We start from the raw sequence: 56458 nt of genomic DNA, 5'->3' as shown, positions 1-56458 counted from the left end.
GCAAGGGTGACAACGCCTCCATGGTGCAGATGGAGCTCGTTCTCGAGCCCCTGACCCCCAAGGTCAAGCGCTCCAAGACCGCGACCGTTGCCGCGACCCCCGTCGGGTCCGAGAACGTCGTGGTCGAAGACGTCGTCGCTGACGATGTTGTCGTCGAAGAGACCGTTGTCGCCGACGATGCAGCCGTCGACGACGCTGCAGTCGAGGCCGACAAGAAGTAGCACCACCACCGAGGGGGGAGCCAACGAGAGTTGGCTCCCCCCTTTTTGCATGCCGCTTTCGGGGGAAGATAGGGTGTGAAGATGGGTGATTTCGAGACTTCGTTGGCAGAACGCGTGGGGGATGCCCAGGTTCCGGTGGTTCCGCAGCATCCGGACGTCGCCGAGTGGCGGCCGGCCACCGAGGGCGACATTGACGGCATCTGGCAGCTGCGCCAATTCATGGGCCAGGTCGACCACCCGAACTACCTCACGGCGCGCGGCGCGATCGCCGCCGACTTCGGCTACTCACACTTTCACCCCGAACTTGACTCGCTCGTGGGTCTTGATGCAACCGGCCGCATCGTGGCGGTGGGCATGGTCATGTTCCCGCCGCGCCAGGTGAGCCTCGTGCGTTCGCTGCCGATCGGTGGAGTGCACCCGCTACTGCGCGGTCGGGGCATCGGGCGCCAGCTCCTGGCCTGGCAGCTGGGCCGGGCGAAGCAGCAGCTCGCTTCCTCGGCCAAGGCCCTGCCCGGCTGGATCCTGACCTATGCCGACGAACGTTCCCCGCAGAACGCCAGCCTGTTCGAGCACGCCGGCCTCGGCCTCGCCCGCTACTTCCTCACCCTGGAACGACCGCTGGATGCGCCGGTGCGCGTCGTCGACGCGGCCGCCGGCATCCGCATCGCCGGGTTCACCGCCGCGGCGTCGGCCGAGGTTCACGCCACCCGCGACGAAGCCTTCATGGACCACTGGGGCAGCCAGCCGATGAGTGACGAGAACTGGAACGCCTTCGTCGGCGGAAAATGGTTTCGTCCCGACCTCTCGTTCGTGGCCTACGGCACCGACGAGTCCGGCACCGAGCGCGTCGTCGGCTTCGTGCTGTCGACGGCGAACGAAAACGTCTGGGCCACCCAGGGTTTCACCGGCAGCTACATCGACCTGGTCGGTGTTTTGAGCGGATGGCGCGGCCGCCATATCGCCCAGTCCCTTTTGGCCGCCCAGCTCGCTGCCGGGCAGGCGCTCGGGCATGAGCGGGTGACCCTCGCGGTCGACTCGGCGAGCCCGACCGGAGCCCTCGGCCTCTACACCGGGATGGGTTTTGTGCCCACCCACAAGAAGATGGCATACACGCTGGAGTTCTAGCCCGAATCGGGGCCGCGTAGATAGGGTGAAAGCATGACCGATGCCACGAGTCCACTCTCGGAACGTGTGACCATGCCCGCCGCACTGCCCGTGCCGGAGCATCCCGACATTGCCGTGTGGCGCCCGGCGACGGTCGACGATATCGACGCCATCTGGCAGCTTGAGAAGTCGATCGGTCAGGCCGACCACCCCAACTACGTTCTCGAACGGGACGAAATCGCCGAGATCTTCGATTTCTCGTTCGTTGATGTAACGACTGACACTCTCGTCGCAGAGGCCGTTGACGGCCACCTCGTCGCCAACGGGCTCGTCGTGCTCTCGCCGGGGCAGGTGACCCTGGTGAAATCCAACCTGGATGGCGGCGTCCTGCCGACGATGCGAGGCCGGGGCATCGGTCGCGAGCTGCTGAACTGGCAGGTCGCCCGGGCCACGCAGCAATTGGCGACTTCAGACAAACGTCTTCCCGGCTGGATCGCCACGTCGTGCGACGAGCGCGCACCGCAGAATGGTCGCCTGTATGAACGCTTCGGTCTGGTCTGCACCCGCTATTTTCTGTCCCTCGACCGCATCCTCGCCGACCCCATTCGCGAATTCACGCTGGCCGACGGCATCCGCCTGGCACCCTATGAGTCGAAACTCTCGCCGGTCGTACACGCAGCGCGCAACGAGGTCTTCATGGACCATTGGTCCAGCCAGCCGATTCCCGACGAAACCTGGAACGCCTACGTCACCGGTTCGACGTTCGTTGAGGAGCTCTCGTTTGTGGCCTTCGGCATCGAGCCGGACGGCAGTGAGCACGTCGTGGGCTTCATCATGTCGAGTGTCAACGAGGAGGACTGGGCCGCCGCCGGGTACCGCAGCAGCTACATCGGCCTCGTCGGCGTGCTGAGGGGATGGCGCGGCCGTCATATCGCGCAGGCCCTGCTGGCCGCGCAGCTGGACGCGAGCCGTGCGGCCGGGCACGAGCGGGCGACCCTCGATGTGGACTCGGCGAGCCCGACCGGCGCGCTCGACCTGTACACCGGCATGGGCTTCTTCGCCAGCAACCGGGAGCTCGCCTACGTGCGCGAGTTCTGAGTCACCGGTACGGCGGCGGGCGGGGCGCGTCGGGGTCGCGCAACAACCAGCTGGTGTCGGGCAGCGGCGGCACCGCCGCGAGACGGTCGAGCGCCGCTCCCACTTCGTCGGCATAGAGCTGCCCGCCGGTCGGCCCCGGATGCACGTGGTCGCCGGCCAGAAGATCAAGCCGGCCCGCGATGGCATCGTGCCAGTTGGCCAGTTCGATGCGACGATTGCCGGCGGCGAAATCAGCAAGAGTGGCATTGACGCCGTCAGTCCAGTCCCGCTCGGCGTAGGCATTGACCAGCACGAGCTTTCGGTCCGGTCCCAAAATGCGCAGAATCACGGTGAGTTCGTCGTCGGTGATCGGTCCGTTGGTCCCGAGCCCGACGACCACAACGGGATGCAACTGACCCGCAGCCTCCAACGCCCGCAAGATGTCATCTGCGGAATACATCCCCCGCGAGACCGAAGCGTCCACGGTCATTCCCGAAAAGGTGGCCTGCAATTCGGGGGCCGAGGCCAGCATCACCGAGTCGCCGATGGCCGTGATCGGACCCTCGGTCAGGGCGGGCTGGGCCGTGGCCTGACGGGCGGCCTCGGCGGCGGCAGCCTGCGTGGCGGCGCGCGCCGCAGCATCCATTGCCCGTTGGCCGCGTTCGATGCGCAATTGCGCCGAGGTCTGCGCCGGCGCCGCAACGACGGCGGCTGTCGTGCCGCCGACCAGCAGCAGCGACAGCGCGGCCGTGGCGGCGACCAGACGGCGACGACGGGTCGGGCCGGTCCAGAGCTCCCCGACCCGACGGATGCTGCCGCGCACGCCGACCCGCCGGATCGGCATTTCCAGCCAGCGGTAGGAGATACCCGCGAACACCAGGGTGATGGCGGTGGCGAGGAGCCCGATCGGCAGCAGACCGCCGGACGGAGACGATGCCGGCCAGAGCAGCTGCACCAGTACGAGCGCTGGCCAGTGCCACAGGTAGATTCCGTAGGAGCGTTCGCCGAGGTAACGCAGCGGGGCCGCATCGAGAAGGTGCCCGAACCGGCCGCCGCGCACCCCCGCCCAGATGGCGACAGCGGTGGCGAGGCTCACCGCCACGAGGCCGCCCCGATAGGTGGCCGTGCCGTCCTCCGGCAGCCAGAACGCAAACCCGATGATCGCGAGAATGGCGCCGCCGCCGAGCCACGGGCGCAAGCGCGGCAATTCGTTGCGGTGCCCACTCGGGCGGCGCAACAACAGGGCCAGGGCGGCACCGGCGAACAACCCGAAACTGTGCGTGTCCGAGCCGTAGTACACCCGGGTCGGGTCGGCGCCGGGCTGGTAGAGCAGGCCCATCCACAGGGCAGAAGCGATGAACAGGCCGGTGACGACGGCCAGGCGCACGTGGGGGCGGCGAAGCAGCAGCACGGCCAGCAACAGCAGCGGCCAAACCAGATAGAACTGCTCTTCCACAGCGAGCGACCACAGATTGCGCAGCAGCTCGGGCTCGTTGACGCTGAAATAGCTGGCGTCAGTGGCGATCGACACCCAGTTGTAGCCGAAGGTCGTGGCTCCGAGCAGCTGGGCGCCGAGCCCCACCAGCACATCGCCGCCGATGAGAAAAGCGATGCTGCAGCTGATCAGAATGACCGGAATGAGCGGGGGCACCAGCCGGCGGGCGCGTCGTTGCCAGAATCGGCCCAGCGAGATGCGCCCGGATCGGGTGTGCTCGGAGACGAGCAGTCCGGTGATCAGAAATCCGCTGATCACGAAGAAAACGTCGACGCCGATGAAGCCGCCCGGAAGGACTGCCGGGAAAAAATGGTAGAGCACGACGGCAATGACCGCGAGGGCGCGCAGGCCGTCGAGCCCGGCCAGACGATTGCTGCGCGGGGCGTTCATCGGCCCCGGCACCGAGGTGTTCGCCGGGGCGATCAGGGCGGTCGTTGACCGAGTCCTCCCGGTAAACGGGAACGACAGCGGGGAACGGGTCATGGGCAACACGAGGTTTCTTTGGCACACACAAGGGGGGTGCGCCAGGGGCCGGTTTCAACGATAACCCGCGCGTGCCACCTAGGCTTACCCTCGTGAATCTTTTTGTGCCCCGCGCCGCGAATGCAGCGCTGGGCTCCACGCGCATCCGCCTCGACCTCGCCTACGACGGCACCGATTTCACCGGTTGGGCCCGCCAGCCGGGCTTTCGCACCGTGCAGGCCGACATCGAAAACGGGCTCGCCGGCATTCTGCAGAGCTTTCCCCCGCACCCCACCCTGATCGTCGCCGGCCGAACGGATGCCGGGGTGCACGCCCGCGGGCAGGTGGCCCATTTCGACCTCACCGCCGAGCAGGCGCACTCCCTCGTGCGCATTCAACGCGGCACCGGAAACCGTCCCCCGGTCGACCTCGGTACCGCGGTGCTGCGCCGCCTCGGCGGCATCCTGGTGACCAAACCCGACGTCGTGCTGCGCCGGGCCACGGTCGTTCCCGGCGGCTTCGACGCCCGGTTCTCGGCCCTGTGGCGTCGCTACGAATACCGCATCGCCGACCCGCTCGCCCTGCACGACCCGCAGCAGCGGCTGCGCACCACGTGGCATCCGTTCAGACTGGATCTCGAAGCCATGGATGCCGCAGCGGCCACCCTGGTGGGCCTGCACGACTTCGCCGCCTACTGCAAGCCACGCCCGGGAGCGACGACCATCCGCACCGTGCAGCAATTTCGCTGGACCCGCGACGATGACGGCCTGCTCATTGCCACCATCACAGCGGATGCCTTCTGCCACAGCATGGTGCGCGCCATGGTCGGTGCCTGCGTTGCCGTGGGGGAGGGGCGTCTCGATGGCAGCACCCTCGCCCACCTGCACTTCGACAAGCACCGCATCAGCGAGTTCAAGGTGATGCAGGCGCACGGCCTCACCCTCATCGACGTCGGCTATCCCGACGATGCGTCCCTGGCGCAGCGCGCAGTGGACACCCGCAACCGGCGCTCGCTGCCGGCCGTCGCCGAGGTTGCGTCGATGCTGGCTTCCGACTAGTGTTGACCCTTGGTGTCTGTGCGTTGCAGCACGGCATCCGAACGTGAGCCCTCCATCGACAGTGTTTTCTTCACGAAAACACGCCCGGAGCGGGATTCACGAACACCTCCGTTCGAAAAAGAAGAAAGCAGCACAACAGTGACGCGCACTTACACCCCCAAGGCAAGCGAACTCCAGCACGACTGGGTTGTCATCGATGCCACCGATATCGTCCTCGGACGTCTGGCCAGCCACGCGGCAATCCTGCTGCGCGGCAAGCACAAGGCCACCTTCTCCCCGCACATGGACGGTGGCGACTTCGTCATCATCGTCAACGCCGAGAAGGTTGCCCTCACCGGCAAGAAGCTCGACCTGAAGATCGCTTACCGCCACTCCGGTTACCCGGGCGGCCTGACGGCGACCAACTACTCCGAGATGCTCGAGAAGCACCCGACCCGTGCGGTCGAAAAAGCGATTCGCGGCATGCTGCCGAAGAACTCGCTCGGTCGCGCCCAGCTCACCAAGCTGAAGGTATACGCCGGCCCTGAGCACCCGCACTCCGCTCAGCAGCCCAAGCCGTACACCCTCAGCCAGGTCGCGCAGTAGCGCCGGCAACCAGACTTCTCGACTCTTTAGATACTTAGATACACGGATAAAAAGGATTCCCATCATCGTGGCGAAGATCGCAGACCAGATTGACCAGGCTCCGGAGAGCTACTCCACCGAGACTCCGGCCGAAACCGTAACCAAGGCGCCCCGCGCCGTCCTCAACGTTCCCGGCGCAGCCGTCGGCCGTCGCAAGCAGGCCATCGCCCGCGTGCGCATCGTCCCCGGCTCCGGCACGATCGTTGTCAACGGCCGCGAGTTCGCCGACTACTTCCCGAACAAGCTGCACCAGCAGCTCATCAACGACCCGTTCAAGGTGCTCGACCTGCTCGGCTCCTACGATGTCATCGCCCGCATCACCGGTGGTGGCCCGTCCGGCCAGGCCGGCGCGCTGCGCCTCGGCATTGCACGCTGCCTGAACCTGATCGACGAAGAGAACAACCGCGCCATTCTCAAGAAGAACGGCTTCCTCAGCCGCGACGCCCGAGTCAAGGAGCGTAAGAAGGCCGGACTCAAGAAGGCCCGTAAGGCACCTCAGTTCAGCAAGCGCTAACCCGATAGCCGACGACGAAATGACTCGTCTGTTCGGCACGGACGGCGTTCGGGGCCTGGCCAACCGTGATCTCACGGCTGGCCTGGCCCTGAGCCTTGCCCAGGCGAGCGCAGCAGTGCTCACCAAGGGTCGTCGTGCCCAAGCACGCCTCGCTGAGGGTCGCCGACCCGTCGCAGTGGTAGCCCGCGACCCGCGAATTTCCGGTGAGTTCCTCACCGCCGCCGTTTCGGCCGGCCTGGCCTCCAGCGGTGTCGACGTTCTCGACGCCGGGGTCATCCCCACGCCCGCTGCGGCCTTCTTGATCAACGCCATCGGCGCCGATTTCGGTGTGATGATTTCTGCCTCACACAACGCGGCGCCCGACAACGGCATCAAAATCTTCGCCTTCGGCGGAACCAAACTTCCCGACGACGTCGAGGACCGCATCGAGAGCTACATCGGTCGCGACACGCTGATGCCGATCGCCGGCGACGTCGGACGCATCCGTCGTTTCGCCGACGCCGAAGACCGCTACGTCGTGCACCTGCTCACGACGCTGCCGCACCGCCTTGACGGCATCCACGTCGTGCTCGATTGCGCCCACGGTGCCGCCGCCGGCGTTTCACCGCAGGTGTTCACGGATGCCGGCGCTCGCCTCACCGTGATCGGCGCCGACCCCGACGGCCTCAACATCAACGACGGTGTCGGTTCGACTCACCTCGACAACCTCGCCAAAGCCGTACTCGAACACGGCGCCGACATCGGCATCGCCCACGACGGCGACGCCGACCGCTGCCTCGCGGTCGACCGCGACGGCAAGATCGTCGATGGCGACCAGATCATGGCCATCCTGGCCGTGTCGATGGCCGAGCGCGGTGTGCTGAAAGACCGCACTCTCGTGGCCACCGTCATGAGTAACCTCGGGCTGCGCAAGGCCATGGCGGCCAACGACATCGCCATGGTGCAGACCAAGGTCGGCGACCGGTATGTGCTCGAAGAACTCAACGCCCACGGGTATTCCCTCGGCGGCGAGCAGAGCGGCCACGTCATCATGACCAAGTTCGCCACGACCGGCGACGGCATCCTCACCGGGCTGCACCTTGTCGCCGAAATGGCGCGCACCGGCAAGACGCTCGCCGAACTCGCATCCGTTATGACGGTCTACCCGCAGATTCTCGTGAACGTGCGCGGCGTGGACCACAAGGCGCTCGCCGCCGACGCGGTCATCGCCGAAGCGGTCATTGCCGCAGAAACCGAACTCGGTGACACCGGCCGGGTGTTGCTGCGTCCGTCCGGAACCGAGCCGATGGTGCGCGTCATGGTGGAAGCCGCCGACCAGCCCACCGCCGACCGTCTGGCGCACTCCCTGGCCGACGTGGTGCGCTCCCGCCTGACCCTCTAGCGCTACTGACCGGGCCCGGGCCCCGTCCGCCCGAGCACGCCGCGCCTCCCCGTGGCGAATTCAGGAAAACCCGGCCGGTTCGGTCGGCCAGCCCCAGTGTTTCGCGGGGTCTGGCCCTGTGCTGCACACGGATTTCCTGAATTAGCCCCCGGAGACAAGCGGGAACCTGTGTGGCGCGGGTCAGACCTTGCGCAGCAGCACCGTCGAGACGGCGTGCGTGGGGTCCTTGCGCAGTACCAGGGTGGCGCGCGACCGAGTGGGACGAATGTTCTGCAGCAGGTTGGGCTGATTAATGCTGGTCCAGATGGTGCGCGCCTTGGCACGAGCCTCATCTTCGGTGAAGGCCGCGTAGCGGTGGAAGAACGAGTTGGGATTGGCGAAGGCCCCGCGCTGCAGCTTGAGAAAGCGTTCCTCGTACCAGCGGGCGATGTCCTGGGTACGGGCATCCACGTAAATGGTGAAGTCGAACAGGTCACTGACCGAGAGGCCGTGCCCCGGCCCGGGCGGCTGCAGCACGTTGAGGCCCTCGACGATGAGAATGTCGGGTTGCCGCACGACGATCTGCGCGTCGGGCACGATGTCATAGCTCAGATGCGAGTAGAACGGTGACCGCACCTCGGGAGCCCCGCTCTTGACCGCGCTCACAAACCGCAGCAGGGCACGCCGGTCATACGATTCCGGAAAGCCCTTGCGTTCCATCAGGCCGCGGCGGTTCAGCTCGGCATTGGGAAACAGAAAGCCATCGGTCGTGACGAGTTCGACCCGGGGAGTGTCGTCCCAGCGGGCGAGCATCTCGCGCAACAACCGGGCGGTGGTCGACTTACCGACCGCAACCGAGCCGGCGACGCCGATCACAAAGGGGGTCGGGCGGGCGCGTTCGCCCAGAAAACCACTCGTTGCCCGGTGCAGGGTGCGGGCGTTCGCCGCATAGAGGTTGAGCAGCCGACTGAGCGGGAGGTAGACATCCGTCACCTCGTTGATGTCAAGCGGCTCACCGATACCGCGCAACTGCACGATCTCAGTCTCTTTGAGCGGCAGCAGGGTGGTCGGCGCCAACGCCGCCCAGTCTGCTCGGTCGAGCTCCACAAAAGGGGTGCGATGACCGTTCATTGAAGAGGCCAGCACCGGATCGGACATTCCCCCAAGCTTAGTCCGACTAAAATCGACTTCCATGTGCGGAATCGTAGGTTATGTCGGAAGCAACAAGACCGTTGACGTTCTCATGGGAGGGCTCAGACGGCTGGAATATCGCGGGTATGACTCCGCGGGAATCGCCGTCATCGACTCGTCGGGTGTACTCAACACGGCCAAGAAGGCCGGCAAGCTCTCGGCGCTGACCGCCGAGCTGAAGGCGCACCCGATCAACGACGGCCAGACCGGCATCGGCCACACCCGCTGGGCCACCCACGGCGGACCCACCGACGGCAATGCCCATCCGCACCTCGGCGACAACGACAAGCTCGCCCTCATCCACAACGGCATCATCGAGAACTTCGCCCCGTTGCGGGACGAACTGCTCAATGAAGGCTTCACCTTCGAGAGCGAAACCGACACCGAGGTCGCCGCAGTGCTGCTCGGCCGGGAATACCAGCGGGTCGGCGACCTGGCCGAAGCCTTCCGCACCATCGTGGCCCGCCTCGACGGTGCGTTCACGCTGCTCGCCGTGCACCAGGACCAGCCCGGCGTCGTCGTCGGTGCCCGCCGCAATTCCCCGCTCGTCATCGGCCTCGGTGACGGCGAGAACTTTCTCGGCTCCGACGTCGCAGCGTTCGTCGAATACACCCGCCGCGCCGTCGCCATCGGCCAGGACCAGATCGTCACCATCACAGCGGATGCCGTCACCGTCACCGACTTCGACGGTCACCCCGTCGAGACGGAGGAGTTCGATATCGCCTGGGACGCTTCCGCCAGCGAAAAGGGCGGCTGGTCCAGCTTCATGGCCAAGGAAGTGTCCGAGCAGCCGGATGCCGTTGCCAACACCCTGCGCGGCCGCATAACGGAGGGCCAGGTGATCGTGCCGGAACTGACCGAATTCGGCGATGAGGTGCTCGCGGGCATCCGTCGTATTGTCATCGTCGCCTGTGGTACGGCGGCCTACGCCGGTCAGACCGCCAAGTACGCCATCGAAAAGTGGGCGCAGGTGCCGGTGGACGTCGAACTCAGCCACGAGTTCCGCTACCGCGACCCGGTACTCACCGACCACACCCTGGTGATCTCAATCAGCCAGTCCGGCGAAACCATGGACACGCTCATGGCCGTCAAGTACGCCATGTCGCTCGGGGCCAGGGCCATCTCCATCTGCAACACGCAGGGCGCGACCATCCCGCGCGAGAGTGACGCTGTGATCTACACCCACGCCGGCCCCGAGGTCGCCGTCGCGTCGACCAAGGCCTTTGTGGCCCAGATCACCGCCCTGTACCTGTTCGCCCTGCACCTCGCCCGGGTGCGCGGCAGCCTCACCGAGGCCGAGCAGGCCGCGCAGGTCGCCGAACTGCAGGCCATCCCGGAGAAGATCCAGGCCGTGCTCGGTGTGGAAGACGAGGTGCGCCAGCTGGCCCGCTGGATGAGCGACACCCGCGCTGTGCTGTTCCTCGGCCGTCACGTCGGCTTTCCGATCGCGCTCGAGGGCGCGCTCAAGCTCAAGGAACTCGCCTACATCCACGCTGAAGGCTTCGCCGCCGGTGAGCTCAAGCACGGACCGATCGCCTTGATCGAACCCGGCCAGCCGGTGTTCGTCGTCGTGCCGAGCCCGCGCGGCTCAGCCCACCTGCACCCGAAGGTCGTCTCCAATATTCAGGAGATCCGCGCCCGCGGGGCCCGCATCATCGCTATCGCCGAGGTCGGTGACGCCGCGGTGCTGCCGTTCGCCGACACCGTCATCCACATTCCGCTCGCGGCGCCGCTGTTCGAACCGCTGCTCGCCGTGGTGCCGCTGCAGATGTTCGCGATGGAACTGGCCATCGCCAAGGGCCTCGATGTCGACCAGCCGCGCAACCTCGCCAAATCCGTCACGGTCGAATAAGCCTGACGTGATCAAGGGCATCGGGGTGGACGTGGTCGACCTGGCGCGGTTCACCCGCCAGGTCGAGCGCACCCCCCGCCTGGTCTCGCGCTTGTTCACCGAAACTGAACGGGGGCTCCCGGTACATTCCCTCGCGGCGCGGTTTGCGGCAAAAGAAGCCCTGATCAAGGCCCTCGGCGACAGCGCAGGGGCCACCTGGCAAGAAATGGAAATCGTGAACGACCCGCACGGCAACCCCGAATTCAAACTCAGCGGGGCCGCCCTCGCAGCGCTCACCGATCGGGGCATCAGCCGGGTGCACGTCACCATGACCCACGATGCCGGGGTGGCCTGCGCTTTCGTCGTGGCCGAGGGGGAGCTGTGAGCGGGTTTCGCGAGGCCGTGATCGACCTCGCCGCGATTCGCCATAATGTGGCCCACCTGCGCCACCTCGTCGGCACCCCGCACGCGATGGCGGTGGTCAAGGCCAACGCCTACGGTCACGGGGCGGTACCGGTGGCGCTCGCCGCCCTCGCCGGCGGGGCCGACTGGCTCGGCGTCGCCGACATCGACGAGGCCCTCGAACTGCGTGACGCGGGCATCGAGGCGCCCATTCTGGCCTGGCTGCACGACCCCGACGCCGATTTCAGCGCCGCCATCGCCGATGACGTCACCCTCGGGCTTTCCTCTGCCCGCCAGGTGCAGCAGGTAGCGGATGCTGCGGCGGAACTCGGCAGGGCGGCATCCGTTCACCTGAAACTCGAAACCGGGCTCAGTCGCAACGGCGTGCACGAAAACGACTGGGCTGAGGTGTTCGCGCTGGCTGCCGCACTCGAACGGGGCGGTCTGCTGCGCGTCGACGGTGTCATGAGCCACCTCGCCAATGCCTCGGCGTTCGACGACCAGCAGGCGCTCGAATGTTTCGAACGCGGAGTCGCCGTTGCACGCGCCGCCGGGCTGACCCCCACGCTCGTGCACCTCGCATCGTCCGCTGCGGCACTGCGGCTGCCGGCCGCCCGTTTCACCATGGTGCGGTTCGGCATCACCATTTACGGGCTGTCGCCGTTCGACGATGCGACCAGCGCCGACCTCGGGCTGATTCCAGCCATGACCCTGCGCGGCCGGGTCGCCCTCGTTCGCCGGGTGAGTGCGGGCGCCGGCGTCTCCTACGACTACCTGTGGCGGGCGCCGCACGATTCCACGCTCGTGCTCGTGCCGCTCGGCTATGCCGACGGCATCCCACGGCAGGCCTCCGGCACGGCACAAGTGCACCTGCACGGCGTGAACTATCCCCTGGTCGGGCGGGTGGCGATGGACCAGTTCGTGGTCAACCTCGGCGCGGACAGCCCCGCCGTGGCCGTCGGCGACACGGTCGTGCTGTTTGGTGACCCGAGCGCCGGAGCGCCGAGCGCCACCGACTGGGCCGACGCCGCCGGCACGATCAACTATGAGATCGTCACCCGCATCGGGCACCGGGTGCCCCGGCGACACATCAATGGCTGAGCAGCGCCGCACCATCGCCGATGCCGCGGCCATGCACCGCTTCGGCGTCGACCTCGCGCGCATCCTGCACGCCGGCGACCTCATCGTGCTGACCGGACCGCTCGGCGCCGGCAAGACCACCCTCACGCGCGGCCTCGGTGAGGGCCTCCAGGTGCGCGGGGCCGTCACCAGTCCCACCTTCGTACTCGCGCGCACCCACCCGAGTCTGGTCGGCGGCCCGCCGTTCGTGCACGTCGACGCCTACCGCCTGGGCAGCGCCATGGAACTCGACGACCTCGACATCGATTTCGCCCGATCGATCGTCGTGGTCGAGTGGGGCCGCGGCCTGCTCGACGGCATCAGCGAGTCCTGGCTCGACATCGAGATCGAGCGGCCGCAGGGCCGATCGCTGGCAACCGCCGAAACGGATGCCGCGGCATCCGTTCTCGACCTGGACCACGATCTCGACGAACCACGCACCCTGACCATCAGCGGCCACGGCCAACGCTGGAGGCGCCTCACGGAGTTGCTGCCGACGGAACCCGCCTAGGCTGAACCCATGCTCGTACCCTGCTGCCCCGTTCGTGCGCTCCCGTGACGCCTGATTCCGGCCTGCGCTCGTCTGGCGTTCGGTATTGGCTCGTGCTCGCCCTGATCGGCGTGATCGGCGGTTTTCTCTCCGGCATGTTCGGCGTCGGCGGCGGCATCGTCATGGTGCCCCTGCTCGTGGGCCTGGCCCGGATGGACCAGCGCCGAGCCGCCGCGACGTCGCTCGTCGCGATCGTGCCGGCCTCAGCGGTCGGCGCCACCACCTACTTTCTGAACGGACACGTCGACCTGGTTGCTGCGGGCTTCATCGTCATCGGCGCCGTCGTCGGGGCCATCATCGGCACCAGGCTGCTGCGCCGCATCCCTCTGGTCTGGCTGCGCTGGATGTTCATCGGCCTGCTCGTGGTGGTGGCCGCCCGCCTGCTGCTCGTCGCCCCGGTACGCGGCGACGCTATCGACCTCACCTGGTATGTAGCCGTCGGCTACATCGTGCTTGGCCTGTTCATGGGCATCGCCTCGGGCTTGTTCGGCATCGGCGGCGGCGTGATCGCGGTGCCCGGCCTGATCGCCCTGTTCGGTGCAAGCGACCTGATCGCCAAGGGCACCTCGCTGCTCGTCATGCTGCCGACCGGCATTGTCGGTACCGTGTCGAACATTCGCGGCCGCCTGGTCAATCTGCGCGCCGGCCTCGTGGTCGGCGTCGCGGCGACCCTCGTCTCCGCCCCCGGAGTGACGCTCGCGCTCATTCTTCCGCCGCGCCTGTCTGGCATCCTCTTTGCCGGGCTGCTGATCCTGGCCGTTGTGCAGTTGAGCATCAAAGCGGTGCGTGCCCAACGCGCACCCAAGCCCGCGGCGAGCTGAACCGGCGCCCGGCGCGCGAAGCGCCTGCCCGAACAAAGCGGCGCGCGAAGCGCCTGCCCGAACAAAGCGGCGCGCGAAGCGCCTGCCCGGAAAAGCTAGGCTGAACGGGTGCTACTCGCCATCGATACCTCCGCCGGCACGAGCGTCGCCGTCGTCGACCTTGCCCGCGGGGTCATCGCCGAACGCGGTGAAGCCGATACCATGCGCCACGCCGAAATCGTCGGTCCCTTCATCGTCGAGTGTCTCCGCGAAGCGAACGTCGTACCCGCTGACCTCTCCGGAGTCGTCGGCGGCATGGGCCCCGGCCCGTTCACCGGCCTGCGCGTCGGCATCGCCTCCGCCCGCGTCTTCGCCCTCGGCGCCGGCACACCGCTCGTGCCGGTGATCAGTCACGACGCCATCGCCTACGGCCACTACCGCCGCGGCCACACCGGCCCGCTCGTCGTCGTCACCGACGCCCGGCGCCGCGAAATCTACTGGAGTGCCTACAGCGAAGCGGATGCCGCCGGCCTGCCCGTGCGCGTCGGCCCGCCCGGCCTGGCCAAACCGGCCGACCTCGACGCTCCGACCTGGCTGCACGCGCGCTGGCCTCGACTCGACGCCGCCACGGTGTCGGCCGGCGAACTCGGACTGGTCGCCGAGCTGACCCACGCCCACCAGCGCCCCTTCGCCGCCAACGAACCGCTCTATCTGCGCTCGCCCGACGTCACGATCTCGAACGGGCCTAAGCGGGTCAGCCGATGACCTGGCAGCTGCGCCGCGCGCACGAAGCAGACCTGGCGGCCATCATGCTGCTCGAGACCAGCATCTTCGAGAACGACGCCTGGTCGGCCCCGATGATGCTGCGCGACCTCGGCGACCCCGCCTGTTACTACCTCGTCGCGTTCCCACCCGACGATCCGAGCAGTATCGACGCCTATGCCGGGCTGCTTGCCCCGCAGGGAGCCGTCGAGGGCGACATCCAGACCATCGCCGTCGCCGAATCGGCGCGCGGCCGCGGACTCGGTCGCACGATCATGCAGGCCCTCATCAGCGAGGCGCGCAAACGCGGTGCCCGGCTGATCTTCCTCGAGGTGCGGGCCGACAACCCGGGCGCCCAGCGGCTCTACGAACGCCTCGGGTTCATCGATGTGGGAGTGCGCCGCGGGTATTACCAGCCTGACAACGTCGACGCGATCGTCATGCGCCTGAATATTCCCGAACTGGAATCTATGCTCGTGACCGTGGAGACCCCGTGACGACCCTGAACCGATCAGCACCCCTCGTGCTCGGCATCGAGACCTCCTGCGATGAGACGGGCATCGGCATTGTGCGCGGCACCACGCTGCTTTCCAACACCATCGCGAGTTCGATGGACGAGCACGCCCGCTATGGCGGTGTCGTGCCCGAGATCGCAGCCAGGGCCCACCTCGACGAACTCGTGCCGGCCATCAACGCGGCCGTCACCGAGGCCGGCATCCGCTTGAGCGATCTCGACGCCATCGCCGTCACCTGCGGCCCCGGACTCTCCGGCGCCCTCATGGTCGGGGTCGGCGCCGCAAAAGCGCTCGCCGTCGCGCTCGACAAACCGATCTATGCGGTCAACCATCTGGTCGGCCACGTCGGAGCCGACCTGCTGCACAGCAGTGGCGACGCCAGCGACACCGGACCGCTGGACTACCCGACCATCGCACTGCTCGTCTCCGGCGGCCACACCTCGCTGCTGCTCGTGCGCGACCTGGTCAGCGACGTGGAATTGCTCGGTGAGACCATCGACGACGCCGCCGGAGAGGCCTTCGACAAGGTCGCCCGCCTGTTGTCGCTGCCATATCCCGGCGGGCCGCAGATCGACCGGGTCGCACTTGAGGGCAATCCGAAGGCGATTCGCTTTCCCCGCGGACTCAGCCAGCCCAAAGACCTGGCCGCTCACCGCTACGACTTCTCGTTCTCGGGGCTGAAAACCTCGGTCGCCCGGTTCGTCGAGCAGCGTCAGGATGCCGGAGAGCTCGTGCCGATCGGCGATGTTGCGGCCAGTTTTCGGGAGGCTGTGGTGGATATCCTGCTGACCAAAGCCCTCGCGGCCTGCGCCGACTACAACGTGCCGCGTCTGCTGCTCGGCGGTGGGGTCATCGCCAATGCCCGGTTGCGTCAGGTCGCGACCGAGAGAACGGATGCCGCCGGCGTCGTTCTGCGCATCCCGCCGCTCTCGCTGTGCACCGACAACGGTGCCATGATCGCCGCTCTCGGCGCCCAACTGATCATGGCCGGGCATGAGCCCTCGACGTTGGATTTCGGCGCCGATTCCACCCTGCCGGTCGGTCAGATCCAGGTCTCGGGCCTGGCCCGGTCGCTCGGTGCGCCCTAACGCGATAATCTGGGCTCTGCGACCACCGAACGAAATGATGAAGGAGACCGCAGATGTCTGATCCCACCCAGCCCCCCGTCGACCCGACGAGAAACGACCCGACCAGCTCGCAGCCTGCCGGCCCGAGCGTGCCGCCGGCATACGGAACGCCCGCAGCACCGGCCTACCCCAGCTCCCCGGCACCGGGCATCCAGGCAGCGCCCGCTTACGGCCAGCCGGCCGCCTACGGGCAGAACCCGTACGGGCAGCAGAACGCGCAAGACAAATACAACGTTCTGGCGATCATCTCGCTCGTGAGCGCATTCTTCGTCTCGCTGGTAGCGGTCATCACCGGGCACATGGCGATGAGTCAGATCAAGAAGACCGGTGAAAAGGGCTACGGTCTGGCCCTGTGGGGTTTGATCCTGGGCTACCTGGGCATCGTCAGCGGGATCATCTTCGTCGGCATCTTCATCGCGATCCTGGTCAGCGGGGCTGCCACCTCGTCCAGTTTCAACTCCCTCTAACCCGAACCCGATCCATCCCCGGTCAGATTCGACCGGCCGGCCTGAGCGAGAGCGGCTTCAGGCCAGAGGACAGCCATGACCACACCCCACCAGCCGGACGGTGCCTCGGCGCAGCTGGGTTATACGCGCGCCCCGGCGCCGCCCGGCAGCCAGCTGGACTGGGCGTCGACGGTGACCGCTCCGACCGAGTTCGTGCCCTACACCTACAACGAGGCCGAGGTCGCGCGCATCACCGGCCGCCGCCGGCTCTCGCTCGCGTCGGTGGTCTGCGGTCTGGGCGGGGTCGTCCTCGGCGTGATCGGGGTGTTCGGACTGCCGATCGCGCTCAGCGCGATCACCCTCGCGCTCATTGCACGCAGCACCGAGCACCGGGCGCGCACGCTCTGGTTGAGTGGCCTGGTGAGCGGCCTGGTCGGGGTTCTGCTCGCGGCCGGCTGGGTCGTCTATATCAGCCAGATCATGCTGCCGTTGCTCTAGCCGGTTCCGTACCGAACTGCGGATATTCACCGGGAAACCGGGCGGATTGGGGCGATGCGGGGGTGTTCGGCAACGAATCTCCGCGGTTATGCACGCAGCTTTCGGAGTTAGCGCACCCGCTCCACGAGCAGTGCCATCCGCTGCCCGGCCACGCGCGTCAGGATCAGGGTCGCGGCTTCCGGCCCCTTGAGCTTCAGCCGGGTGCGCAGTGTAGCCGGGTCCACAGCCACGCCGCGCTTCTTGATCTCAAGCGTGCCGATGCGGCGCTCGAGCAGCGCTAGCCGCAGCTTCTTCTCGTCGAAGGGCAGGGTTTCCAGCACCCGGAACGCGCTCGCGAACGGCGTGGGCGTGAGTGTGTCATTGGTCAGGTAGGCGATTGACTCGCTCAGCATCCGGGCGTCGAGCGAGCGGGCCAGGTCGCCGATCAGGCGTGCTCGGATCACCGCGCCGTCCGGTTCGTACACGTAGCTGCCGAGTTCGCCCACCGGGGCGTCGTCGCTGTCGGCGCCGGCGGTCAGTTCGTGCGCGCCCCCCTCGGTCAGGAGCAGTGCCGACCGACGGATGCCCGGGCGGGCGAGCGCGCCAAACCACAGACCCATCTCCACCAGCTGGCCGTCCACCGAGACCCATTGGGCCTCGGCGTCGACCGGAATTTGGTCGCGGTCGTGGCCGGGCCCAAGCTTCATGCCGAGCGGCAGTCGGCTCGCCAGCAGATAGGCGAAGTCCAGCGAGGGCGAATAGTCCTCGGAGCGGGTGAGCCGTGTTGTGTTGCTGTGGCCGCTCGTGCGGCGCGCCGGGTCGAGCCAGACCGCATCGAAATCGGCCAGATGCACGGTCTCCGCGTCGGCCTGAAGCGCCGACGCGTTGGGAAACGGCGCGAGGTTGAAACTCGCCACGGTGGCCGTGACCTCGTCAGCGTCGACGGCGACGACCGGCAGGTCCATCGCGGCGAGGGCCATCGCGTCGCCGCCTATGCCGCAGCCAAGGTCGGCGACCCGCGGCGGGTGGCCGAGGGCAGCTGCGAGTCCGGCGAACCGGCCGGCGTGCAGTGCGGCGACGCGCAACCGGGTCGCCTGCTCCAGGCCGGCCTCGGTGAACAGCATCCGCTCGGCGAATTCTCCGAACTTGGCCGACGCCTTCGCCCGCAGCCGGGACTGGCTGAGCACGGCCGAGACCAGCCCGGGGGCGTGCCCGGCCTTGCGCAGATCGCTCACGAGTTTCAGCACGTCACCGGTGCTGTCATAGGGCGGCAGGGAGTCCAGCAGCCGCAAACTCGCGGGGGAGAGCAGCTCAACGAGTTCGGTTCGATCCATGCTGCAACGCTACCAAAATGACCCCGTTCTGGCACTCACGTTGCGTGAGTGCCAGAAGCCCCCTAAACTTCACTTGGCACTCTCGCTGTGAGTCTGCTAACCCAAATCTTAGAAAGAGGTCAACCGTGTCGGTCTCCATCAAGCCGCTCGAGGATCGCATCGTCATCAAGCAGGTCGATGCCGAGCAGACCACCGCATCAGGTCTGGTCATTCCTGACACCGCGAAGGAAAAGCCCCAGGAGGGCGAAGTTGTTGCCGTCGGCCCCGGCCGTATTGACGACAACGGCAACCGCGTTCCCCTCGACATCGCCGTCGGCGACAAGGTCATCTACTCCAAGTACGGCGGAACCGAGGTCAAGTTCGGTGGCGACGACCTTCTGGTGCTCTCCGCTCGCGACGTGCTCGCCGTGGTCGTGCGCTAAGTAGGTTCTTCACTTCGTAGTCTCGAGTCTGAAACTAGTCTCTAGACTGAAACTCCCGGATGGCTTGGCCATCCGGGAGTTTTTTGTTTGCCCATTTCGTGTAGCGCAGGAGATAACCCATGACGGATGCCGCCGCACCAGCCGAGACGGCGGCTCGCGCCACGCACCGCACAGGTCTCGGGTTCGGCGGCCTCGCCTACGCTCTCTGGGGTGTGCTGCCCCTGTACTTTCTGCTGCTGGCCCCGTCCGGTGCCTTTGAAATCGTGGCCTGGCGGGTGCTGTTCTCGCTCGTGTTCTGCGCCCTGATCATCACGGTCACCCGCACCTGGGGCGTGCTCGGGCGGGCACTCAGGCAGCCGCGCCTGGTCTGGACGATGGGCCTGGCCGGGGTGTTCATCTTCATCAACTGGCAGACCTACGTGATCGCCGCGACTAGCGGGCACGTCGTCGAAGCGGCCCTCGGCTACTTCATCAACCCCATCGTCACCGTGTTGCTTGGCGTCTTCGTGCTGCGCGAACACCTGCGTCGACTGCAGTGGATCGCCATCGGCATCAGTCTTCTCGCCGTCGTCGTTCTCGCTGTCGGCTACGGCTCGCTGCCCTGGATCTCGCTGATTCTCGCGTTCTCCTTCGGGTTCTACGGCCTGATCAAGAAGCGCGTCGGCCCGAACGTCGACGCCGTGACCGGCCTCACCCTCGAAACGGCCTGGCTCGCCCCGGTCGCCGTCGTGCAACTGTTGGTCGTCTCGGGCATTTCCGGCCTCACCTTCGGCACGGTCTCGCCCCTGCACACGGTCGGGTTGCTCGCGGCCGGTGTGATCACCGCGGTTCCCCTCCTGCTCTTTGCCGCCGCAGCCCGGCGCCTGCCGCTGACGGTGCTCGGACTCATCCAGTTCGTCGCGCCCGTCATTCAGTTTCTCGTCGGCGTATTCGTGCTGAACGAGGCGATGCCGGTCGAACGCTGGATCGGCTTCGGTCTGGTCTGGGTGGCCTTGGTCATTTTGACGGTCGACATGGTGGTCTCGGGTCGCGCTCCACGCCGAAGCGCCCTCGAGCCGGCCTGAGCGTCGATATTCTAAAAGAACAGCCCCCGCACTAAAGGATCCAGATGCCCCGTCGCCCGCTCATCGTCGCCGCCCTACTTGGCACCCTCGTCCTCACCGGATGCACGGGCACATCGGGTGCCACACCGACTTCGACCCCGACGATGGCCGCGACGACAGCCCCCTCGGGCGACGGAACGCTCGTCATCGGCACCCTGTTCCCGATGACCGGTGACAACGCCGTGAGCGGCGCCGCCCAGGTGGCGGGCACCGAACTGGCCGTGCGCGATATCCTCGCCGAACAGGCCGTCCCCACTCAGCCCGTGCAGCTCATTCACCGCAACTCCGCCGGCGACCTCGCCGCCGCCTACGCCGACCTGGTGGCACGCGGTGTCGACCTCGTGCTGTGGGACGCGACAACGGCCTTGCCGACGGATGCTGAAAACTCCGTTGGCAACGCCGCCACCGTTGCCCTCGGCACCTTCGCCAACGGCGGCACGCCGCTTGCCGCTGATGAGGCATTCACAGCCCGGCTGAAAACTGCCGACCCGGGCCTGACCGGCACCGACGGCGGCGCGGAAGCCTACGACGGGGTTGTCACGGCGGCCCTGGCCGCCGTCATCACCGGCGACGACGGGGGTGCGTCGCTCGAAGCGGGCTGGCTCCGGGTGATTTCCGGCAGCGTTGTGTGCGTTTCCTGGGGCGAGTGTGTGCTCGCCCTGAGTGAGAAGCAAATCATTGATTATCAGGGGATCACTGGCCGCCGTTCGTAACGATTTGGTCGCTTTACACGGTTGTAACACGCACAGGTAGGTTTCTCGGTCCTTGATTCCCTACTCTGTCACCACGGCAGTCAATCGGCTGACCAGACTTACCCCTCTTCAACTATCAAGGAGCAACATGAGCGTATTCGCGAAGGCCTCGGCCTCCCGCTCAGTTCGTACCCTCGTTACCGGTATCGCACTGGTCGGAGTGAGCGCACTCGTGCTCACCGGCTGCAGCAATGGAGCAGCGACCGAGCCCAGTGATTCTGCGGCACCGTCGGCGGCGGAGACCGCGGATTTCCAGACGGTGGAGGCCGGTGATCGGGATCTGACTCTGAACATCGGCACCATCCTCCCGCAGAGTGGTGGACTGGCCTTCCTCGGACCGCCCGAAGAAGCCGGCGTTCAGCTCGCTGTGAGGGACATCAACGAGGCCGACCTCGGCATCACGGTCGATGTCACGTTGCGTGACTCGGGCGACACCACGACCGACACCGCCACCGTCTCCGTGACCGACCTGCTGTCGAAGAACGTCTCGGCGATCATCGGTGCGGCCTCCTCGGGTGTCTCCAAGACCGTGATCGACCAGATCACCGGCGCCGGCGTCGTGCAGTTCTCCCCGGCCAACACCTCGGACGCCTTCACGACCTATGACGACAAGGGCCTGTACTGGCGTACGGCTCCGTCCGACGTCTTGCAGGGCGAAGTGCTCGGCACCCAGATCGCTGATGACGGCAACGCCACCCTCGGCCTGATCGTGCTGAACGATGCCTACGGAACCGGCCTGGCCAAGTACACCAGCGACGCGTTCGAGGCGGCTGGCGGCGAAGTCGTAGCGACCTCGCTGTTCAATGAGGGCGATTCCAACTTCGCCTCGCAGATCGCTGAAGTTACCGCGGCAGATCCCGACGCGATCGCGCTTGTCACGTTCGACCAGGCCAAGGTCATCGTCCCGGCGCTCGTCGGTTCCGGTTTCCCCGGCGACAAGCTGTACTTCGTCGACGGAAACGTCGCCGACTACAGCTCCGACTTCGCACCCGGCCTTATCGAGGGCTCCAAGGGTACGCTGCCCGGCCTCGACACCGCCTCGCTCGGTGACTTCACCACCCGCCTCCTCGAGGTCGACCCGACGCTGACGGACTACAGCTACGCCGCGGAATCCTACGACGCCGTGATTTTGATTGCCCTGGCCGCCTACGCGGCCAACGACGTGTCGGGTGAATCCATTGCGAGCTACCTGCGTCAGGTCTCCGGCGGAACCGGTGATGGCAGCAAGGTTACCGACTTCGCCGAGGCTGCTGCAGCCCTGAAAGCCGGCGATCAGATCAATTACGACGGCTTCTCCGGCCCGATCACGTTCGACGAGAATGGCGACCCGACCGGCGCCAGCATCGGCATCTACGAGTTCGACGCCACCAACAAGTACGCGCGCATCAACTAGCTCCACCGCTTAGCTGAATGAGTGAAGGGCCCCGACTTCGGTCGGGGCCCTTCTGCGTACCCCGTCCATTCACGCGAGCGGATGCGCTGAGCCGGCCGCCGGCATCCGCTCAGCAATCCCACACACAGAAGCGGCGTCCGAGAGAGTGTCGGACGCCGCCACGGGCTGATACAGCTGATGCGGGTGCTAGTCCTGCCCGAGGGTTCCGAGGTACAGGCCGATCACCTTGGGGTCGTTCAAAAGCTCACGTCCGGTGCCGGTGTAGGCATCCCGGCCCTGATCGAGCACATAGCCGCGGTCACAGATTTGCAGGCAACGACGAGCGTTCTGCTCCACCATGATCGTGGTCACGCCGGCCTTGTTGATCTCTTTCACCCGCAGAAAGGCTTCGTCCTGGCGCACCGGGGAGAGGCCGGCGCTCGGCTCATCGAGCAGCAGCACGTGCGGGCCCATCATGAGCGCTCGACTCATGGCCACCATCTGGCGTTCACCGCCCGAGAGCGACCCGGCGCGCTGCGACATCCGTTTGCTCAGCTCGGGAAAAATCTCGGTGACGAATTCGAGCCGCTCGACGAGTCCCCTGGGCTTGAGAAAGATGCCCATCTCGAGGTTTTCGCGAATGGTCAGGGTGGGAAACACGTTGTTGTTCTGCGGAACGAAGCCCACGCCCTGCGCGACGAGCTTGTTGGCCTTGAGATTGGTGATGTTCTTGCCGCGCAGCAGAATGTCGCCGTCGCGTACCTTCACCTGGCCGAAGATCGACTTGAGCAGCGTCGATTTGCCGGCGCCGTTCGGGCCGATGATGCCGATCAGCTCGCCGGCGTAGGCGGTCAGCGAGCAGGAATTGAGAATGTTCACACCGGTGACGTAGCCGGCCGTGACGTTCTTGACCTCGACCACCGCCTCCCGGGTCTCAGTGGGCGCCGGAGCGGCCAGCGGTTCAGCGTTCGTCATCGAGCAACTCCTTTATGGCTGACACGTTCTCGGTCTCGGTGTTCAGGTCTTCGCCGATGTCCTCGTCGTGGTGCGACCCGAGGTAGGCGTCGATCACGGCCGGGTTTTTCATGACCTCGTGAGGGTCGCCCTCGGCGACCACCTTGCCCTCGGCCATCACGATCACCCAGTCGGCGATGTGCCGCACCATGTGCATATCGTGCTCCACGAACAAAACGGTCATGCCCTGCGACTTGAGGTTGAGAATGTGGTCGAGCAGCGACTGGGTCAGTGCCGGGTTGACCCCGGCCATCGGTTCGTCGAGCATCACCAGGGTTGGGTCGCTCATGAGCGCCCGCGCCATTTCGAGCAGCTTGCGCTGACCGCCGGAGAGGCTCGCCGCGTAGTCGTCTTTCTTGGTGTCGAGCTTGAACCGGGTGAGCAGATCAATGGCCTTGGCCCGATTCTCCTCTTCCTGGTTGCGCCAGAGGAACGGCATCAGGGCGCGGAACATGTTCTCGCCGGTCTGGCCCTTGGCGCCGAGCAGCATGTTGTCCATCACGGTGAGCAGCCCGAGGGCTTTGGTCAGCTGAAAGGTGCGAATCTGGCCCATCCGGGCTACCCGATAAGCGGGAACACCGGCGAGGGAGCGGCCATCGAAGGTCCATTTGCCGTCGTCGGGCTTGTCGAAGCCGGTCAGCAGATTGAACAGGGTGGTCTTGCCGGCGCCGTTGGGGCCGATCAGCGCGGTGATCGCGCCGCGCGGAACCTCGACGTGGGCGACATCCACTGCGGTGAGACCACCGAACGTGCGTCGCACGTTGTCGACGACGAGAATAGGGTCGACCTTGGCGCAGCCGGGTTCAGCCTCACCGATGTGCAGCCCGGTCGTCTTGACCGGCTTCTTGGTGGGGACGGGCGGCTCGAGCGGAGCCGCGGAATCGAGAGGGACAGCGTTAGCGGACAAAAGCCAACTCCTTCTTATTGCCGAAGATGCCTTGCGGTCTGAAGATGACGATTAACATGATCGCCACTCCCACCAGGATGAAGCGCAGCTGACCGCCCTGGATCGCCGTCATGAACGGCAACCAGCCCGCCTCAACGGCGCGGGCGATGAAACCGGAGAAGAAGGACAGCAGCACCCAGAAGATCATCGAACCGATGATGGGACCGAGCACCGTCGCAGCCCCGCCGAGCAGCAGTATGGCGTAGATGAAAAAGGTCAGCGTCGTCTGGTAGTTCGACGGTACGACCGCTCGCGGCAGGGCGAAGATCATGCCGGCGATGGTGCCGAGCACGCCACCGAAGATGAGCGACTGCATCTTGTAGGCGTAGACGTTCTTGCCAAGGGCGCGCACCGCGTCTTCGTCTTCACGGATACCCTTAATGACTCGGCCCCAGGGGCTGCGCATGATCTGCCAGACCAGCAGAGCCGCGAGAATCACGATCGACCAGGCCACGATGCGCAGCCAGGTGTCGTAGGCGTTGTTGGTGAACGGGCCGAAGCCGTAAGTACCATCTGCGAGCGGGTTCAGCGCCGCAAATTCGTTCTTGTAACCGCTGAGGCCGTTGGCCGAACCGGTGACCGAGGCGAAGGTGTTCGTCGTGAACAACAGTCGCACGATCTCGGCGGCCGCGATTGTGACGATCGCGAGATAGTCAGCGCGCAGTCGCAGCGTCGGAATACCCAAAATCAGCGCGAAGACAACGGATGCCCCGACGCCGACCAGAAAGGCACCCCAGACGGGAAACCCGAAGGTCAGAATAGAAATGGCATAACCGTAGGCGCCGAGGGCCATGAACCCGGCCTGGCCGAAGTTCAGCAGGCCGGTGTAACCGAAGTGCACGGCGAGCCCGAGGGCGGCCAGTGCGTAGGCGGCCGTGGTCGGGCTGATCAGCTCGACGGCGGCGTTGTTGAAGATTGCTCCCCAGTCCATGTGAACCCCTAACCAATTCTTTCTTTGCGACCCAGAATGCCCTGTGGTCGAAACAGCAGCACGAGGATCAAAATGACGAGGGCGCCGACGATTTTCATGTCGGACGGAAGCCAGAGCGTCGACAGCTCAACGAAGAGCCCGACGATGAGAGAGCCGACGAGGGCACCGAAGGCGGTGCCGAGACCGCCGAGAGTGACGGCAGCGAAGACCAGCAGCAGCATCTGAAAGCCCATGTCCCAGCTGACACCGGGGCGGAAGTAGGCCCAAAGCACGCCGCTGAGTCCGGCGAGGGCCGCGCCGACCACCCAGACGATGCGAATGACGTTGTCAACGTCGATGCCGCTCGCCGAGGCCAGGCTCGGGTTGTCGGACACGGCGCGGGTGGCCTTGCCGATGCGGGTGCGCAGTAGAAAGTAGGCCACGGCGAGCAGTACCACGATGCTGATGCCCATGCTCGCGAGGTCGATGGGAGAGAGCGAGATCGGGCCGAACTTGAGATCGGCCATGCCGGCGCCCGGGAGCTGACTCGTGCTGCCGCCGAAGAAGTATTGGTACAGGTAGCGCAGGGCGAGCGAGAGTCCGATGCTCACGATCATGAGGGGGATCACCGCCACGCCCTTACGGCGCAGTGGTTTCCAGAGCACCGCATCGAGGCTGTACCCGAGGGCGCCGCTGAGCGCGATGGCGATCAAAATGGCGAGCCAGACCGGCAGTCCCAGGGTGACCGAGAACACCAGCGTCATCAGCGCGCCGAAGGTGATCAACTCGGCGTGGGCAAAGTTGCTCAGCCCGGTGGTGCCGAAGATCAGCGACACGCCGATTGCCGCGAGGGCCAGCAACAGGCCGAAGTTCAGGCCGTTAAAGAATCGGTTGACGAACTGGTCGAAGAAGCTCACCGTGTTGCGGGTACCTTCGCCGAGGAAGAAGTTCACCGATTTTCGGTCGGTCAATCCGAACTCGGTATCGATGACGTTGCCACCCTCGGCGACGACGACACCTTCGGGCAGGGTGTCCTCGTCGAGGGTTACCTCGTAGGTGCCTTTCTCGGGAACACCGATCGCCCAACGGCCCTCGGCATCCGTCACGGTGTCGGCCTGATAGCCGTTGCCGTCCACGGCGATCGCGACGCCGTCGAGGGCCTCACCGTCGAACTGCACATTGCCGGAGATCGTGAACTCGAACTCGGTGCCGACCTCGTCGGCGTGCGCGCTGCTCACCGAAAAGGTGGCCATGGTCAGGGCTGCGAGAAGCGTCACGAACAGAATGGCCAGCATCCTGGGTATGTATCTCTGAGCCGTAAGAGTGGACTTCACGGGACCTCCATGTGGGTGCCGACCGGTGGGTAACCGAGCGGACGCCGGGCAAGTACTGCCAACGTCGTTGTTGAGAGTACGTGCCGATTATGTCCTATATGTTTCGAAACTCCGCAACCCGCGGTAATTGTGCGCGGAATGTGATGGGCCCAAACACGCTTAACATTGAAGGACCGGTCTAGTTACTTCACGTCCCGTGCGGTGGTAGCGCGTTTTGCCGGATATTTTTCTGTTTTTAGCTACAGGTAAAGGGGTTTCATGGATCAGCCAGATCCGTTCGGATTCACCGGGCTCACCTACGACGACGTGCTGCTCTTGCCGGGGCATACCGACGTCATTCCGAGTGAGGCGGTCACCAAATCCCGCCTGACCCGGCGCATCGATGTGTCGCTGCCGCTGCTCTCCAGTGCCATGGACACCGTCACGGAGACCCGCATGGCCATCGCGATGGCGCGCGAGGGCGGTCTCGGCATCCTGCACCGTAACCTGTCGATCGGTGACCAGGCCGAGCAGGTGGATCTGGTCAAGCGCAGCGAATCCGGAATGATCACCAACCCGGTGACCACGTCGCCCGACGCCACCGTGGCCGAGGTCGACGCCCTGTGCGGCCAGTTCCGCGTGAGCGGGCTGCCCGTCATCGACGGCGACGGAATCCTCGTGGGAATCATCACCAACCGAGACATGCGTTTCGTGCCGTATGCCAAGAAGGCGCTCACCCGGGTGAGCGAGGTCATGACACGGTCTCCGCTGATCACCGGCAAGGTCGGGATGGCCCCCGAAGACGCGCTCGCAATCTTCGCGAAGCACAAGATCGAAAAGCTCCCCCTGATCGACGCCAACGGCAAGCTCACCGGCCTGATCACGGTCAAAGACTTCGACAAGAGCGAGGAATACCCCCTCGCCACGAAGGACGACGCCGGACGCCTGCGGGTCGGAGCAGCCATCGGCTTCTTCGGTGACGCCTGGCAGCGCGCGACCGCCCTGCTCGAATCGGGGGTCGACGTGCTCGTGGTCGACACCGCCAACGGCGACAGCGCCGGCGTGCTCGACATCATCCGTCGTCTGAAGTCCGACAAGGCGTTCGCCGATGTCGACGTGATCGGCGGAAACGTGGCCACGCGCTCCGGCGCCCAGGCGCTCATCGACGCGGGCGCCGACGCCATCAAGGTGGGCGTGGGCCCCGGCTCGATCTGCACCACCCGCATCGTGGCCGGTGTGGGCGTTCCCCAGATCACCGCCGTCTACCAGGCCTCCCTCGCCGCCCGCGAAACCGGCATCCCGGTGATCGCCGACGGCGGACTGCAGTATTCCGGCGATATCGCCAAGGCTCTCGTGGCCGGCGCCGACACCGTCATGCTCGGCTCCCTGCTCGCCGGGTGCACCGAAAGCCCCGGCGAACTCGTGTTCGTCAACGGCAAGCAGTTCAAGACCTATCGCGGCATGGGTTCGCTCGGCGCGCTGCAGACCCGTGGCTCGAAGACGTCGTACTCGAAGGACCGCTACTTTCAGAGTGACGTTCCGAGCGACGAGAAGCTGATTCCCGAGGGCATTGAGGGCCAGGTTCCGTTCCGCGGACCCCTCGCCGCCGTGGCTTACCAGCTCGTCGGCGGCCTGCGCCAGTCCATGTTCTACGTGGGCGCGCGCACCATCGCCGAGCTCAAGCAAAAGGGCAAGTTTGTGCGCATCACCCCCGCCGGACTCAAGGAATCGCACCCGCACGACGTGCAGATCGTGGTCGAAGCCCCGAACTACCGCCGCTAGGGCCAGCCTTTCTCGAGCGGATGCCCGTCGGCATTCGCTCGAAAATGGGATGTCGGGGCTGTCCTCTAAACTGTAACCATGGAAATCGAGATCGGCCGTTCCAAGCGCGCTCGCCGCGTATACGCCTTCGACGACATCGCGGTGGTGCCGAGTCGGCGCACCCGCGACCCGGAGGACGTGTCGGTCGGCTGGACCATCGACGCCTACCAGTTCGCCATTCCGGTGCTGGCCGCCCCGATGGACTCCGTCGTCTCGCCCACCACGGCCATCATGATGGGCCAGCTGGGCGGCGTCGGCGTGCTCGACCTTGAAGGCCTGTGGACCCGGCACGAGAACCCGGAGCCGTTGCTCGCCGAAATTCGCAGCCTGCCCGCCGACAAGGCCACCGCCCGCATGCAGGAGATGTACTCCGCTCCGATCCAGCCTGCGCTCGTCACCGCACGCCTCGCCGAGATTCGTGCGGGCGGCGTTACCGTGGCCGGCGCGCTCTCACCCCAGCGCACGCAGGAACTCTACGAAACCGTCGTCGCTGCCGGCGTCGACCTGTTCGTGATTCGCGGCACGACCGTGTCGGCCGAGCACGTGTCGCAGAACCAGGAACCGCTCAACCTCAAGAAGTTCATCTACGAGCTCGACGTTCCCGTGATCGTGGGCGGTGCGGCCACCTACACCGCAGCGCTGCACCTCATGCGCACGGGCGCGGCCGGTGTTCTGGTCGGTTTCGGCGGAGGAGCGGCGTCGACCACCCGCGCGACCCTCGGCATCCACGCCCCGATGGCCACCGCCGTAGCGGATGTCGCCGGCGCGCGCCGCGACTACATGGACGAGTCCGGCGGCCGTTACGTGCACGTCATCGCCGACGGCGGCCTCGGCACCTCCGGTGATATCGTCAAGGCCGTCGCGTGCGGCGCCGACGCCGTCATGCTCGGTACCGCCCTGGCCCGGGCCACGGATGCCCCCGGCGGCGGATTCCACTGGGGCGCCGAGGCGCACCACCCGCAGCTTCCGCGCGGCAAGCGCGTCGAAGTCGGTACCGTGGCCCCGCTCGAAGAGATTCTCTACGGCCCGGCACCGGTCGCCGACGGCACCGCCAACCTGATCGGCGCGCTGCGTCGATCGATGGCGACCACGGGCTACTCCGATCTCAAGGAATTTCAACGGGTTGAAGTGGTTGTCGCGCCGTACCGAGTGAACTAGCGTCAGAAGAACCAACGCCGAAGATAGACGTACTTTTCAGCATTACCCGCAACAATGAAGTCGCAGTTGTTTGTCGCACCTCCCCTGACCGCTCGTCTTTGAACACTGAGTCTGAACAGGAGCAGCAATGGCCTCCCACAATTCGGTCACCCGGTCCACAAAATTGGGGCCTGAGGAGCGGGTCGCCGCTCTCGCCAAGCTCAAAGAGAAAGAGCTCGACATTCTCGTCGTCGGTGGCGGCATCGTCGGGGCCGGTGCAGCCCTCGATGCCGTCACCCGGGGCCTGAGCGTCGGCATCCTCGAGGCGCGGGACTGGGCGTCGGGTACGTCGAGCCGGTCGTCCAAGCTCGTGCACGGCGGCATCCGCTACCTGGAGCAGCTCGACTTCCGCCTCGTGCGTGAGGCGCTCACCGAGCGGGGGCTGCTGTTGCAGCGCATCGCGCCGCATCTCGTCAAACCGGTGCGGTTTCTGTACCCGCTCAAAAAACGATTCACCGAACGGCTCTACATCGGTGCCGGCATGTTGCTCTACGACATCTTCTCCCACACCGGTGGTCGCCCGCCCGGCGTGCCGCACCACCGCCACCTGTCCAAAGGCCAGGTGCAGAAGCTCATTCCGAGCCTCGCCAACGACGCACTGGTCGGCGGCATCACCTACTACGATGCCCAGGTCGACGACGCCCGCTACGTGTCGTCGCTCGTGCGCACGGCCTCCTTCTACGGCGCCCACGCGGCCAGCCGGGTGCGGGTCGAGGGCTTCATCAAGGTGGGGGAGCGCGTCGTCGGCGTGCGCGCCCACGACCTGCAGACCGACGAACGCTTCGACGTGCGGGCCAAGCAGGTCGTGAATGCCACCGGGGTTTGGACCGACGACACCCAACGCATGGTCGGCGAACGCGGCACCTTCAAGGTACGCGCGTCGAAGGGCGTGCACCTCGTGGTGCCGCGCGACCGGTTCCAGAGCGCGATGGGGCTTCTGCTGCGCACCGAAAAGAGCGTTCTGTTCGTGATCCCGTGGGGCAGGCACTGGCTCATCGGCACGACCGACACCGACTGGTACCTCGACAAGGCGCATCCAGCGGCGACGGCAGCCGACATCGACTACATTCTTGAGCACATCAATTCGGTTTTGACCGTGCCGCTCACTCGCGAAGACGTCGAGGGTGTTTATGCCGGGCTCCGTCCGCTTCTGGCCGGCGAAAGTGACCAGACCTCCAAGCTGTCCCGCGAACACCTCGTCGGACACTCGGTGCCCGGCCTCGTCGTGATCGCCGGCGGCAAGTGGACCACCTACCGCATCATGGCCAAAGACGCAGTGGATGCCGCGGCGTCGGCCCTCGACGGCCGCATTCCCGCGTCGGCGACCCAGGACATCCCCTTGTTGGGGGCTGAGGGATATCAGGCTGCGTGGAACAAGCGCGGCAAGATCGCCAGAGCGTTCGGGCTGCACACCGTGCGGGTGGAACACCTGCTCAACCGCTACGGCACCCTCACCGATGAGCTGCTCGACCTCATCCGCGCCAACCCGGCGCTCGCCGAACCGTTGCCCGGGGCCGATGACTACATCGGTGCCGAGGTCGTCTACGCGGCTTCGCACGAGGGAGCCTTGCACCTGGAAGACGTGCTCGCCCGCCGCACCCGCATCTCGATCGAAGCCTGGGACCGCGGGGTTTCGGCCGCGCCGGTCGCCGCAGGGCTCATGGCCGGGGTGCTGGGCTGGGATCAGGAGCGCATCGACCGCGAGGTGGGTTTCTACCTCACCCGGGTCGCCGCCGAGCGGGCCTCGCAGGAGGAGCCCAACGACGAATCCGCCGACCGGGTGCGGCTCGAGGCCCCCGACATCATGGTCACCAACTAGGCGCCGGGGCTCGCGTTCCCGCGCCCCGCGCCCGGGCGGAGCGCGCCCGAACCATGACCGCGCCCGATATTGGTGGCCGCTACGGTAACCGGCGTAGCGGTCACCCGTTTCGGGCGCAGTCACCCGGTGGTCGAGTCGGGCGAAAGCGTGGGTGCGCCCGATCTGGGTGCGCGCTACGGTAACCGGCGTAGCGGCTACCCATTTTAGGCGCGGCCATGAGGTTCAGGGTGAGCGCGGTCCGTCGGGGCCGGCGAGAGAGACTACCGGGCGCGCGGAATGCCGTGCCCGGTCAGGAACCGCCCGAACACGATGAGGTCGCGGGCGATCTTCCAGTCCCAGCGCGCAAAAGTGGGGCCGAGCGCCCGCACGCGGTCCTCGCGGTCCTTCTCTGCCATCACGACCTGGGCCGTGGTGAGGCCGCGGGTGTACTCGTCCTTGAGGTACTTGCCGAGGCCGTCGAACTCACCGACCTTGTTGATGGTTCGCCAGAAGAAGTCGACGAAGGCAATGAATCCTGCGGCGTCGTCGAAGCGCACTTGCAGTTCGGGAGCCGCGAATCCGAGCAGAAAGATGTTGGCGCGGCTGATCGACTCGCCGCCCGAGCCCGATTGGGTCGAGGCGAACTCCGCAGCTCTCAGTGCAGCCCCACGTCCTTTGACCCTGGCTGGTCCGTTGAGGGACTCGAGGGCGGACTCCAACTCCGCACGGGTGGCCAGGCTGTCGCCCCAGCGCGGAATGTGGATGGCGCGGTCCATCATCGCCACGGCGTCCGAAAAGGGGAGAATCCGTGCCATCTCGATCGCCGTTTCGGAAACCGGCGTAACCAGGAGCCCGGCCCTCTCGACGACACGCGGCTGGTGTTCCACGGTGTGCCGCACGATACCGTGACGCGATCGGCCACCGGATGCCTGTGGAACGGTGACGTGGACATCCGTCGGCCAGTCGACCGGCCGCGGCAACCCCCAGATCGCCGCGGCGGAATGGTGTGAGAACACCGGCGCTTCGGAACTGATCGCCGCGTAGGCGCGAATGCGGGCGAGGTAACGCGCGTCGTGCTTCAGCGTTGACCAGAGAATGGTGCTCATATACACGCCGTGTCGCAGGCGGAAAATGCGCTTCTGCGAGAAATCGCGACGCAATTCCTGCTCGAGGCCGACGGCCACCGCCTCGGAGCGCAGCAAAAGGCCATCCGCTCTGGTGATGGCAGCGAGCGAGGGATGCGCGGCTGCGAATGCGAGAGTCATGACGTGAGCGTGGCACGCGGCGAACGCGGTCGGACCACCCGGCAGCAATCTGTGGAGAACTCGACCGGTCCGAGGGATGGCCGCGCCCGATACCGGTGCGCGCCACGGTAACCGGCGTAGCGGCTACCCGTTTCGGGCGCGCGCATCCGCTTCACACGCGCATGCGGCAAGCGGATGCGACGGCGCCACGGCAAAAGCGGCTCCGGTAGAATAAGGGGACTGCCCCTAAACCTCAGGAGTCATGACAATGGTTGATGTTCGGCGGGTCAAACTTCCCGGCGTGGGTGTGCTGCACACCTTCATCACGGATGACGGCGGCAAGGTCGGCGTCATCGCCCACCGTTCCGGCCACAGCGACCTCATCACTTTCGCCGACGACGAGGGCGGCCCCGACGCGAGCAAGGTCTCGCTCCGGCTCAACGAAGACGAGGCGCACACCCTCGCCGAACTGCTCGGCGGCACCCAGATCACCGAGTCGCTCAGCGCCCTCGACCAGATTCCGGGCCTCAGCATCGACTGGTTCACCGTGGACTATGAAGATCACATCGCCGGGCAGGCGCTCGGCAATCCTGCCGACCGCGGCATCGCCGGACTCACCGTGGTCGCCGTCGTGCGCGGCGAATCCGCCAACCCGGCTCCCGCCGCCGACTTCAAGGTTTTTCCCGGTGACACCCTCGTCGTCGCTGGGTCGCCGGAGAAGGTCGTTAAGGCCTTCGCATTCTTTCGCACCGGTGAAGTAAAGGCGAAGACCGTCGACGCTCCACCCGGGGGGTAAACGATGCACCTGGGCGAAGACCTCCTCGTTCTTGGCATCCTGCTCGTCGTCGCCTACATTCTTGGCCGTCTGGGCAAGCTGATCGGGCTTCCCACCATCCCGATCTACATGATCGTCGGTGTTCTGGCGAGCCCGAACACCGACTTCTTCCCCCTTGACTTTCAATCCGCCGATATCGAACTCATCGCCGTCTTCGGCCTGATTCTGCTGCTGTTCAGCCTCGGCCTCGAATTCGATCAGGAAGAATTCTTCGGCAACGCCAAAACCCTGATGATCTCCGGCGGTTCCTGGATTCTCATCAACATGGGCGCCGGCTTCGCGTTCGGCCTGCTCGTGGGCTGGGGACCGCGGGAAGCGCTCGTCATCGCCGGAATGACCGGAACCTCGTCGAGTGCGATCATCACCAAACTGCTCATCGAACTGCGCCGCCTCGCCAACAAAGAGACGCCGATGATTCTCGGGGTGACCGTCGTCGGTGACATCTTCATCGCGATCTACCTCTCGATCGTGTCCGTCGTGCTCAGCGGCGAAACCGAGATCTGGCCGATCGTTCTGCAACTCTCCATCGCGTTCCTGTTTCTCGTGGCGATGTTCTCGCTTGCCCGCTGGGGCGGGCGCGTGGTGTCGCGCCTCATGCGTACCAAGGACGACGAACTCTTCACCATTTTGTTCTTCGGCCTCGTGGTGCTGTTCGCCGGCATTGGCGAGATCATCGGCGTTACCGACGCGATCGGCGCCTTCCTGATCGGCGTCGTGCTCGGCGCGAGCAGCTACCGCGCCAGGATCGAACGCGTGGCCGTGCCGCTGCGGGACATCTTCGCGGCCTTCTTCTTTCTCAACTTCGGTCTGGCCCTCGACATCGCCCAGTTCGGATCGGTGATTGGCGTCGTTCTTATCGCAATCGTGATGACCTTCGTGCTCAGCCTGTTGTCGGGCGCCTTGCTGGCCTGGCTGCACAAAATGGGGCCGCGTGAAGCCCTTAACACTGCGGCGATCTTCGTCAACCGCGGTGAGTTCACGCTGATTCTGGCGACCCTGTCGGTGTCGGCCGGGCTTGACCCGAGGCTGCAGCCGTTCGCGGGCCTCTACGTTCTTGTCATGGCGATCCTCGGCCCGCTGTTCGCTGCGAATTCCGAGAAGATCGGGTCGATTCTGCGCCGCCGCATGCCGGCATCCGCTGCCACCCGTGCGCCGCGCAACCCGATGCTCGAGGAAGAGATCGCCCTCGTCGAGGCGGCGACCGCAGCCCAGGCCGCCGACGCCGACGAGTTCGCCCGCCGTGCTTCCAAGCGCGACTCGGCCAATTCCCACCCGGGGATCGATACAGTGAAAGGCTCCCACCCGACCGATTCCGGTCTGGATCCCATGGCCGATTTCGCTCTCGGCCAGCATTCCCCACCACCCGATGACACGACCGACAAACCGGCACGTAAACCCGGGCGAGAATCCCACACAGGTGACTATTCGTGATCAGAATGATGCTGCGCCCCCGTTGGGTGGCCGCACTGCTATTTGCCCTCGGCATTGCCGCTGGCTTCGCCCTGTTGGGGAACTGGCAGCTGGAACGCGCCATCGAGTCCGGCGTGGTTGTGGAGCGAACCACCGAGCAGGCGCAGCCGCTCGCTGAAGTGGCGCAGCCTGACGGCGGAGTGACGCAGGTTGCAACGGGCCAGATGGTCACCGCCGAGGGCACCTGGGTACCCGGAGACGAGACGCTCATCACCACCCGCATCAACGGCGGTACCGAGGGCTTCTGGGTGGTCAGTCATTTTCGAACGGATGCCGCCGTCAGCATCGCCGTCGCGCGCGGATGGGCTCCCGACAAAGCCACGGCCGAAGCCGTCATCGCCACGCTCCAGAGTGCACCGCAAAACACCCCGGTCGCCCTGACCGGACGCTTCCTCACCGGCGAGGCCCCTGAGCTGCCCGACCCGGAAGGTGACTCGAAGGAGCTGACCAAGGTCGCGCCATCCGCTCTCATCAATCTATGGGCGGATTTCTCCGACGAATCGGTCTACTCCGCCTATATCGTCGACGCGGCGGCTCCGGCCGGCCTCGATGTGATCGACTCCCCGGTGCCCGAAGTTGACCAGTCGCTCAACTGGCTGAACATCTTCTACGCCATCGAGTGGGTCGTCTTCGCCGGATTCGCCGTCTTCCTCTGGTACCGACTGGTGCGCGACGCCCTCGAGCGCGAGCAGGAAGACGCCGAGGCAGCGGAAGCGTCGAGCGCGCTCGCCTAGAATTAGGCACATGCCTCGTCAACCCAAGCCCGCCGATATTTCCAGAATCCCCGGTGCGCTCCGGCTGTACCAGGTGTCATCGACCATTACCGGTGTCTTCCTGCTGCTGCTCTGCATCGAAATGGTCATCAAGTACGGCTTCGGCCACGAGATCGAACTCGGCGGCGCGCAGGGCTTCCTCGCCCTCGTTCCGACCGATACGGTCGCGGCCGTCAACCTCAGCACCGGCATCCTGATCGCGCACGGCTGGTTCTACGTGCTCTACCTGTTCGCCGACTTTCGCCTGTGGAGCCTCATGCGCTGGCCGTTCTGGCGCTTCGTGCTCATCGCCCTCGGCGGCGTCGTTCCCACCCTGTCGTTCATCGTCGAAGTTCCCGTCGCCCGCACGGTGAAGCGCTTCCTCGCCGAGAACGCCGAAGAAACCGCGGCAATTGCCGAGAAGGCTCAGGCTCAAGCATGACCACGACCAATCCCGCAACGGATGCCGCCCCCGCCGATTCGGGGCTCGATCGCCCCGTTCTCGTGGTCGACTTCGGTGCGCAGTACGCGCAGCTGATCGCCCGGCGCGTGCGCGAGGCATCCGTTTATTCGGAGATCGTGCCCCACACGATCACCGCCGCCGAGGTGCTCGCCAAGAACCCGCGCGGAATCGTGCTGAGTGGTGGGCCGTCGAGCGTCTACGCCGAGGGTGCCCCCGCCTTCGACGGCGCGATCTTCGAGCTCGGTGTTCCCGTGCTCGGCATTTGCTACGGCTTTCAGGTGATGGCGACCGCCCTCGGCGGCACCGTGGCCCACACCGGCGCGCGCGAATACGGCTCGACCCCGGTCACCGTGAGCAACGGCGACAACGTGCTGCTCGCCGACCAGCCTGACAGCCAGACCGTGTGGATGAGCCACGGAGACTCGGTCGCCACCGCCCCCGACGGTTTCACCGTGCTCGCCTCCTCGGTCTCAACCCCGGTCGCCGCGTTCGCCAACGACGCCAAGCGGCTCTACGGCGTGCAGTGGCACCCCGAGGTCAAGCACTCCGAAAACGGACAGCACGTGCTCGAGAACTTTCTGCACCGCGCCGCCGGCATCAACCCGGACTGGAACAGCGGCAACGTCATCGCCGAGCAGGTCGCGAAAATTCGCGCGCAGGTCGGCACCGGCAAGGTCATCTGCGGGCTCTCCGGCGGAGTCGACTCCGCCGTCGCCGCGGCCCTCGTGCACAAGGCCATCGGCGACCAGCTCGTCTGCGTCTTCGTCGACCACGGCCTGCTGCGCCAGGATGAACGCCGCCAGGTCGAGGAGGATTACGTCAAGGCCACCGGCATCCGGTTGGTCACCGTCGACGTGCGTGAGCAGTTCCTGGTGGCGCTCAAGGGTGTGAGCGACCCGGAGACCAAGCGTAAGATCATCGGTCGCGAGTTCATCCGCACCTTCGAGCAGGCTCAGGCCGAACTCGTTCTCGAATCGAAGGAAACTGACGGCGACCCCATCGCGTTCCTTGTGCAGGGCACGCTCTACCCCGACGTCGTCGAATCCGGCGGCGGCAGCGGTACCGCGAACATCAAGAGCCACCACAACGTAGGCGGCCTGCCCGACGACCTCAAGTTCGAACTGGTCGAACCGCTGCGCACCCTGTTCAAGGACGAGGTACGGGCGATCGGCGCCGAGCTCGGCCTGCCGGCCGAAATCGTGCAGCGTCAGCCGTTTCCCGGCCCCGGGCTCGGCATTCGCATCGTCGGCTCGATCACCCAAGAACGCCTCGACCTGCTGCGCCAGGCGGATGCGATCGTGCGCTTCGAGCTGACCGCCGCCGGTCTCGACCGTGAGATCTGGCAGTGCCCGGTCGTGCTGCTGGCCGACGTGCGCTCGGTGGGCGTGCAGGGCGACGGCCGCACCTACGGACACCCGATCGTGCTGCGCCCGGTGTCGAGCGAAGACGCCATGACCGCCGACTGGACCCGTCTGCCCTACGATCTGCTCGCCAAGATCTCGAACCGCATCACCAACGAGGTCGACGGGGTGAACCGCGTGGTGCTCGACGTCACGAGCAAGCCGCCGGGAACCATCGAGTGGGAGTGATCCCGACATAGCGAAGGGCCGGCTCTGAAGAGCCGGCCCTTTTTGTGTGGACGTGCCCGCGCATCCGTTCGTGGGCGCGCCCGCTACGGGTGGGCGCGCCAGTAATAGAGGGAGCGCCCCCCCCGTAGCGGGCGCGGTCATCCGAATACGCCTAAGATCGGCGGCATGACTCGGTTACCGTCCTCCTCAATCGCCCGAGTGTCGTCCGGCGTCGGCGCTGTGTTCCTGACGGCCCTCGCGGGATTTCAGCTCGCGCTGGCGCTCGGAGCTCCCTGGGGTCGGGCGGCCTATGGCGGGGCGACCGAGCACCCAACCAAGCGGATGCGCGCGAGCAGCGCCGTCGCATCCGTTGTGTGGGCGGTGATCGCGCTCGTGGTGCTGCGTCGCGGTGGCCACGAGGTGAGGCGGGTGGTGCCCGGCCAGGCCGTTCCGGCGGTCATGTGGACGGCGGTCGGGCTGCTGGCCGTGGGAGTCGTGCTGAACACTCTCACGCCGAGCCGGCTGGAGCGCATGATCTGGGCACCCGTTTCCCTGGTGCTGCTGGTCACTACGACGGCGACGGAGCTGGCAGCGCGCCCGCGCCGCTGACGCGCGGCCTCACCGCGAACGGATTTACGTGAAAACGGCCGGGTAAGCGATATCTTGCTAGTCGTCGTAGTGGTACCGGCAGGCCGCGATGCGGCATCGGGTGCTCGTCGAAGGGCTCAGGTGTCGTGCGCTGCGGCGGCGCTGATCCGCTGCAGGAGCCCCACGAGAGTCGCCTGCTCCTCTCTGCTGAGACCGGCGATGAGGGTGCGTTCGGTCTCCACGTGCGGGGCTAGAGCGGCGTCGATGAGTCGCCTGCCGGCCTCCGTGAGTGCAACGAGGGTGCCCCGGCCATCGTCGGGATTGGCCGCACGACTGACCAGCCCTCGCGACTGCAGCTTGTTCAGACGCTGGGCCACCGCACTAGACGAGATCATCGCATCTCGGGCCAGGGCTGCCGGGCTGACGCGATACGGCGCGCCGCTGCGTAGCAGCGTGGCGAGCACGTCGAAAACGGATGCGTCCAGCCCGTACCGCGCAAAGGTGACGGCCAGGCGCGAGTCGACCGCCAGCGCGGTGCGACTCAAGCGGCCGATAACGGCCATGGGGGAGACGTCGAGTTCGGGCTTCTCGGCCTGCCATTGCTCAAGGATTCGATCCACCTGGTCTGCCATGGGTCCACCCTAGCAATGGCTAAGCACTTAGCTATACTAGCTAAGTGCTTAGCAATCGATATGTCCTGTTGGCGACCACCGCCCTGGCTCCCGTGCTTTGGGGAACCACCTACTTGACGACGACCATGTTCCTGCCGGCGGACCGACCGCTGCTCGCAGCATTCCTGCGGGCGCTGCCGGCGGGGCTTCTGCTTCTGATGCTGTGCCGCCGGTTGCCGCGCGGTGCATGGTGGTGGAAGTCCTGGGTGCTCGGTGTGCTCAACATCGGGGCGTTCTTTGCCCTGCTCTTCATCGCGGCCTATCGTCTCCCCGGCGGCGTGGCCGCCATCGTCGGTGGTTTGCAGCCCCTTGTCGTAGCCCTGCTCGCCAGCCGCGTGCTGCACGAACGGCTGAGCGGGCGGGTGCTCGGCAGCGGTGCCGCCGGAGCCTTCGGGGTGAGCCTCATCGTGTTGCAGTCGCAGGCGCGGCTCGATGCCATCGGAATTCTCGCTGCGCTCGCCGGCACACTGTGCATGGCCCTCGGCATCGTGCTCTCCAAGAAATGGGGGCAGCCGGCATCCCTTCTGGCGACAACATCGTGGCAACTCATCGCGGGCGGGCTCACTCTTCTGCCGGTCCTGCTCCTGATCGAGGGCATCAGCGCCGCTCCGTTGACCGCGACCAATATCGCCGGGTACGTGTATCTGTCCGTGGCCGGCACCGCATTCGCCTACGTGGCCTGGTTTCACGGCATTGCGCGCCTGCCGGCCAGCACGATCGCATTCCTCGGCTTGCTGAGCCCGATCGTGGCGATCCTGCTCGGCTGGACCATCGCCGGAGAGCACCTCAGCCTGATTCAGATCGCCGGGATCGTCATCGTGCTGGGCTCGATCGCTGCCGTCATCGTCGCCAGAGCTCCGATATCCCCGCACGAACGTATCCACCTCCGTGGCCGCGCCCGCTATCGGTAGCTGCTACGGTAACCGGCGTAGCGGCTACCGATAGCGCGCGCGCTCACGGGGTGAACGCGGGGGTGACGGCGCGGGTAACGGCGGGGGTGGCGGCGCGGGCGGGCCCGCACGCGAGCATCCGCTGGATCAGTCCTTGGGAGCTTTCAGGTATCGGCGAATGGCGAGCACGACCACCCAGGCGAGGCCGAGCAGCACGATGGCGCTGCCAATGTAGCCGAACGTGGCATTCGAGCCGCTGATTTCGAGGGGGAGCAGCGGGTGCAGGTCAGTGAAACTCATTGCTTAAGCCAACCACAGTGTGACGTGTGCACGGTACGAAAAAGCGCCGGGTTTCACGAACGCTGGGGGGATGCCTGGCCGGCGGGACTTGCGGTGGCTGTGGCATCCGGGGCATCGAGATCCCAGGCACGCAGTCGTCGCAGCAGGCTGCGTTTCTTGTCGGTGTGACCTTGCATGCGCCCGAGGATTCCCGCAAGCATGGAGATTGCGTCGGCGATGAACGGGCCCTTGTTGAGCATCACGCACTCGGCGCGTTCGGCCATGGCGGCATCGGTCACCTCGGCGCGAGATGGCAAACCGGTGCGGGCGAGGGTATCGAGCACCTGCGTTGCCCAGATCACCGGCACGTGGGCGGATTCGCACAGCCAGAGGATCTCTTCCTGCACCTCGGCGAGCCGTTCGAAACCGGCCTCGACGGCGAGGTCGCCGCGGGCGATCATAACGCCGACACCCTGCCACCGCATGGCTTCAAGCAGGATCTGCGGTAGGGCCTCGAACGCCGCGACGGTCTCAATCTTGAGCACGATGCCGAGCTCCGGGTTTCCCTTGAGGTGTGAAAGCAGGTCTCGCACGTCGTCGGCACTTCGTACAAAGGACATGTTGACGATATCGGCGTGTGCTCGCACAAAGTCCAGGTCGGCCTCATCCTGCTCGGTGAGCGCCGAGATGGAAAGATGAGTATCGGGCAGGTTGATGCCCTTTTCAGCGCGCAGTTTTGTGCCAACAAGGCTGGCATGGTGCACCGCGACCGTTATTTCGGTGGCGGCCACGGCAACGATGACCCCGCCGATCTTGCCATCGTCGAGCATGACTCGTTCACCGGGTCGCGCTTCCAGAAAAGCGGAAGGCAGGGTGCAGCCGATTCGGTGTGTCCCATCGGTCGTGACGTCTGCCGGGCTGAGGTCCGCGGTGAGGATCAGGGTGTCACCACGGTGCACGAGCAAGAATTGCTCGGTGGGATTCAGGGTGCCAACGAACGCGACCACGTCTCGTTCGTCCCGCGCGGCGGCCAGGGCCAGCCCGGGTCCGAAGTAGACAGTTTGGGGGAGGGAGACGAGGCATCCGTCTGAAAAGATCTGCTCGACAGTGAGGGTGCGGTGGGCCCCGCGCGTGTCGACGAGGTGGATTTCGTCGCCGACCCGGCGCCGGGCCAGCCAGCTCGAATCGGTGATGGGAATGACGGGTGCCCCGAGCGCGACCGCGTTGTCGGGCCGGGTTCCGAGCCAGGCCAGACCGCGTTTCTGAACGGCACCGGTCGGGGATCGGATCGGCTTGACCTTGATCACCTCTGGGCCGGGCGTGATGGGGCCGGTGCGCAGCTTCGGACCGCCAAGATCCATGGCAATCCGGCAGCGCTCACCGGTTGCCGCCTCGGCGGAGTGGATATTGGCGATCATCGCGGCCCAACTGGTCGGACCGTCGTGCGCACAGTTGATGCGGGCCAGGTCCATCCCACTCTCGAGCATGGACGCTACCATGGCGGCGTCGGTCGCCGATTCACTCGGCAGGGTCACCATGATGCGCGTTGACCGCTGCGCGGGTTGAGCACCGAGCAGCAGCGCGGCATTGTGGGTGAGGAGGGCGGAGCCGTCGGGCGGCCGCTCAACCTCGGGAGCGTAGACGGGATTCACGGCGCCGACCTGAGGGATCAGCAGCGTCAGCGTTCGCAGCAGTCCGTCAACGCTCGCGAGAACGCCTGATTCGGTGCGCCCCAAAGAGGTGAGACCGCGATTGGTGAGACGCGCCTGAAGATCGCGCAGATCGTGGGCTCGCAGCTCGACGTAGTGCACGAGGTTGGTTGCACTGGCTGTGTGCCGTGCTGCGACGGCGAGAATCTCGTCGGCCTGGCGCACCTCGGCGAGCAGCAGGTGCGCCCGCAGCGATTCAACGTCGGCCTGAAGAGAGACCAGATCGGAGAATTCGAGCTCAGTCATGTGATCCTTCCGTGGCCGACCGGTTCAGTATGGCCGGTGCGGGTGAACGGCCGGGGTGGACGCACAAAAAGTGGGCCGATCCACCAGGATCGACCCACCGGTTGTTCTGCGTACTGCTACTCGCGGGTGAGCACGAAGATGCGCAGCATTTCGACGTAGAGCCAGACGACGGTCATGATGATGCCGAACGCGCCGGTCCAGCCGTACTTGCGGGGCAGACGGTTGTTTACGCCCTTCTGGATGAAGTCGAAGTCGAGCACGAGCGAGTACGCGGCCAGAAGCACCGCGAGCAGGCCGATGAGGATGCCGAGCTTGATGTCAAAGCCGAGAATGCTGATGCTCTGGCTGCGCAGGCCGAAAGCCTGGTCGGTGCCGCCGAAGATCATCATTCCCACGTTGATGAGCGAGAACGCAGCGTAGCCGATCATGGCGACCAGGAAGATCTTGGTGGCCTTCTTCGAGGCGCGGATCTTGCCGCTCTTGAACAGGGCCAGGGTGACGCCGACCACGACGAGGGTGGCGAGAACCGCCTGCACCACGACGCCCGGGTAGATGTCGTCGAAGACGCGAGAGATGCCGCCGACGAACAGGCCCTGGGCAGCGGCGAAGGTGAGGATCAGCGGAGCCGACGGCTCCTTCTTGAAGGTGTTGACCAGGCCGAGCACGAAACCGACGATGGCGCCGAGAATGAACAGGAACGGCAGCACCGGCGTGGCGACCCAGGAGATCATTGCCGCGACGACCAGCAGCGCGAAGCCGAGGCCGGTCTTGGTGATGGTGTCTTCGTAGGTCATGCGTTCGGTGTCCTGCGCACCGGCGGAGGGCCGGTTGTACATCGACTGCAGATCGTTGTCCGAGAGGGCCTGCGACGACGCCACTGCGCCGCGAGGGCCGAACGCCTCGTTGCGGGAGAAAGCGGGGTTGGAGGATGCCATGGGGTGCTGTACTCACAATCAGCTGGTGGTGTGGGATGCGCGGTCGAACCGGCACGCAGCGCCTGGTGCAGCGCTCCCTCCACGGTACCCGAGAGCGTGATCGAATGCACCGGGGATCAGCCGATTTGCAGCATTTTCGGCGGTGTTTCGCACTCATTTCGCTGCGAGCGTTACCGGTGCCCGCATCCGTTTTGCCGGCACCGGTAGCCTGCGGGGTTAGCCTGACACCATGCGACCCATCGTCATCGGCCACCGCGGGGCGAGCGGCCACCGGCCGGAGCACACGCGTTCCGCTTTCACCCTGGCCTTCGCGCTCGGAGCCGACGCCGTTGAACCCGACCTGGTGGCAACCCGCGACGGCGTGCTCGTCATTCGCCACGAAAACGAGATCTCCGGCACAACGGATGTCGCCACTCGCGCCGAATTCGCCGCTCGCCGCCGGCAGAAACACGTTGACGGCAAGCCCGTCACCGGCTGGTTCACCGAAGACTTCACCTGGGCTGAACTGAGCACCCTGCGCGCCCGGGAACGGCTGCCCGCCCTGCGGCAGGGCAATACAACCTTCGACGACCAGCAGCCGATTCTGCGGCTGCGCGACCTGTTCGACCTCGTCGACGCCGCGGCCGAGCAGACCGACCGGGTGCTCGGGATTGTCGCCGAGATTAAGCATGCCAGCTATTTTGCCGCCCTCGACCTGCCGCTGGCCGAACTGTTCGCGGCCGAGGTCTCCGCCGCCGGCTGGAACATCGACCGGCTCACCGTGGAGAGCTTCGAACCGACCGTGCTCGCCCAGGTGCGCGCGGAGGGCGTGCGCGGCAGGCGCATCTTTCTGCTCGAAGACCAGGGGCACCCGGCTGACCAGCCGGCGGAGTACGGTGCCGGCGCCGTGTCCTACGCCGATCACCTCACGATTGCCGGGCTCGCGAACCTGGCCGCCGGTTCTGACGGGATCGACGGCATCAGCGTTCCGAAGTCGCTCATTCTCGAAACGGATGCCGCTGGTGACGTGGTCGGGGCATCCGCTCTGGTCGACGACGCCCACGTGGCCGGGCTGGAGATTTACTGCTGGACACTGCGCCCGGAGAACAGGTTTTTGGCGAAGTCGTTTCGAAGCGGCACCCGCAAGGCGGACTTCGGCCACTGGCAGTCGGAGTTTCGGGTGATTCTCGGTTCGGGCATCGACGGAGTGTTCGCCGACCACCCCGATCTGGCCGTGCACGTGCGGGACGAGCTGCCCTGACCAGATCTGCTGTCAGGGGCCTCGCCTACACTGGAAACCGACATGACCACACCTCTTAACGCGGAATCCGCGCCCGCAACCGCCACTCGTTCGGCCACGCCGATCATTCTCGATTCGCCTGGAGACGCGGCACAGGGACGTGCGGGCACGGAAGGCACCCGGCAGAGCCCCCTGCTCGACGGGCTCAACCCGCAGCAGAAAGAGGCGGTCGAATACCGCGGGCAGGCGCTGCTCATCATCGCCGGTGCCGGCTCGGGCAAGACCAGTGTGCTCACCCGGCGGGTCGCGAGCCTGCTGGAAACCCGCGACGCCTGGCCGAGCCAGATTCTCGCGATCACCTTCACCAACAAAGCGGCCGCCGAAATGCGCGAGCGGGTGCACGCCATTCTCGGGCAGGGGTCCGACGGTATGTGGATCAGCACGTTCCACTCCTCCTGTGTGCGCATCCTGCGTCGCGAAGCCGAGAAGATCGGCCTGTCGAGCACTTTCAGCATCTATGACTCGGCCGACACCAAGGTCACCCTCAAGCGCATCATCAAGGGGCTCGACGCCGACACCTACGGGTTCACCCCCGGCTCGGCCGGCGCCAAGATCTCCAAGCTCAAGAATGAGCTCGCCGACGCGGACTCCTACGCCCGCAACGCAAACATGAGCGACCCGCAGGAGGTCATGTTCGTCGAGATTTTTCGGCAGTACTCGGCCCGGCTGCGCGCCGCGAGCGCGCTCGACTTCGACGACCTCATTGGCGAGACCGTCTACCTGTTCCGAGCGTTCCCCAAGGTTGCCGCGCTCTACCGGCGCCGGTTTCGGCACCTGCTGGTCGACGAATACCAGGACACCAACCACGCCCAGTACGCCCTGGTGCACGAGCTCACCCGGCCGGTCACGGCCGAGCTCGCGCAAGAGATGGACGATGACGGTGTGCACGTGCGCAACCTGCGCGACGCGAGCGGCGCCATCCCCGGAGCATCGCTCACCGTGGTCGGCGACTCCGACCAGTCGATCTACGCCTTCCGCGGCGCCGACACCCGCAATATCAGCGGATTCGAGCGGGACTACCCCGGCGCGAAGGTAATTCTGCTCGAACAGAACTACCGGTCCACCCAGAACATCCTCTCGGCGGCGAACGCCGTGATCGGTCACAACTTTGACCGCACCGACAAAAAGCTGTGGAGTGCCGGCGGCGACGGCGAGAAGATCGTCGGCTTCACCGCCTATTCCGGGCACGACGAAGCCCAGTTCGTCTCCGACGAGATCCAGGTTCTTCACGCGGCGGGCATGGCCTACCGCGACATGGCGGTGTTCTACCGCACCAACGCGCAGACCCGAGCGCTCGAAGAAATCCTGGTGCGTTCGGCCACTCCCTACCGGGTGGTCGGCGGCACCAAATTCTACGAGCGGGCCGAGATCAAGGATGCCCTGGCCTACCTCATCGCCGTCGCCAACCCGGTCGACGAACTCGCCCTGCGCCGCATCCTGAACACCCCCAAGCGCGGCATCGGCCCGGCCACCGAGACCGGGCTGTCCAGCTTCGCCGACGACAACGAGCTCACCTTTCGACAGGCCATGCGCAACTCCGCAGCGCTTGGCCTCGGCCCGAAGGTGACCGGCGCCATTCTCAAGCTCGCCGAACTGCTTGACGCCGCCGCGCTCATGCTCGTGCCTACCTCGGTCACCGCTGACGGCGTGCCGGTCGGCGCCGCAAACGTCAGCGAGGTGTTGGAATTTCTGCTGAACGGCAGCGGACTGCTCGCCGTGCTGCGCGGCAGCCGCGACCCGCAAGACGAAGTGCGCGCCGAAAACATCGAAGAACTCGTCGCCCAGACCAAGGACTTCAACAAGGAGAACCCCGATGGCGGCCTGGTCGACTTTCTCACCCAGGTCTCGCTCGTCGCTGCGGCCGACGACCTCGACGACGCCTCGGGCACGGTCTCACTGATGACCCTGCACACCGCGAAGGGCCTCGAATATGAGGCCGTGTTCCTCACCGGTGTCGAGGAGGGTCTGCTGCCGCACCAGATGTCGGCGAACGAGCCCGGCGGACCGGCCGAGGAACGCCGCCTGTTCTATGTGGGCATCACCCGCGCCCGCAAACGGCTCTATCTCTCGCTCGCCATGACCCGCGCGCAGTTCGGCGACATCAACGTGGCCATGCCGAGCCGGTACCTGCAGGAGATTCCGGCCGAGCTGATCGACTGGAAGCAGTCGCCGGGCATGGCCAACTCGCGCGGCGGCACCCAGCCGCGCGCCCTCAACGCACGGCGCGACGGCGGCTTCGGTGGTTTCGGCAACTCTTTGGGTACCGGTTCCAACGGCTCAAACGACGGTTTCGGCGGGCGCAGCAGCTATGGCACCAGCGCAAAGCCGGCCGGCCTGCCGCCGGGCAAGCCGAAGACCGAGTGGGCCAACAAGATCACCGGCACCGTGCGCGACAACGGCAGCCTCGAGCTCGCGGCGGGTGACCGCATCCGTCATCACGATTTCGGCGAGGGCCGGGTCAATCAGGTCACCGGCGAGGGCACCAAACGCATCGCGCACGTGCAGTTCGACACGGCCGGCGCCAAGAAGCTGCTGATCAAGATCGCCCCGATCGAAAAGATCTAGCGAGCACCCCGTTCAACCCGCGCCAGGGCCGGAACCGGGCCAGCCCGATTCCTTGCGCCAGCCCGAATCCCTGAGGCAGTGGGCGCTCTCCCTACGCTCCTTCCAGTTCGAGGTCGCCACCCGGGCAGCGGTCGCCGCCGCGCTGCCACTCACCGTTCTCGTGCTCACCGGCCAGCTCGACTGGGCCGCCTACGCGGCCTTCGGCGCCATGACAGCGCTGTTCGGCCGGAACGAGCCCTCTACCGGGTGCGGCTGCGCACGGTCACCGTTGCCGGCACGCTCATGCTCGCGATCATCTGCTGCCCGGTCCGCCAGTGGCGGTGCTGATTCTGGACATCGCCCTGGGCCAGTTCGGCGCCGAGATTCGGATCGGCCGAGACTACGGCGCCGCCCTGCTGTTCGTGACCCCGCTCGCCCTCACCGTGGTGCACCTCACCAGCCCGGTACCGGTTCCGGCGCTGCTGGTCGATCGCGTGCTCGAGACCGTGCTGGGCAGCGTCTTCGCCCTGGTGATCGTGCTGCTCGTGCGGGCGCGGGTCCGGCTGAAAAACAGGCATTGACGACACACAGACTGTTCACAGGTTATCGATAGCTGTTCGATGGCCCCCCGGTCGATGCTTTACTCATGAGCCTCGATACGCGCACCAACCGAACCGGCCAGGCGCCCACACGCCGCACCCGTACGGCGTTGCAGCACCCCGCGTACCAGAAGCGGATGCGCCTCGCCGACAGCCTGCAGATTCTCTGCGTGGCGTCGGTCGCCATCGTCATCGCCATCTTTCTCGCCGACGGGGGAGCAGCCAAGTTCTCCGCTCCGGCCGACGCTTTCACCTCGCTCGGAATCCTGGCCGGCCTGGTCGGAACCGACCTGCTGCTCGTGATGCTCGTGCTGGCCGCGCGGCTGCCCCCGATCGACCGCGCTTTCGGACACGACCAGGCCATGGCCGTGCACCAGTCGCTCGGCAAGCCCGCCCTCTATCTCATCCTCGGCCACGCGGCGCTGCTCATCACCGGCTATGCCCTCGCCGAAAACGTGAACGTGTTCGTCGAGGTCTGGAACATGCTTACGACCCTGCCCGACATGCCGCTCGCCTTCCTCGGCCTCGCGCTCATGCTCGGTGTCGTGATCACCTCGCTCGTGGTCGTGCGCCGTAAATTTCGCTACGAGGCCTGGCACGCAGTGCACCTGCTCGCCTACCTCTCGGTGCTGGTCGCCATCCCGCACCAGCTGAGCGTCGGCAACCTGCTCAGCGAGGGGGCTATTGCCCGCTACTACTGGCTCGCCCTCTACGTGGCGGTTGCCGGCTCCATCATCGTGTTTCGCTTTCTGCTGCCGCTCACCCGGTCGTTGCGCCATCGCCTCGTGGTTGACCGGGTCGACGCCGTCGCTCCGGGCGTGGTCTCCATCACACTGACCGGGCGGCAGCTGGACAAACTCCGGGCGACCTCCGGGCAGTTTTTCGTCTGGCGGTTCTGGTCCCACGGACTCTGGTGGCAGGCGCACCCCTTCTCCCTGTCGTCAGCGCCGAGCGAGCGCGGACTGCGCATCACGGTGCGCAGTCTCGGCGATGCCTCGCAGCAGCTTCCCCAGCTGAAGCGCGGCACCCGAGTGAGCTTCGAAGGCCCGTACGGGCTCTTCACCGAGAACGCTCGCACATCGCCCCGCGTCGTCTTGATCGCCGCCGGCATCGGCGTCGCCCCCATCCGCTCGCTGCTGGAAACGGTATCGTTCGCGCCGGGCAACGCCACCGTGCTCCTGCGCTCGCACAGCCTCGGCGATACTTACCTCGTCGACGAGCTGACCGACCTGTGCCGGGTGCGCGGCGCTGAACTGCGCATCATCGCCGGCAAACGTCCCAAGGGCGTGAGCACCTGGCTGCCAGCGGATGCCGCCCGCGCCGGCATCACCCTGCGCAAGATCGTGCCCGAACTGCTCCACTGCGATATCTACATCTGCGGTCCCCGCCCGTGGACCGACGCCGTTGTGCGAGACGCCCGCGCCGGCGGGGTCCCCAAGAAGCAGATCCACTACGAAAGGTTTGACTGGTGAGAGCACGTGCCGTGGCACTGGCCGCACTGGCCTCCGTCTCGATCGTCGGCATCGGCTGGCAGCTCGGCTCGCAGGCTATCGACGCCTCGCAGAGCCTGACCGCAGCCACCGGTACCGGCGCAGCCGCCGCCGCCTCGGCCGCAACGGATGCCGCCGCCCAGGCCGCAGCGACCGCGAAAGCGGCCGCCGGCGCTGCGGCCACAGCCCAAGCCCAGGCCGATGCCGCCAACACCGCTGCCTCGACGAAGGCAGCAGCGGATGCGGCGGCAGCAGCAACAGCCGCGGCCGACGCAGCTGCCAACGCGGCCGCGGCTGCAGCCACCGCGGCGACCGCATCGTCGCAATCGGGAAGCTTCACCGGCTCGGTCGTCGCCACCCAGTTCGGCAACATGCAGGTGTCCGTGACGATCGTCAACGGGGCGATCACCGAGGTCACTCCGCTGCAACTGACCAACCGTGGCGGCCGATCGGTTGCCATCAGTAACCAGGCCGCGCCGATCTTGCGCTCCGAGGTGCTCGCGGCCCAATCCGCGAGCGTGCAAAACGTGAGTGGCGCCACCTACACGACCCAGGGCTACCTGCGGTCGCTGCAGTCGGCCCTCGATACGGCCGGGTTCTAGGTGCCTGCCGTGTGCCGCGACTCTGACCGGATGCCCGCGCTCACCTTTGCAACGATGGGCACCGTCGTCAGTTTGCGACTCGGCGATTTCGCTGCCGATACCGCTGCCGGTGACCTGGTCGAGACAGTGTTTCGGCGCTGGGATCAGCAATTCAGCCTCTACCGAGACGACTCGGAGCTGTCTCGGGTCGCGCGCGGGGACATCCGTTTGACCGACGCGAGTGAGAGCCTGCGCAATTGTTACGCCCTCGCGCTGGACTGGCGGGATCGCACCCGGGGCGTATTCACTCCGCATCGTGCGGATGGCGTGATCGACCTGTCCGGGGTGGTCAAGGCGCTCGCCATCGCCGAAGCCGGGGCGGCCCTGATCGCGAGCGGCTTCGCCGACTGGTCGATCAACGCCGGCGGTGACGTGCTGGTCAGTGGTCAGCCGGGCGAACGATTTGAGGCGTGGGAGTCCGCCGACAGTGCGATGCCGACCGGGCATCGAGTGGCGGCGCCGGCCGCGGTGACCGAGCACCTCGAATGGGTCGTGGCGATCGTCAATCCATTCGATCGGGGTGACGTGATTGCGAGCGTTCCGCTGCGGCATCCGCTTCGAGCCGTGGCCACCTCGGGCAGCGCGGAACGCGGCGAGCACATCTGGACGGCGTTGAACGGTGAGCCGTCGCCGTTTCGCCAGGTGAGCGTTTTTGCCGCCGATATCGTTACGGCCGACGTGCTCGCGACGGCGATCGTGGCTGGCGGCGAGGCGACGCTGAACGAAATGACCGAGCGCTTTCCCATCGATGTTCTCGCCGTGTTGCGTGACGGCCAGTTGCTCGCGACGCCGGGGCTGCGCCGGGCCGAATAGGTCATTTCAGACTGCCCGGACAGTTTGTACCTGGCGCTTGATCGACCGCAGCTTCGACCTCGATCTGGATCCAGGCGCCTACGCCGATCTCGACTTCGACAACGACGACCGGTACTGATCAGCTGTTCGGTCGTGGCTGACCGGTCGTGCTTGGTCAGTCGTGGTCGAGCAGGCGGTGGTCGGGGTCGAGGGTGCCGAGCAGTCGACCGCAGATCTCGCTGAGCTGGCCGACCTGGCGGGCGGTGAGCGGGTCGAACACCACGGTGCGCACCTCATCGACGTGGCCGGGAGCGCTGGCGACGACCTTCTGCCAGCCCGTTTCGGTGAGGCGGGCCAGGGAGGCGCGGGCATCCGCTTGCGAGGCACAGCGGGTGAGGTAGCCCTGCGTTTCCAAGCGGGTGAGCACGTGCGAGAGCCGGGAGAGGGAGGAGTTGGTGCGTGAGGCGAGTTCACTGAGCGGCAACGAGTGTTCGTCGTTCTCGGAGATCATGGCGAGCACGTAGTACTCGAAGTGGCTGAGGCCGGCGTCACGTTTCAGCTCGGACTCCAGGCGGGCCGGGAGCAGCATCGTGACCGCCATCAGGCGCAGCCAGGCGATGCGCTCGTCCTCGGTGAGCCAGCGCGGCTCCGAGGTGCGTTGGGGAGGGGAAGTCATAACAGACAATCTACCAGTTGACTTGACGTTTCAACTAAAAAGCCCTAGGTTTTAGTTGTTGCTTCAAGTAAGTAACATCCACATCGTGAACACGACCAACAGGCCTCTCCCCCCAATAGAAAGAGAATTCTCATGACTGACATCGTTATCATCGGCAGCGGCAACATGGCTCGCGGCATCGGAACCCGTGCAGTGGCGGCCGGCCGCAGCGTGCAGATTCTCGGACAGGACCTGGCCAAGGCGGCGGCGCTCGCTGCCGAACTCGGGGCATCCGTTACCAGCGGCCCGGTCGACTTCGCTGCCGTCGACGGCGACATCGTCGTGCTCGCCGTTCCCTACGACGCGGCTCGCGCCCTCGTGACCGGCTACGGCGCCGCACTCGCCGGCAAGACCGTGATCGACATCACCAACCCGGTCGACTTCACGACCTTCGACTCCCTGACCGTCGCCCCCGGCACCTCAGCGGCCGAAGAGCTCGCCAAGCTCGCCGCTGACGGCGTCAACATCGTTAAGGCCTTCAACACGACCTTCGCCGGCACGCTCGTCACCGGGTCGGTCTCCGGCCAGCCGCTCGACGTGTTCGTCGCGAGTGACTCCGACACGGCCAAAGCCGCCGTCGAGTCGTTCGTCACCGACGCCGGACTCAACCCCATCGATGTCGGCCCGCTGCGTCGCGCCCGCGAGCTCGAGGGCTTCCAGCTGCTCATCATGACCCTGCAGGTCAACCCGGCACACGCCTCGTACAACTGGAACACCGGCCTCAAGGTGCTCGCCTAGGCAGTAGCAGCGGGGCGCAGGTTGGCTCGCTGGGCGCATGATCGAACGTGCGCCCGGAGAGCAAGCCTGCGCCCGGCGCCGCCCGCCCGCCCAGGAGGCGGCGTACAACACCCTAGGCTCGCAGCATGACCCTGACCGACGAACGGATGCGTCGGCCAGCGACGCTCGCCCGCAGTCCGCTCGTGGCGGTCGGCGCCGGGATCGCGACCGGGCTGCTGGCCCGCGCGCTGTATGCAGTGCTGCCGGAGCCGTGGACCACGCTCGCCAACACCAGCGCGCTGTGGGGCCTGCTTCCGTTCACCGTTGCAGCGCTGACCCGAACCCGCGGGTCGCGCGCGATCCTGCTTGGCATGACCGCGCTGGCGGCGATGGTCGTAACCTGGGCCGTACTCGGCCCGGAGTCGCAGCCACCCCGCGTGCTCGTGCTGTGGGGGATCGTCGCCATCGGCGCCGGCGCGCTGTGTGGGCTGGCGGGTGACCTGGCCGGCCGACGGCAGCCGCTCGCGCACCGATTGGGTTTGGCCGTGATGAGCGGGCTCGTCCTCGGCGAGGCGTTCTACGGCGCGCTGCTGATCGGCGGCCCGCAGTGGTGGGGCGAGAGCGCCCTGGGCCTGCTCCTGGCTCTCGGCGGAGGTCGCCGCTGGCCAGACCGGGCAGTGGCGCTCGCGCTGGTCGCTCTGATGGCGGCCAGCCTGTTCGGCGTCTACCTGCTCTTTGACGCAATCGCCGCCGGCTAGGACCGGTGCGGCCGACAGACTAGGAGTGGGTCGGCACGCGCTGGCGAGAGGCGCGCTGCACGAGTGCGGCGATGGCGCGCCAGCCGAGCAGGAACACGCCGAGCACGATGGTCGTCACGATCGCGAAACTGAGCTGAACGCCCTGGCCGCTGGCCAGGCGCAGCAACAGGCCGCCGGCCACGGTCACGATCCAGATCGCGAGGCCGGTCCAGACGATGTTGTGGGGGTGACGCCAGGCGCGCAGCAGCAGCCAGCCGATGATCAGCCCGCCCAGAAACGGCCAGTAGGTGACGCCGAGGCCGGCCAGGCTCTCTTCGTGGCTCAACCGACCGATGGCTGCGAACGCGAGCACGAGTACCGCGTCGAGCACGCCCGCCGTGATGATTGATGATCGAGGAATGGGGCCAGCTTTGATGTGCAGTGATGCCATATTTTCAGCCTAGCCACGCGGCCGGGGCGTAACCCGGTGTTGTCTGTGAGCCGGCTCGACTAGATGTTGCCGCCGATGAGGGCGCCGATCACGTAGGTGACCGCGAGGGCGAGGATGCCGCCGATGACGATGCGGGCGATGGCCCGCGGCTTGGGGCTGCTGCCGAGGTGGGCGCTCAGCCAGCCGGTGACGACGAGCGCGATCAGTACAGCGACGAAGGTGGCACCGATGCGGTACTCGGCCGGCGGCAGCAGCACGGCGAGCAGGGGGAGTGCGGCGCCGACGGTGAAAGCGATAGCGGATGCGTAGGCCGCGTGCCACGGGTTCGACACGTCCTGCTCGGTGATGTGCAGTTCAACTTCGAGGTGGGCGGCGAGGGCGTCATGCCGGGTGAGCTCGATCGCCACCTGCTGGGCGGTCTGGCTGGAGAGCCCCTTGGCTTCGTAGAATCCGGCCAGTTCGGCGAGTTCCTCGTCGGGCTCGTTCTCGAGTTCCCAGGTTTCCTTGGCGATCAGGGCACGTTCGGAGTCGCGCTGGCTGCTCACCGACACGTATTCGCCGAGGGCCATCGAGATCGCGCCGGCAAGCAGGCTCGCCACGCCGGCGATGAGGATGACGTGGGAGTTTGTCGTGGCGGCGGCAACACCCACGACGAGGGCGGCGACGGAGACGATTCCGTCGTTCGCGCCCAGAACACCGGCGCGCAGCCAGTTCAGGCGGGAGGCGAGGCCGGCGGCGTGCGGTTCAACCGCTTGGACAAGATCAGTCATGGTCCTACGATAAGCACTCGGTGCCGGAGTCGTCCAGCAAGGTGTGGCTAGCCTTCCGCCCGTTTTTGCACCGGTCGATGCGGCATCGGGGTGCGCCATGACGCATGATTCACGCGATAGAGTTTCCCAGGGCCGGTATGTCTTGATGTCGAGCTAATTTACGACAACGACTGCTGTTACCAACAACCTCATATATCTTCACCGGCGGTGTGATCGCCAAGACGCGGATTGGAAGAGCAGCGTGGATCTTTACGAGTACCAAGCGAGAGACCTCTTTGAGGAATATGGTGTGCCGGTTCTGCCGGGCATCATCGCGGACACCCCCGCCGAAGTACGTGCAGCAGCCGAGAAGCTCGGTGGTGTTGTCGTGGTCAAGGCGCAGGTCAAGGTTGGCGGCCGCGGCAAGGCCGGCGGCGTCAAGGTAGCCAAGACTCCGGATGACGCTGAGGCCGCAGGCCAGGGCATTCTGGGCCTGGACATCAAGGGTCACACCGTTCACCGCGTCATGGTGGCGGGCGGCGCCCGCATCAAGCAGGAGTTCTACTTCTCCGTGCTGCTGGACCGGTCCAACCGCTCCTACCTGTCGCTCGCCAGCTACGAGGGTGGCGTAGAGATCGAAGTTCTCGCCGTCGAGAAGCCCGAAGCGCTCGCCTACACAGCAGTCGACCCGACCGTCGGCATCGATCTCGCCGTGGCGAAGCAGATCGCGATCGACGCCAAGTTCCCGGCCGAGCTCGTCGACAAGGTCGCCCCGGTCTTCGTCAAGCTGTACAACGTATTCAAGGGTGAAGACGCAACCCTGGTCGAGGTCAACCCGCTCGTGCTGACCGAAGAGGGCGACATCATCGCCCTCGACGGCAAGGTCACGATCGATGAGAACGCCGACTTCCGTCACCCCAAGCACGCCCTCCTCGAGGACGCCGCTGCGGCTGACCCGCTCGAAGCCAAGGCCAAGGCCGCCGGCCTCAACTACGTCAAGCTCGACGGTGAAGTCGGCATCATCGGTAACGGCGCAGGGCTCGTCATGAGCACCCTCGACGTCGTCGCCTACGCCGGTGAGAACTTCGGCAGCGTCAAGCCGGCCAACTTCCTCGACATCGGGGGCGGAGCATCCGCTGAGGTCATGGCCGCCGGCCTCGACGTCATCCTCGGCGACCCGCAGGTCAAGAGCGTGTTCGTCAACGTCTTCGGTGGCATCACCGCGTGTGACGCCGTCGCCAAGGGCATCGTCGGCGCGCTCGCCGAGCTCGGTGCCAGCGCCAACAAGCCGCTCGTGGTGCGCCTCGACGGCAACAACGTCGAGGAGGGTCGCCGCATCCTCGCCGAGGCGAACCACCCGCTCGTAACACTGGCCGCCACCATGGACGAGGGCGCCGCCAAGGCCGCCGAGCTCGCCCACGCAGCGAAGTAAGGGACAACCAAGCATGTCAATCTTCCTCAACAAAGACTCCAAGGTCATCGTTCAGGGCATCACCGGAGGTGAGGGCACCAAGCACACCGCCCTCATGCTCAAGGCCGGAACCCAGGTCGTCGGTGGCGTCAACGCGCGCAAGGCCGGCACTACCGTTGTGCACGGCAGCGTCGAGCTGCCCGTGTTCGGCACGGTCGCCGAGGCCGTCGCGAAGACCGGCGCCGACGTGTCGATCATCTTCGTACCGCCGGTGTTCACCAGGGACGCCGTCATCGAAGCGATCGATGCTGAGATTCCGCTGCTCGTCATCATCACCGAGGGTGTTCCCGTGCAGGACTCGGCCGAGTTCTGGGCCTACGCCATCGCCAAGGGCAACAAGACCCGCATCATCGGCCCGAACTGCCCCGGCATCATCACGCCCGGTGAAGCACTCGTCGGCATCACCCCGGCGAACATCACCGTCAAGGGCCCGGTCGGACTCGTCTCCAAGTCGGGCACGCTGACCTACCAGATGATGTACGAACTGCGCGACCTCGGCTTCTCCACCGCGATCGGCATCGGTGGCGACCCCATCATCGGCACCACGCACATCGACGCGCTCGAAGCCTTCGAGAACGACCCGGAGACCCTCGCCATCGTCATGATCGGCGAAATCGGCGGCGACGCTGAAGAGAAGGCCGCTGAATACATCAAGGCGCACGTCACGAAGCCGGTCATCGGCTACGTCGCCGGTTTCACCGCCCCCGAGGGTAAGACCATGGGCCACGCCGGCGCCATCGTCTCCGACGGAGCCGGAACCGCCCAGGGCAAGAAGGAGGCCCTCGAGGCCGCCGGAGTCAAGGTCGGCAAGACGCCGAGCGAGGCTGCAACCCTGCTGCGCGAGGCACTCGCCGCACTGTAATTTGTTTCACTGTAATTAGTTTCACAGTAATTCGCTCAAACGAGGGGCTCGCCGGACTATCGGCGGGCCCCTTTTGTGTGGGCGGGGCGCTGGCGGGCGTGCAGATCTGCGGAGATTTCGAGCGGATGCCCGGGCGCGCCGCGTGATCACGCGCATGTTCGCGCGCGCGCCGGCACACACGCGGGGAATCTCCGCAGTTACGAACGGAGGGTTGTGTGCCGCAAGTGGGCGCGGGCTGGCGGGCAATGTCGGCCCGGAGAGATAGGCTCGCAACGGATGAACCGCATAACGACCGCCCTGCTCGCCGCTCTCGAGGCACTACTTGTCGTCGCCATCGGCATCGGCATCGCCATGGTGCCCCTCACCGTGCTCTGGGCCGCCCACTTCGGCCTCTCGGTCGAATGGTTCGTCTTCTGGCGCGCTGCCGCCGATATCTGGCTGCTCGGCAATGGCGTCGACCTCACGGTGCAACTCGGCCCCGACGTGGCCGCGGCGCTCGGCCTGGCCGGCGCAGACACCCCCTTTCTGATCTCGGTAGTACCGCTCGGGTTCGCGATGCTGTCGGTGCTCATGGGCGTGCACACCGGTCGGCGCGCCGCAGAAACCCCGCACCGCTGGACCGGCGTTAGCGTTGCCGTTGGCAC

57 protein-coding genes (2 of these 57 running past the window's edge) are annotated in these 56458 nt (G+C 66.2%); 42 read left to right on the top strand and 15 right to left on the bottom strand.

All coding sequences use genetic code 11. From position 1 onward, the window contains the following. The 3 genes from rplQ to E3O25_RS10060 all read left to right on the top strand — a co-directional run. Window positions 1–221, top strand: partial view of a 50S ribosomal protein L17 gene (gene rplQ / locus E3O25_RS10070; protein ID WP_092107274.1) — the 3' portion only. Its footprint begins 307 nt before the window's first position; the window shows 221 of its 528 coding nt (coding positions 308–528); the start codon falls outside the window, past its left edge; it ends in the stop codon at window positions 219–221. 81 nt (window positions 222–302) lie between these two features. Then, on the top strand, window positions 303–1346 hold the full coding sequence (locus tag E3O25_RS10065) for a GNAT family N-acetyltransferase (RefSeq protein WP_092107276.1): 1044 nt from the start codon (window positions 303–305) through the stop codon (window positions 1344–1346). 33 nt (window positions 1347–1379) lie between these two features. After that, a complete protein-coding gene (locus E3O25_RS10060; protein ID WP_134361069.1) occupies window positions 1380–2423 on the top strand; it encodes a GNAT family N-acetyltransferase in 1044 nt (347 codons plus the stop codon). A 1-nt stretch (window position 2424) separates the two neighbouring features. On the opposite strand, the gene E3O25_RS10055 is transcribed toward E3O25_RS10060, so the two are convergent. Continuing rightward, complete coding sequence (locus E3O25_RS10055; RefSeq protein WP_134361068.1) at window positions 2425–4380, bottom strand: acyltransferase family protein; 1956 nt, start codon at window positions 4378–4380, stop codon at window positions 2425–2427. Between the two features lie 92 nt (window positions 4381–4472). On the opposite strand from E3O25_RS10055, the gene E3O25_RS10050 reads away from it, so the two are divergent. The 4 genes from E3O25_RS10050 (at window position 4473) to glmM (ending at window position 7936) form a co-directional block, all read left to right on the top strand. Continuing rightward, window positions 4473–5417, top strand: coding sequence for a tRNA pseudouridine(38-40) synthase TruA (locus tag E3O25_RS10050; RefSeq protein ID WP_241983937.1), 945 nt, complete (start codon window positions 4473–4475; stop codon window positions 5415–5417). Between the two features lie 138 nt (window positions 5418–5555). Continuing rightward, window positions 5556–6002, top strand: coding sequence for a 50S ribosomal protein L13 (gene rplM, locus E3O25_RS10045; protein ID WP_092107284.1), 447 nt, complete (start codon window positions 5556–5558; stop codon window positions 6000–6002). Between the two features lie 67 nt (window positions 6003–6069). Continuing rightward, the gene (gene rpsI, locus E3O25_RS10040; RefSeq protein WP_092107287.1) at window positions 6070–6555 is read left to right on the top strand and encodes a 30S ribosomal protein S9; all 486 of its coding nucleotides are present in this window, start codon (window positions 6070–6072) and stop codon (window positions 6553–6555) included. Between the two features lie 19 nt (window positions 6556–6574). After that, window positions 6575–7936 carry a phosphoglucosamine mutase gene (glmM, locus tag E3O25_RS10035; protein WP_092107289.1) on the top strand — a complete coding sequence of 454 codons (1362 nt, stop codon included), beginning with the start codon at window positions 6575–6577 and terminating at the stop codon, window positions 7934–7936. A 180-nt stretch (window positions 7937–8116) separates the two neighbouring features. On the opposite strand, the gene coaA is transcribed toward glmM, so the two are convergent. Further along, entirely contained in the window at window positions 8117–9073 is a 957-nt protein-coding gene (gene coaA, locus E3O25_RS10030) for a type I pantothenate kinase (RefSeq protein WP_092107291.1), read from the bottom strand. 34 nt (window positions 9074–9107) lie between these two features. On the opposite strand from coaA, the gene glmS reads away from it, so the two are divergent. The 10 genes from glmS (at window position 9108) to E3O25_RS09980 (ending at window position 17156) form a co-directional block, all read left to right on the top strand. Next, on the top strand, window positions 9108–10958 hold the full coding sequence (glmS, locus tag E3O25_RS10025) for a glutamine--fructose-6-phosphate transaminase (isomerizing) (protein WP_092107293.1): 1851 nt from the start codon (window positions 9108–9110) through the stop codon (window positions 10956–10958). A 7-nt stretch (window positions 10959–10965) separates the two neighbouring features. After that, window positions 10966–11322: a holo-ACP synthase gene (locus E3O25_RS10020; RefSeq protein ID WP_134361067.1), complete on the top strand. Its 357-nt coding sequence runs from the start codon at window positions 10966–10968 to the stop codon at window positions 11320–11322. After that, window positions 11319–12440 (top strand): alanine racemase, encoded by a 1122-nt coding sequence (gene alr / locus E3O25_RS10015; protein WP_241983938.1) that lies wholly within the window; start codon window positions 11319–11321, stop codon window positions 12438–12440. The genes E3O25_RS10020 and alr overlap by 4 nt, the downstream gene beginning before the upstream one ends. Next, a complete protein-coding gene (gene tsaE / locus E3O25_RS10010) occupies window positions 12433–12969 on the top strand; it encodes a tRNA (adenosine(37)-N6)-threonylcarbamoyltransferase complex ATPase subunit type 1 TsaE (RefSeq protein ID WP_092107299.1) in 537 nt (178 codons plus the stop codon). The genes alr and tsaE overlap by 8 nt, the downstream gene beginning before the upstream one ends. Window positions 12970–13013: 44 nt before the next feature. Then, entirely contained in the window at window positions 13014–13829 is an 816-nt protein-coding gene (locus E3O25_RS10005) for a sulfite exporter TauE/SafE family protein (RefSeq protein WP_241988561.1), read from the top strand. Between the two features lie 108 nt (window positions 13830–13937). Further along, complete coding sequence (tsaB, locus tag E3O25_RS10000) at window positions 13938–14573, top strand: tRNA (adenosine(37)-N6)-threonylcarbamoyltransferase complex dimerization subunit type 1 TsaB (RefSeq protein WP_092107301.1); 636 nt, start codon at window positions 13938–13940, stop codon at window positions 14571–14573. Further along, window positions 14570–15067, top strand: coding sequence for a ribosomal protein S18-alanine N-acetyltransferase (gene rimI / locus E3O25_RS09995; RefSeq protein ID WP_092107303.1), 498 nt, complete (start codon window positions 14570–14572; stop codon window positions 15065–15067). The genes tsaB and rimI overlap by 4 nt, the downstream gene beginning before the upstream one ends. After that, window positions 15064–16173 carry a tRNA (adenosine(37)-N6)-threonylcarbamoyltransferase complex transferase subunit TsaD gene (gene tsaD / locus E3O25_RS09990; RefSeq protein ID WP_370448755.1) on the top strand — a complete coding sequence of 370 codons (1110 nt, stop codon included), beginning with the start codon at window positions 15064–15066 and terminating at the stop codon, window positions 16171–16173. Before rimI ends, tsaD begins: the two co-directional genes overlap by 4 nt. 53 nt (window positions 16174–16226) lie before the next feature. Next, window positions 16227–16679 (top strand): DUF4190 domain-containing protein, encoded by a 453-nt coding sequence (locus tag E3O25_RS09985; RefSeq protein ID WP_092107305.1) that lies wholly within the window; start codon window positions 16227–16229, stop codon window positions 16677–16679. Window positions 16680–16754: 75 nt separating this feature from the next. Further along, window positions 16755–17156, top strand: coding sequence for a hypothetical protein (locus E3O25_RS09980; protein WP_092107307.1), 402 nt, complete (start codon window positions 16755–16757; stop codon window positions 17154–17156). A 107-nt stretch (window positions 17157–17263) separates the two neighbouring features. Here the strand turns inward: E3O25_RS09980 and E3O25_RS09975 are convergent, their stop codons facing one another. After that, window positions 17264–18469, bottom strand: a complete 1206-nt coding sequence (locus tag E3O25_RS09975; protein WP_092107309.1) for a class I SAM-dependent methyltransferase — start codon at window positions 18467–18469, stop codon at window positions 17264–17266. 125 nt (window positions 18470–18594) lie between these two features. Here E3O25_RS09975 and groES point away from each other — a divergent pair, with 125 nt between their 5' ends. The 4 genes from groES to E3O25_RS09955 all read left to right on the top strand — a co-directional run bounded on the left by groES (window position 18595) and on the right by E3O25_RS09955 (window position 22139). Further along, window positions 18595–18891, top strand: coding sequence for a co-chaperone GroES (gene groES, locus E3O25_RS09970; protein WP_092107311.1), 297 nt, complete (start codon window positions 18595–18597; stop codon window positions 18889–18891). Between the two features lie 119 nt (window positions 18892–19010). Continuing rightward, on the top strand, window positions 19011–19955 hold the full coding sequence (rarD, locus tag E3O25_RS09965) for an EamA family transporter RarD (RefSeq protein ID WP_092107313.1): 945 nt from the start codon (window positions 19011–19013) through the stop codon (window positions 19953–19955). Between the two features lie 44 nt (window positions 19956–19999). Next, window positions 20000–20707, top strand: a complete 708-nt coding sequence (locus tag E3O25_RS09960; RefSeq protein ID WP_134361066.1) for an ABC transporter substrate-binding protein — start codon at window positions 20000–20002, stop codon at window positions 20705–20707. Window positions 20708–20834: 127 nt separating this feature from the next. Continuing rightward, on the top strand, window positions 20835–22139 hold the full coding sequence (locus E3O25_RS09955) for an ABC transporter substrate-binding protein (protein WP_092107317.1): 1305 nt from the start codon (window positions 20835–20837) through the stop codon (window positions 22137–22139). A 186-nt stretch (window positions 22140–22325) separates the two neighbouring features. Here the strand turns inward: E3O25_RS09955 and E3O25_RS09950 are convergent, their stop codons facing one another. The 4 genes from E3O25_RS09950 to E3O25_RS09935 form a co-directional block, all read right to left on the bottom strand. Further along, on the bottom strand, window positions 22326–23093 hold the full coding sequence (locus E3O25_RS09950; protein ID WP_092107319.1) for an ABC transporter ATP-binding protein: 768 nt from the start codon (window positions 23091–23093) through the stop codon (window positions 22326–22328). Next, window positions 23080–23955, bottom strand: coding sequence for an ABC transporter ATP-binding protein (locus E3O25_RS09945; RefSeq protein ID WP_241983957.1), 876 nt, complete (start codon window positions 23953–23955; stop codon window positions 23080–23082). The genes E3O25_RS09950 and E3O25_RS09945 overlap by 14 nt, the downstream gene beginning before the upstream one ends. 73 nt (window positions 23956–24028) lie before the next feature. Continuing rightward, window positions 24029–25009, bottom strand: a complete 981-nt coding sequence (locus E3O25_RS09940; protein ID WP_092107323.1) for a branched-chain amino acid ABC transporter permease — start codon at window positions 25007–25009, stop codon at window positions 24029–24031. A gap of 8 nt (window positions 25010–25017) precedes the next feature. Further along, entirely contained in the window at window positions 25018–26283 is a 1266-nt protein-coding gene (locus E3O25_RS09935; RefSeq protein ID WP_092107325.1) for a branched-chain amino acid ABC transporter permease, read from the bottom strand. 297 nt (window positions 26284–26580) lie between these two features. Here E3O25_RS09935 and guaB point away from each other — a divergent pair, with 297 nt between their 5' ends. The 3 genes from guaB to E3O25_RS09920 all read left to right on the top strand — a co-directional run bounded on the left by guaB (window position 26581) and on the right by E3O25_RS09920 (window position 31138). After that, the gene (guaB, locus tag E3O25_RS09930) at window positions 26581–28083 is read left to right on the top strand and encodes an IMP dehydrogenase (protein WP_092107327.1); all 1503 of its coding nucleotides are present in this window, start codon (window positions 26581–26583) and stop codon (window positions 28081–28083) included. 78 nt (window positions 28084–28161) lie between these two features. Next, window positions 28162–29280, top strand: coding sequence for a GuaB3 family IMP dehydrogenase-related protein (locus tag E3O25_RS09925; RefSeq protein WP_092107329.1), 1119 nt, complete (start codon window positions 28162–28164; stop codon window positions 29278–29280). Between the two features lie 127 nt (window positions 29281–29407). Continuing rightward, window positions 29408–31138, top strand: a complete 1731-nt coding sequence (locus E3O25_RS09920; protein ID WP_134361065.1) for a glycerol-3-phosphate dehydrogenase/oxidase — start codon at window positions 29408–29410, stop codon at window positions 31136–31138. Between the two features lie 260 nt (window positions 31139–31398). Here the strand turns inward: E3O25_RS09920 and E3O25_RS09915 are convergent, their stop codons facing one another. Continuing rightward, complete coding sequence (locus E3O25_RS09915; protein ID WP_134361064.1) at window positions 31399–32382, bottom strand: hypothetical protein; 984 nt, start codon at window positions 32380–32382, stop codon at window positions 31399–31401. Between the two features lie 241 nt (window positions 32383–32623). Here E3O25_RS09915 and E3O25_RS09910 point away from each other — a divergent pair, with 241 nt between their 5' ends. The 6 genes from E3O25_RS09910 to E3O25_RS09885 all read left to right on the top strand — a co-directional run bounded on the left by E3O25_RS09910 (window position 32624) and on the right by E3O25_RS09885 (window position 38058). Next, entirely contained in the window at window positions 32624–33157 is a 534-nt protein-coding gene (locus tag E3O25_RS09910; protein ID WP_233193339.1) for a cation:proton antiporter regulatory subunit, read from the top strand. Between the two features lie 3 nt (window positions 33158–33160). After that, window positions 33161–34627, top strand: a complete 1467-nt coding sequence (locus tag E3O25_RS09905; protein ID WP_134361063.1) for a cation:proton antiporter — start codon at window positions 33161–33163, stop codon at window positions 34625–34627. A 5-nt stretch (window positions 34628–34632) separates the two neighbouring features. Continuing rightward, entirely contained in the window at window positions 34633–35400 is a 768-nt protein-coding gene (locus E3O25_RS09900; protein ID WP_092107339.1) for an SURF1 family protein, read from the top strand. A gap of 10 nt (window positions 35401–35410) precedes the next feature. Then, a complete protein-coding gene (locus E3O25_RS09895; protein WP_134361061.1) occupies window positions 35411–35860 on the top strand; it encodes a DUF3817 domain-containing protein in 450 nt (149 codons plus the stop codon). Next, window positions 35857–37470, top strand: coding sequence for a glutamine-hydrolyzing GMP synthase (gene guaA / locus E3O25_RS09890; RefSeq protein ID WP_134361060.1), 1614 nt, complete (start codon window positions 35857–35859; stop codon window positions 37468–37470). The genes E3O25_RS09895 and guaA overlap by 4 nt, the downstream gene beginning before the upstream one ends. A gap of 165 nt (window positions 37471–37635) precedes the next feature. Further along, entirely contained in the window at window positions 37636–38058 is a 423-nt protein-coding gene (locus tag E3O25_RS09885; RefSeq protein ID WP_134361059.1) for a hypothetical protein, read from the top strand. 116 nt (window positions 38059–38174) lie between these two features. Here the strand turns inward: E3O25_RS09885 and E3O25_RS09880 are convergent, their stop codons facing one another. Continuing rightward, window positions 38175–38669: a MarR family winged helix-turn-helix transcriptional regulator gene (locus E3O25_RS09880; RefSeq protein ID WP_092107347.1), complete on the bottom strand. Its 495-nt coding sequence runs from the start codon at window positions 38667–38669 to the stop codon at window positions 38175–38177. Between the two features lie 44 nt (window positions 38670–38713). Here E3O25_RS09880 and E3O25_RS09875 point away from each other — a divergent pair, with 44 nt between their 5' ends. After that, on the top strand, window positions 38714–39619 hold the full coding sequence (locus E3O25_RS09875; protein ID WP_134361058.1) for an EamA family transporter: 906 nt from the start codon (window positions 38714–38716) through the stop codon (window positions 39617–39619). A gap of 126 nt (window positions 39620–39745) precedes the next feature. Here the strand turns inward: E3O25_RS09875 and E3O25_RS16960 are convergent, their stop codons facing one another. From E3O25_RS16960 to E3O25_RS09865, 3 genes are all read right to left on the bottom strand, one after another. Next, window positions 39746–39898: a hypothetical protein gene (locus tag E3O25_RS16960; protein ID WP_166787741.1), complete on the bottom strand. Its 153-nt coding sequence runs from the start codon at window positions 39896–39898 to the stop codon at window positions 39746–39748. Window positions 39899–39951: 53 nt separating this feature from the next. Continuing rightward, the gene (locus E3O25_RS09870; RefSeq protein WP_092107351.1) at window positions 39952–41832 is read right to left on the bottom strand and encodes a pyruvate kinase; all 1881 of its coding nucleotides are present in this window, start codon (window positions 41830–41832) and stop codon (window positions 39952–39954) included. Between the two features lie 116 nt (window positions 41833–41948). Further along, window positions 41949–42767: a Bax inhibitor-1/YccA family protein gene (locus E3O25_RS09865; protein ID WP_092107353.1), complete on the bottom strand. Its 819-nt coding sequence runs from the start codon at window positions 42765–42767 to the stop codon at window positions 41949–41951. Window positions 42768–42996: 229 nt separating this feature from the next. Here E3O25_RS09865 and E3O25_RS09860 point away from each other — a divergent pair, with 229 nt between their 5' ends. The 6 genes from E3O25_RS09860 (at window position 42997) to E3O25_RS09835 (ending at window position 50133) form a co-directional block, all read left to right on the top strand. Beyond that, on the top strand, window positions 42997–44007 hold the full coding sequence (locus E3O25_RS09860; RefSeq protein ID WP_092107355.1) for a glycerophosphodiester phosphodiesterase family protein: 1011 nt from the start codon (window positions 42997–42999) through the stop codon (window positions 44005–44007). Between the two features lie 42 nt (window positions 44008–44049). Further along, window positions 44050–46611: an ATP-dependent helicase gene (locus E3O25_RS09855; protein WP_134361057.1), complete on the top strand. Its 2562-nt coding sequence runs from the start codon at window positions 44050–44052 to the stop codon at window positions 46609–46611. 296 nt (window positions 46612–46907) lie between these two features. Then, window positions 46908–47171 carry an FUSC family protein gene (locus E3O25_RS09850; protein WP_092107359.1) on the top strand — a complete coding sequence of 88 codons (264 nt, stop codon included), beginning with the start codon at window positions 46908–46910 and terminating at the stop codon, window positions 47169–47171. A 65-nt stretch (window positions 47172–47236) separates the two neighbouring features. Beyond that, window positions 47237–48661 carry a ferric reductase-like transmembrane domain-containing protein gene (locus E3O25_RS09845; RefSeq protein ID WP_241988560.1) on the top strand — a complete coding sequence of 475 codons (1425 nt, stop codon included), beginning with the start codon at window positions 47237–47239 and terminating at the stop codon, window positions 48659–48661. Then, the gene (locus E3O25_RS17505; protein ID WP_241983941.1) at window positions 48658–49281 is read left to right on the top strand and encodes an FMN-binding protein; all 624 of its coding nucleotides are present in this window, start codon (window positions 48658–48660) and stop codon (window positions 49279–49281) included. Before E3O25_RS09845 ends, E3O25_RS17505 begins: the two co-directional genes overlap by 4 nt. Before the next feature lie 9 nt (window positions 49282–49290). Beyond that, window positions 49291–50133: an FAD:protein FMN transferase gene (locus tag E3O25_RS09835; RefSeq protein WP_241983942.1), complete on the top strand. Its 843-nt coding sequence runs from the start codon at window positions 49291–49293 to the stop codon at window positions 50131–50133. Between the two features lie 154 nt (window positions 50134–50287). On the opposite strand, the gene E3O25_RS09830 is transcribed toward E3O25_RS09835, so the two are convergent. Then, the gene (locus E3O25_RS09830) at window positions 50288–50788 is read right to left on the bottom strand and encodes a MarR family winged helix-turn-helix transcriptional regulator (protein WP_092107361.1); all 501 of its coding nucleotides are present in this window, start codon (window positions 50786–50788) and stop codon (window positions 50288–50290) included. A gap of 132 nt (window positions 50789–50920) precedes the next feature. Between E3O25_RS09830 and E3O25_RS09825 the strand changes: the two genes are divergently transcribed. After that, window positions 50921–51565 (top strand): NADPH-dependent F420 reductase, encoded by a 645-nt coding sequence (locus E3O25_RS09825; protein WP_092107363.1) that lies wholly within the window; start codon window positions 50921–50923, stop codon window positions 51563–51565. Between the two features lie 125 nt (window positions 51566–51690). Next, on the top strand, window positions 51691–52302 hold the full coding sequence (locus tag E3O25_RS09820) for a DUF6518 family protein (RefSeq protein ID WP_134361056.1): 612 nt from the start codon (window positions 51691–51693) through the stop codon (window positions 52300–52302). A gap of 19 nt (window positions 52303–52321) precedes the next feature. Here E3O25_RS09820 and E3O25_RS09815 read toward each other — a convergent pair whose 3' ends face one another. Continuing rightward, entirely contained in the window at window positions 52322–52732 is a 411-nt protein-coding gene (locus tag E3O25_RS09815; protein ID WP_134361055.1) for a DUF3054 domain-containing protein, read from the bottom strand. Window positions 52733–52791: 59 nt separating this feature from the next. Then, on the bottom strand, window positions 52792–53502 hold the full coding sequence (locus tag E3O25_RS09810) for a VIT family protein (RefSeq protein WP_092107369.1): 711 nt from the start codon (window positions 53500–53502) through the stop codon (window positions 52792–52794). A gap of 241 nt (window positions 53503–53743) precedes the next feature. Between E3O25_RS09810 and sucC the strand changes: the two genes are divergently transcribed. The 3 genes from sucC to E3O25_RS09795 form a co-directional block, all read left to right on the top strand. Continuing rightward, window positions 53744–54913, top strand: coding sequence for an ADP-forming succinate--CoA ligase subunit beta (gene sucC, locus E3O25_RS09805; RefSeq protein ID WP_092107371.1), 1170 nt, complete (start codon window positions 53744–53746; stop codon window positions 54911–54913). A 13-nt stretch (window positions 54914–54926) separates the two neighbouring features. Beyond that, window positions 54927–55814, top strand: coding sequence for a succinate--CoA ligase subunit alpha (gene sucD / locus E3O25_RS09800; protein WP_134361054.1), 888 nt, complete (start codon window positions 54927–54929; stop codon window positions 55812–55814). A gap of 276 nt (window positions 55815–56090) precedes the next feature. Continuing rightward, on the top strand, window positions 56091–56458 hold the beginning of the coding sequence (locus tag E3O25_RS09795) for a DUF6350 family protein (protein ID WP_134361053.1). Its footprint extends 880 nt past the window's final position; 368 of the gene's 1248 nt are visible here — the first part of the coding sequence; it begins with the start codon at window positions 56091–56093; its stop codon lies beyond the right edge, outside the window.

Source organism: Cryobacterium sp. TMT1-3, assembly GCF_004402315.1.
GTDB lineage: Bacteria > Actinomycetota > Actinomycetes > Actinomycetales > Microbacteriaceae > Cryobacterium > Cryobacterium luteum.
The sequence above is the reverse complement of the archived record's forward strand: the minus strand, read 5'-3'. Positions and strand labels throughout refer to the sequence as shown.

Excerpts from the sequence above, each read along its gene's own strand:
- E3O25_RS10065 (WP_092107276.1), top strand. The coding sequence starts at position 303 with ATGGGTGATTTCGAGACTTCGTTGGCAGAACGCGTGGGGGATGCCCAG.
- E3O25_RS10060 (WP_134361069.1), top strand. The coding sequence starts at position 1,380 with ATGACCGATGCCACGAGTCCACTCTCGGAACGTGTGACCATGCCCGCC.
- E3O25_RS10055 (WP_134361068.1), bottom strand. The coding sequence starts at position 4,380 with ATGACCCGTTCCCCGCTGTCGTTCCCGTTTACCGGGAGGACTCGGTCA.
- glmM (WP_092107289.1), top strand. The coding sequence starts at position 6,575 with ATGACTCGTCTGTTCGGCACGGACGGCGTTCGGGGCCTGGCCAACCGT.
- coaA (WP_092107291.1), bottom strand. The coding sequence starts at position 9,073 with ATGTCCGATCCGGTGCTGGCCTCTTCAATGAACGGTCATCGCACCCCT.
- glmS (WP_092107293.1), top strand. The coding sequence starts at position 9,108 with ATGTGCGGAATCGTAGGTTATGTCGGAAGCAACAAGACCGTTGACGTT.
- tsaE (WP_092107299.1), top strand. The coding sequence starts at position 12,433 with ATGGCTGAGCAGCGCCGCACCATCGCCGATGCCGCGGCCATGCACCGC.
- rimI (WP_092107303.1), top strand. The coding sequence starts at position 14,570 with ATGACCTGGCAGCTGCGCCGCGCGCACGAAGCAGACCTGGCGGCCATC.
- E3O25_RS09985 (WP_092107305.1), top strand. The coding sequence starts at position 16,227 with ATGTCTGATCCCACCCAGCCCCCCGTCGACCCGACGAGAAACGACCCG.
- E3O25_RS09980 (WP_092107307.1), top strand. The coding sequence starts at position 16,755 with ATGACCACACCCCACCAGCCGGACGGTGCCTCGGCGCAGCTGGGTTAT.
- E3O25_RS09975 (WP_092107309.1), bottom strand. The coding sequence starts at position 18,469 with ATGGATCGAACCGAACTCGTTGAGCTGCTCTCCCCCGCGAGTTTGCGG.
- rarD (WP_092107313.1), top strand. The coding sequence starts at position 19,011 with ATGACGGATGCCGCCGCACCAGCCGAGACGGCGGCTCGCGCCACGCAC.
- E3O25_RS09960 (WP_134361066.1), top strand. The coding sequence starts at position 20,000 with ATGCCCCGTCGCCCGCTCATCGTCGCCGCCCTACTTGGCACCCTCGTC.
- E3O25_RS09955 (WP_092107317.1), top strand. The coding sequence starts at position 20,835 with ATGAGCGTATTCGCGAAGGCCTCGGCCTCCCGCTCAGTTCGTACCCTC.
- E3O25_RS09950 (WP_092107319.1), bottom strand. The coding sequence starts at position 23,093 with ATGACGAACGCTGAACCGCTGGCCGCTCCGGCGCCCACTGAGACCCGG.
- E3O25_RS09940 (WP_092107323.1), bottom strand. The coding sequence starts at position 25,009 with ATGGACTGGGGAGCAATCTTCAACAACGCCGCCGTCGAGCTGATCAGC.
- E3O25_RS09935 (WP_092107325.1), bottom strand. The coding sequence starts at position 26,283 with ATGCTGGCCATTCTGTTCGTGACGCTTCTCGCAGCCCTGACCATGGCC.
- guaB (WP_092107327.1), top strand. The coding sequence starts at position 26,581 with ATGGATCAGCCAGATCCGTTCGGATTCACCGGGCTCACCTACGACGAC.
- E3O25_RS09925 (WP_092107329.1), top strand. The coding sequence starts at position 28,162 with ATGGAAATCGAGATCGGCCGTTCCAAGCGCGCTCGCCGCGTATACGCC.
- E3O25_RS09920 (WP_134361065.1), top strand. The coding sequence starts at position 29,408 with ATGGCCTCCCACAATTCGGTCACCCGGTCCACAAAATTGGGGCCTGAG.
- E3O25_RS09915 (WP_134361064.1), bottom strand. The coding sequence starts at position 32,382 with ATGACTCTCGCATTCGCAGCCGCGCATCCCTCGCTCGCTGCCATCACC.
- E3O25_RS09910 (WP_233193339.1), top strand. The coding sequence starts at position 32,624 with ATGACAATGGTTGATGTTCGGCGGGTCAAACTTCCCGGCGTGGGTGTG.
- E3O25_RS09905 (WP_134361063.1), top strand. The coding sequence starts at position 33,161 with ATGCACCTGGGCGAAGACCTCCTCGTTCTTGGCATCCTGCTCGTCGTC.
- E3O25_RS09900 (WP_092107339.1), top strand. The coding sequence starts at position 34,633 with ATGATGCTGCGCCCCCGTTGGGTGGCCGCACTGCTATTTGCCCTCGGC.
- E3O25_RS09895 (WP_134361061.1), top strand. The coding sequence starts at position 35,411 with ATGCCTCGTCAACCCAAGCCCGCCGATATTTCCAGAATCCCCGGTGCG.
- guaA (WP_134361060.1), top strand. The coding sequence starts at position 35,857 with ATGACCACGACCAATCCCGCAACGGATGCCGCCCCCGCCGATTCGGGG.
- E3O25_RS09885 (WP_134361059.1), top strand. The coding sequence starts at position 37,636 with ATGACTCGGTTACCGTCCTCCTCAATCGCCCGAGTGTCGTCCGGCGTC.
- E3O25_RS09880 (WP_092107347.1), bottom strand. The coding sequence starts at position 38,669 with ATGGCAGACCAGGTGGATCGAATCCTTGAGCAATGGCAGGCCGAGAAG.
- E3O25_RS16960 (WP_166787741.1), bottom strand. The coding sequence starts at position 39,898 with ATGAGTTTCACTGACCTGCACCCGCTGCTCCCCCTCGAAATCAGCGGC.
- E3O25_RS09870 (WP_092107351.1), bottom strand. The coding sequence starts at position 41,832 with ATGACTGAGCTCGAATTCTCCGATCTGGTCTCTCTTCAGGCCGACGTT.
- E3O25_RS09865 (WP_092107353.1), bottom strand. The coding sequence starts at position 42,767 with ATGGCATCCTCCAACCCCGCTTTCTCCCGCAACGAGGCGTTCGGCCCT.
- E3O25_RS09860 (WP_092107355.1), top strand. The coding sequence starts at position 42,997 with ATGCGACCCATCGTCATCGGCCACCGCGGGGCGAGCGGCCACCGGCCG.
- E3O25_RS09855 (WP_134361057.1), top strand. The coding sequence starts at position 44,050 with ATGACCACACCTCTTAACGCGGAATCCGCGCCCGCAACCGCCACTCGT.
- E3O25_RS09845 (WP_241988560.1), top strand. The coding sequence starts at position 47,237 with ATGAGCCTCGATACGCGCACCAACCGAACCGGCCAGGCGCCCACACGC.
- E3O25_RS09830 (WP_092107361.1), bottom strand. The coding sequence starts at position 50,788 with ATGACTTCCCCTCCCCAACGCACCTCGGAGCCGCGCTGGCTCACCGAG.
- E3O25_RS09825 (WP_092107363.1), top strand. The coding sequence starts at position 50,921 with ATGACTGACATCGTTATCATCGGCAGCGGCAACATGGCTCGCGGCATC.
- E3O25_RS09820 (WP_134361056.1), top strand. The coding sequence starts at position 51,691 with ATGACCCTGACCGACGAACGGATGCGTCGGCCAGCGACGCTCGCCCGC.
- E3O25_RS09815 (WP_134361055.1), bottom strand. The coding sequence starts at position 52,732 with ATGGCATCACTGCACATCAAAGCTGGCCCCATTCCTCGATCATCAATC.
- E3O25_RS09810 (WP_092107369.1), bottom strand. The coding sequence starts at position 53,502 with ATGACTGATCTTGTCCAAGCGGTTGAACCGCACGCCGCCGGCCTCGCC.
- sucD (WP_134361054.1), top strand. The coding sequence starts at position 54,927 with ATGTCAATCTTCCTCAACAAAGACTCCAAGGTCATCGTTCAGGGCATC.